Consider the following 55,417-nt stretch of genomic DNA (forward strand, 5'->3'; position numbering starts at 1 on the left):
CTTCAGATCATTGTGATTCAAAATCGCCAGTTGCATGCTTTCGGGCAGATACCAGGTGCGGCTGAGCAGGTAGCCAACGACATGATGGTTGCTTTGATGGCGGCTGTTTTCCAGCGCAATATATTCTTGGCGGCTCATTCGCTCGCCCCGCGTCATGGTGTCCATATAGGTATTAAAACGAGCCGCCATAATCGCTTTGCCGCTATTGCGAAACAAACCAAAGGTATAGGCTTCTTCGGCTGAAATACCGTGGACATTGCTGGCGATCTGGGCCGAAATCATCGCGATTTGTACCGAGGTCTCCCAGAAATAACTCATTCTGGCCTCGTGCTCGGCGGCGATGTCGCCCGATAGCGTCTGGCGCAGTAGCTGGCCTTCGAGCAAATTGCAGATATTGCGTAGCCCGAGTAATTGCATGGCCTGATCAATCGAGGTGATTTTCTGCGTGAGCTGGAAAAAGGGTGAATTGACCGTCTTGAGCATGGCCATCGACAGCGCCAGATCACTATTGATCAGGCTGGCGATATAGGGAAAATCAGGCTCTTCGGCCAGCTGGGCCTCCCTGATCGCGACCAGAATTTCCGGGCGGGGTGGGATAACCAGGTTTTTGACCAGTTGTTCGCATTCCGAGTCAGGCAGATGTTGCAGCATGGTGGGGGCCGTCCTGTGCGTGATCTTCTTACTGTAGCAGCCACGAGCAAAAGCGGGCAGCTGGCATGGGGCATGCTTTGTTCTAAATCAGTTTCAATATCGGTTTCTTGCGTCCGCAGCGAGCTTTGTGCGGTGAGCCGGATTAGGCTGCGGCCTGATTTTGCAAATGCTCGCCAATCGTGCGGGTAATCGCGCGCAGGCCATTGCCCCGGCTGGCGGATAAAAATCGCTGCATGCCACGCTCATTCAGCCAGGCCTCAAAATCAAATGCTCCGCTATCGCTGCGCTGGTTATAGGCCGTGAGCACCAGCGCGAGCAAACCTTTGACAATGCGCGAGTCGCTGTCAGCCGCCAACTGCCAGCGGGCACCATTCTCCGTTTGCCCGAGAGGCGAAAAGGCCAGCCAGACCTGGCTTTCGCAGCCGGCTACCTTGCTATCGGGCGTCTTTTGCTCGGCGCTCCAGTCGGGTAGCTGTTTGGCCAGTTGCACCAGTAAGCGGTTTTTGGCTTCCCAGCTGGCTGCGGCGTCAAGCTGGCGCGCCAGTTCGGCAAGGTCGATGGCGTTGGCGTGGTGTGGATTGCCAAAAGGGTGGTCAAAACGCGGGTCGGCACACTCGCTGGCAGCAGGTTGAAGGCTTATTGCGCTGCTTGCATTGATCGTGTTCATGCCAGTATCTCCAGTGTTTCGCTCAAGGCCGCCAGAAAGCGGTTCACATCGTCGGCCGTATTGTAGAGAGCCAGCGAGGCGCGCAAGGTTCCGCTAATACCCAGGCTATGTATCAGCGGCTGGGCGCAGTGGTGTCCCACTCGCACGGCTATACCACTATTGTCCAGAAATTGCGCCACATCGTAAGGATGAATCGGGCCAAAGCTCATCGACGTCAAGCTCACCTTTTGCCGTGCCTGGCCGTGAATGACTACGCCGGGCATTTGTCGCAAGCCGTCTTCCAGCTGGCGATGTAGCGCTGCTTCATGTGCGTGCATCGCCTCGCGATCCAGCGCGCTTAGCCAGTCCAGCGCGGCAGCCAGGCCAACAGCCTGGGCAATCGGCGGGGTGCCCGCCTCCAGTCTTTGCGGTGCGCTGGCGTAGGTGGTGCCGGAAAACGACACCACGTCGATCATTTCACCGCCGCCTTGCCACGGCGGCAACGTGCGCAAAATATCGCTGCGGATATACGCCGCGCCAATGCCCGTTGGGCCATAGGCCTTGTGGCCGGAAAAAACATAAAAATCGCAATCGAGCGCACGCACATCCACTGGCCAATGCGCAATCGCCTGCGCACCGTCGACCAGCACCTTGCAATGGTGCTGGTGCGCCAGCTGGCAGATTGTCCGAATATCCTGAATGCTGCCAATCGCATTGGACGCATGGCTGATCGCCAGCAGCCGCGCGCGCGGTGAGGCCAGCAACTGGGCAAGATGCGTCAGATCAATCTCGCCTTCAGCAGTCAGATTCAGCGGTTTGATCACTAGCCCACGGCGCTGCGCTAGCATTTGCCACGGCACAATATTGGCGTGATGTTCCAGCGTGGACACAATAATCTCGTCGCCAGCGCTCAGCTGTTCAGGACTTTCCCCAAAGGTATTTGCGATCAGGTTGATAGCTTCGGTGGTGCCACGGGTGAAAATAATTTCGTCGCTGCTGGTGGCATTGATAAAGCGCGCCACGGTGGCGCGAGCGCCCTCAAAGGCATCGGTGGCCGCCACGGCCAGCCGGTGCGCGCCACGGTGAACATTGGCGTTGCACTGCTCGTAATATTGCCGCTCGGCATCAAGCACCACAGCCGGTTTTTGCGTGGTGGCCGCATTGTCCAGATACACCAGATCGGGGTGATGGGCAAAAATGGCAAACTGGGCGCGGTAGTAGCAGGGGTCAAACCGGGGGACGGCAAGATCAAACATGGGCAGGCAATGCTAGAGAGATTGGTGGGCAATTGTATAATGGCTCAGTGCGAAACCAAAACTTCCTGTGCGCTTGGCCCCGCTTGGGGATTTTTGCCTAGCCAAGTTTTCCAATATTCCAATACATTTAATTGCGGCAGACAAAAACCACATGCCTTACAAACAACCTGTTTCAATCCTGCTGATCATCCATACACCGGAGCTTAAAGTGCTGCTGCTCGAGCGCAATGATTTTACCGATGCCTGGCAATCGGTTACCGGCAGTCGCGAGGGCGAAGAGTCGCTGATTGAAACTGCCCGTCGTGAATTGCAGGAAGAAACCGGGCTTTGCGTCGAGCTGGCGCAGATTCGTGACTGGCATGAATGTCACGATTTCGAGATTTTTGAAATCTGGCGGCATCGCTACGCGCCGGGCGTGATGAGCAATACCGAGCATGTATTTAGCGTTCAGCTGCCCGAGGCCTGCCAGATCGAGATTGCGGCCAAGGAGCATCGCCGCTATCAGTGGGTTGATTGGCAGCAGGCGGCCGAAATGGTGTTTTCGCCGTCCAATGCCGAAGCAATCCGCCAGCTGCCCGAGCGGATAGGCCACTAAAATGCGCCCGCATGCCGCACTGCCTGCCCATCATCGCCAATTGGTTGTGGCTTCCTACAATATCCACAAAGGATTGTCGCCGCTGAACCGGCGGCTGGTGCTGCACGATGTGCGCCACGCTTTGAGCCAGCTGGCGCCGGATATGGTGTTTTTGCAGGAAGTGCAGGGCGTGCATCTGGCGCATTCGCACCGTTTTGAAACCTGGCAGCAGGCGCAGCATGAATATCTGGCTGGCGATTTGCTGCACAGCGCTTACGGCAAAAATGCACATTATCATCTGGGGCATCATGGCAATGCGCTGCTGTCGCGTTATCCGATTTTGCACTGGGACAATTTTGACCTGACTCTGCACCGCTTCGAGCAGCGTGGCGCGCTGCACTGCCAGCTTGATGTGGCCGATTGGGATCAGCCGCTGCACGCGCTGTGCGTGCATCTGAATCTGCGCGCAGGCGATAGGCGCAAGCAGATTGGCATCCTGGTTGACTATATCCAGCGCCATATTCCGGCTGACGCGCCGCTGGTGCTAGCGGGTGATTTCAACGATTGGCGCGGCGAGCTCAGCGCCATGCTGGCGCAGCATCTGGACATGCACGAAGCATTTGAAACGCTATACGGCGCGCCAGCGCGCAGCTTTCCGGTGCGCATGCCCTTGCTGACGCTGGATCGGGTGTATGTACGCGGTTTTCAGGTGAGCGTGGCCGAAGTGCTCTCGGGCGCGCCGTGGCGCAATCTGTCCGATCACGCGCCCTTGTACGCCGTTTTGCAGGGTTAGTCGCGATGGGCAAAGCAATCAGGCTGCAACCCAAGCCGCAGCATCAGGTCGAGCTGCTACGTAATGGCGCCGAGTTTTTTCCGGCGCTGCTCGCCGCCTGCGATGCGGCGCAGATCGAGATTCATCTGGAAACCTATTTGTTCGAGCCCGACGAAGTGGGCCTGGCCGTTGCGCAAGCCTTGATGCGCGCCGCACAACGTGGCGTGCGCGTGTCGGTGTTGATTGATGGCTTTGGTGCGCGTGATTTTCCGGTGCAATTGAAAGAAGATCTGCTGCAATCGGGCGTGCGCCTGCTGTTCTTTCGTCCGGAAATCCGCCGCTTTTCGCTTAATCGCTCGCGCCTGCGGCGGATGCACCGCAAATTGTCGTGCTTTGACGGCCAGCTGGCGCTGGTTGGTGGCATTAATATTCTGAGCGACGACGATGGCCCCGGTCTGGCTCCGCGTTATGACTACGCCGTACGCATCGTCGGCCCGGTGGTTGCCGATGTACGCGAAGCGATGTGCCGCGAGTGGCGGCATACGGCCTGGTCGCAATTGAAAAAAGCCTGGGCCAAACGCGAGCATCTACATACCCGTGCCAAGTATAGCGATGGTGTGCTTGCCCAACTTGTTGTGCGGGACAATACCCGTAATCGGCGTGCTATTGAACAATGCTATCTGGATTTGATTGATCAGGCGCAATCCGAAATCGTGATCGCCAATGCCTATTTTCTGCCGGGTTTGCGCTTGCGTCAGGCGCTGCTCAGGGCGGCCTTGCGCGGCGTGGCTGTGGTGTTGCTGTTGCAGGATGAACGCGATCACGCCTTATTGCAGTATGCCAGCTGGGCGTTTTACCGGCCTTTGCTCAGGGCCGGTGTCGAGATTTATCAGTACCGCGCCGGTTTTATGCACGCCAAAGTGGCGATTTTTGACGGTGAATGGGCTACCGTGGGTTCGAGTAATATTGACCCCTTCAGCCTCTTGCTAGCCCGCGAGGCCAATGTTTTTATCCGTGACCGCGCCTTTGCCGGGCAATTGCGCCAGGATGTGCAGCTGCATCTGGTGCAGGATGCGCGCGCGATTTTGCCGCAGCATGTGCAGCAGGCCAAGCTAGGTTTGCGTTTGCTGGTATGGCTGTGCTTTGGTCTGGTGCGGCTGATCATGGGGCTGTCCGGTTATGGCGGCAAAAAATACCTTGAGTAAATCGCCACAGCTTGGACGCTGGCGTGGTTCTGCCTCTTTTTACTGACACTTCGCCCGCTCAGGCGCAACCCTAATAGCAGCCGCTGTACTTTCTGCGCTATCGTAATTCAAACGATCGTTTGGAGTCGCAGAATGCCCAAAATGCAATACCCGCACCTGTTTTCCCCGCTGGACCTTGGATTTACCACGCTGAAAAACCGCTGCATCATGGGCTCGATGCACACCGGGCTGGAAGAGCAAGCGCAAGGCATGCACAAGCTGGCGGCGTTTTATGCCGAACGCGCTGCGGGCGGCGTGGGGCTGATCGTTACCGGTGGCGTCGCCCCCAATCTGGCGGGCTGTGGTTTTGAAGGGAGCGCCATCCTCAATCAGGCCAGCCAGCTTGATGGCCACCGTGGTGTGACCGAAGCAGTGCATCAGGCGGGCGGTAAAATTGCCTTGCAGATTCTGCACACCGGGCGCTACGCCTACCACGCCAATTCGGTCGCGCCGTCGGCGATCAACGCGCCGATTACGCCATTTACGCCGCATGAATTAAGCGTGAGCGAAATCGAAGCCACCATCGCCGATTTTGCCAACACCGCCAGGCTGGCGCAGCAAGCGGGCTACGATGGCGTGGAAATCATGGGTAGCGAAGGCTACCTGATTAACCAGTTTCTGGTTGTGCGCACCAATCAGCGCAGCGATGACTGGGGCGGCAGCCTGCAAAACCGACAGCGGCTGGCGATTGAGATTGTCCGTGCTGTACGCGCCGCCGTGGGTGAGCACTTTATCGTTATTTTCCGTATTTCTCTGCTTGATCTGGTGCAGGATGGCGGTACGTTTGCCGAAGCCGTGCAACTGGCAAAAGCGCTGGAAGCCGCTGGCGTTACGCTGCTCAATACCGGCATCGGCTGGCACGAGGCGCGTATTCCAACGATTGCCACCATGGTGCCGCGCGCCGCCTTTAGCTGGGTGACGCGCGCCCTGAAGGCGCATGTTGGCATCCCGCTGATCGCGGTCAACCGCATCAATACGCCCGACGTGGCCGAGCGGATTCTGGCGGCGGGCGACGCTGATCTGGTGTCGATGGCGCGCCCCTTGCTGGCTGATTCGCAGTTCATGCTGAAAGCGGAACAAGGCAAAAGCGAGCAAATCAATACCTGCATCGCCTGTAATCAGGCCTGCCTGGATCATGTCTTTGAAGGCAAAACTGCCTCGTGTCTGGTCAACCCGCGCGCCTGCCGCGAAACCGAACTCAATATCGAGCCAGCGGCAGTGACTAAACGGATTGCCATCGTCGGCGCTGGTCCGGCGGGTCTGTCCTGTGCCTTGAGCGCGGCACAAGCGGGGCATCAGGTCACGCTGTTTGAGGCTAGATCCGAGCTAGGCGGGCAATTTGCGCTGGCGCAATTAATCCCGTCCAAGGCCGAATTTCGCGAAACCCTGCGCTATTTTTCGGTGATGCTGGCGCTGCATCAGGTTGAGATCCGGCTCAATACCCGCGTGAGTGCGGCTGATCTGGCTGGGTGCTACGACGCCGTCGTGCTGGCCACTGGCGTCACTGCGCGTGCACTGGATTTACCGGGGGCCGACCACCCCAGCGTGGTGAATTATTCCGATCTGATTGCGGGCAAGGTGGCGGCAGGGCTGAAAGTGGCGATTGTCGGTGCAGGGGGTATTGGTGTGGATGTCGCTGATTTATTGCTCCATCAGCCATATACCCACTCAGGGCATGAGTTGAGCCAGTATTTAAGCGATTGGGGGATTGATAAGCAACTCAATCAGGCGGGTGGCCTGCTGCCTGTATCGCCCACTCAGCCTGCACGTGAGCTATGGCTATTGCAGCGCAAAAAAGGCAAGCCGGGCGCAGGCCCAGGACGCACCACGGGCTGGATACACCGGCAAAGCCTGCAGCGCAATCAGGTGCATTTATGGGGTGGCGTGCAGTATTTGCGCATCGACGATGCGGGCTTGCACCTGATTCATGATGGCGTGGAAAAATGCCTGCCTTGTGACCAGATTGTCGTCTGCGCCGGGCAGGAATCGGTGAGCACCTTGTACGGCGAGCTGCAGGCGCTGGGGCAGGTGGTGCATCTGATCGGCGGTGCCGAGCTGGCCGCTGAACTTGACGCCAAGCGGGCGATCGAGCAAGGCATGCGGCTGGCTTGCGCGCTTTAATTGCCGTTTAATTTCTCTTTTAGTAATTGTAAATTAATGAAATTTTAAGAAATTCTGCTGGAGTATTGATCGCATTATTCTAAGGTGAGGCATCAGGCACCGGAGGATACGCGATGAAAATCTGGGGATGGTTTTTCATTTTGCTTAGCAGCCCGACATGGGCCATGTGTGATGTGCAAGTCAAAGCGCTGCGCGCCGAAATGAGCGCGCAGCAGCTTGATCTGGAAGTACGGCGGCAGGTGAATTCGGCTTTGCAGCCCTTGCTGGCGCCCAGGCCCGATTTAAATCCTTTGAGCGAAGCTGAATGCAGGCAAAAAGTGCAGCAGGTTCGCGAAAAAATGCGCAGCGCCTCCGGCAAAACGCGCCAATAGCGCAATACGCTCAATTGCCTCTATAGGTATGTACATGCAGGCTAAGCTGGATATGGCCTCTAGCTATATACCCATCTTTGATGCGGGCAGGCGCTGTGGCGATTTGCTTGGGCAGATTTAGGCAGGGAGCCAGATAGTGCGCTCGCCAGCAGTCATCATCAGCGCTGCGTTTCTCCGCCCAGCGCGTCGAGCAGCGCCGGAATAAAGCCGCGCAGCTCGCCCGCCAGCAGGGCAAATTGCGATTCAAACAGCGCGTCCTGCGTTTCGGCGTCCATGTCTTTCAATTCATCTTTCAGTACGTCCAGCATCGCCAGCGATTTGATTTCCAGCGCTTCGGTCAGCGTAAAAGTCAGGCGCTCGCCAAAGGCCAGGCTCAATCGTGTGGCGATTTTGCCCGCGTCCAGATGCTGACGCACCTCGTCGCAGTCCATCACCTGACGCTTGAAGCGTGCAATCGATCCTTCGTCACCCGGCGTTTTGAGTTCGGCGTCCTGACCCAGCGAGAACGCATCCGGTGTTTCGGTGGTGAGCCAGTCGGTCATCGCGGCCGCCGGGCTGATTTCGGTGTCGATCAGCCGCGTCGGCAGGCTGCCCAGCGTTTCCCGCAAGGTAGAGAGCAAATATTCGGCCTTGGCCGCGCTGGCGGCGTCAACAATCACTAGGCCGTTTTCCAGGTCAAGCAGCGCGCGCTGGATACGCGAGCGGGTAAAGGCGCGTGGTGTTAGCTCTTCAATAATCCTGTCTTTGAGCTCGCGCTGCTCTTTGCGGCCGACTTTACGGCTTTCTGCCGCTTCAATTTGCTGCACGCGATAATCGAGCTCATCCTTGATGACCGCAGCAGGCAGCACTTTTTCTTCACTTTTCAGCGCTACCAACACGGCATTCTGGCGTTCGATCGCCATCAGTTCGGGCTCGTGGCGCGCAGGTGGCACCCAGCCACTCGATTCCATATCCATGCTGCCGCACGGTACGAAAGGGCGTTTGGCCAGCTCGCCCTGAATGCTGGCGCTGCTTAGGGCGTGGTCGGCGGATAAACGATAAATTTGTAAGTTACGAAACCACAGCATGGCGTCCCTTTTTAGTATTCAAGGCTCAAAGAATGGTCGCCGATTGTAGCGCTGTCGGCGCGCAGGCAAAACTGATTTTATGTGGTGATTTTATGCAGGCGGCCGAAAATGGTGAAAATAGACCAAGCGCGGATGATTGAGAATGATTCCGGTTTTTGCGTATAATGCGAATACTTATTGTTTAGGACGTCGATGATGAAAAAGTTTGCCCTCTCTGCACTTGCTTTGTCGCTGCTGGCAGGTTTTGCCCAGGCCGAAACCGTGACGGTGTACTCGTCGCGCAATGAACAGCTGATCAAGCCGCTGTTTGATGCCTACACCAAGGAAACCGGTATTGAAGTCAAAGTTCTGACCGATAAGGAAGGCCCGCTGATGGCGCGCCTGCAGGCAGAAGGCGCTAATACGCCAGCCGATATGTTCATTACCGTTGACGCGGGCAATCTGTGGCAAGCGTCGAATATGGGTTTACTGAAGGCCGTGAACTCAAAAACACTCGCAGATAATATCCCGGCGCATTTGCGCGATGCACGCAACCAGTGGTTTGGCCTGTCAGTGCGTGCGCGCACAATGATTTACAACCCAAGCCTGATCAAGGCCGAGCAGCTCTCGAGCTATGAAGATCTGGCCGATCCGAAATTCAAAGGCAAGCTATGCCTGCGCACCAGCAAGAAAGTCTACAACCAGTCGCTGGTGGCGATGATGATTGCGCAGCAGGGCGAGCCAAAAGCCGAGAAAATCGTTCGCGGCTGGGTGGATAATCTGGCAACCGACGTTTTCCCTGATGATACCAAGCTGATTGAAGCGGTCGCGGCGGGTCAATGTGCCGTTGGTGTGGTCAATACCTACTACTTTGGCCGCATTCTGGACAAATTGCCTGCCGACAAACGCGCAGCGTACCCGGTCAAACTATTCTGGGCTAACCAGAAAACCAATGGCACGCACGTGAATATCTCGGGTGCGGGTGTGACGCGTTACGCAAAAAATGAAGCCGGTGCTGTCAAATTGATGGAATGGCTGTCGTCAGAAAAAGCGCAGAACCTGTACGCAGACAAAGATATGGAATTCCCGGCTAATCCGAAAGTGAAAGCCGACGTGCTGGTGAGCAGCTGGGGCCCGTTCAAACAAAACCTGATCAATATGAGCAAAGCTGGCGAGTTGCAGGGCGCAGCTGTTAAACTGATGGATCGCGCTGGTTATAAATAATCCAGCCTGATTTTCTGGCAGGGCAGCCTGCCGGATCAGTTTTTTCAATGGGCAGGCCATCAGGCGCTGCCCATTGTCTTTCCGGATTTCTTTTCTGATTGGGTCGATTGCCAGTCAGTTGTTTTGATTAGGATCTCTATGCGCCTCTCATCGCTGCGTGGAATGGGGTATGCCGCGCCGATTGCCTTGCTGACCATTATTCCTTTGCTGGTGGTGCTCGCTTCTTTTTTGCATCCACAGCCCGAAGTATGGGCGCACTTGAGCGAATATGTATTGCCGGACGTGATTAAAAATACGCTGATCCTGATTGTGGGCGTCGGGCTGGGCGTGCTGCTGCTGGGCGTGCCGCTGGCGTGGCTGACTGCCGTGTGCGAGTTTCCGGGGCGGCGTTTTTTCAGCTGGGCGCTGATGCTGCCGCTGGCGATGCCCGCGTATGTCTTGGCTTTTGTGCAGGTGGGCTTGCTTGATTTCACCGGCCCGGTGCAAACGCTGATTCGTGAGCTCACCGGCGATTCCAGCTGGTTTCCGCGCATTCGCTCGACTGGCGGCGTGATTATGGTGCTGTCGCTGGCGTTTTACCCCTATGTGTATCTGCTGGCGCGTAATGCTTTTCTAACGCAGGGCAAACGTGCGCTGGAAGCCGCGCAAATGCTCGGCTTGTCACGGGCTCAGGGTTTCTGGCTTGTAGCGTTGCCGATGGCCAGACCGTGGTTGATTGGCGGCCTGACGCTAGCGCTGATGGAAACACTGGCCGATTTTGGCACGGTGTCGATTTTCAATTTTGATACCTTTACCACCGCGATTTATAAATCGTGGTTTGCGCTATTCAATCTACCTGCCGCGTCACAGCTGGCGTCGATTCTGGTGCTGTTTGTGCTGGTGCTGGTCGCGCTGGAGTACTGGGCGCGCGGCGCGCGGCTCTATCATGGCCGGATTGTCGCTGCCGAACGCATCCACCTGCAGGGCACTTACCGATGGCTGGCCATTGCACTGTGCAGCACGGTATTGCTGATCGCTTTTATCATTCCGCTGATCCAGCTGCTGCTGTGGGTTGCAACCATCTGGCAGGACGATTTTGATGCACGCTATATCGGCTTTACGCTGCGCTCGATGCTGATCTCGCTGTTTGCCGCGCTGATTGTGGCGGTTTTTGCGCTGCTGCTGGTCTTTATCCAGCGCCGCTTTGCCAGCACAGGCACGCGCTGGGTGGTGCGGCTGGCCACGCTGGGTTATGCCGTACCCGGCTCGGTGCTGGCGGTAGGCGTTTTTCTGCCGATTGCCTGGCTGGATAATCTGCTGATTCCGATTGCCAATAGCCTGGGTTTTGCTACGTTCCAGATTCTAAAAGGCTCGGTCGCAGTGATGCTGCTGGCGCTTGCGGCCCGCTTTATGGCCGTGGCTTTTCAGCCCATGGAAAGCGCCATGCAGCGCATCAGCCGCAATCAGGAAGACGCCGCGCGCTCGCTGGGCCTGAGCCAGCGGCAATTACTCTGGCGTTTGCACCTGCCGCTGCTGCGCGGCGGCGTGTTGACCGCAGTGCTGATGTGCTTTGTCGATGTGATGAAAGAAATGCCGATTACGCTGATGACCCGCCCATTCGGCTGGGACACGCTGGCTGTGCGCGTGTTTGAAATGACGTCCGAAGGCATGTGGGCCAACGCGGCCTTGCCCAGCTTGATGATTGTGATCACCGGCCTGATTCCGGTGGTGTTGCTGGTGCTGAAGTCGGAAGACTAAGTTTTTGTAAGTAACCGTACAAAAGTTTTCCAGCAAGGCACTGAGTCGAAGACAGTACAAATAGTACGGCAAGACGAAAGTAACGCTGCTGTAGAACTTTTGGTTTAGCACTTATTCAGGATTGGAAGTATGAGCTTGTTAAAGGTAGCCAACATCAGCATCGGCTTTGCCGAGCGCAATATTGTTGAAGGCCTGTCGTTTGAATTGCAGGCCGGTGAAATCGGCTGCCTGCTGGGCGCTTCGGGCTGCGGTAAAACGACGGTGTTGCGCGCGATTGCCGGTTTTGAAGCCTTGCGTTCTGGTGAAATTCAGCTCGCCGATGTGCAGGTCTCCAGCGCCGATCAAATGGTGCCGCCGCAGCTGCGCGGTGTGGGCATGGTGTTTCAGGATTACGCGCTGTTTCCGCATCTAACGGTCGCCGCCAATGTTGCGTTTGGCCTGAAAAAACTGCCCAAGGCCGAGCAGGTCGAGCGCGTGGCCAAAATGCTGGCGCTGGTTGGCCTGGCTGATCTGGGTGCGCGTTATATCCATGAGCTTTCCGGCGGCCAGCAGCAACGCGTTGCGCTGGCGCGGGCCTTAGCGCCACAGCCCCGGCTCTTGCTGCTCGACGAGCCGTTTTCCAATCTGGACGTTGAATTGCGTGAGCGACTCGGGCAGGAAGTGCGCGCCATTCTGAAAGAAACCGGCACCACGGCGATTCTGGTGACGCACGATCAGCGCGAAGCCTTTGCGGTGGCCGACCAGATCGGCGTGATGTCCGAAGGCCATATCCGCCAGTGGGGCACGCCCTACGATTTGTACCACGAGCCGGTGGACCGCTTTGTCGCCAACTTCATCGGCGAAGGCGTGCTGCTACCCGCCCAGCTCACCGGCCCGCAATGCATTGACTTCGAGCTAGGCCAGATCTGCCGCACCGCACCGGTAGCGTGCTGCGTCGGCTGCGACATGGAAGTGCTGATCCGCCCCGACGATATCCAGCACAATGACGCCAGCGAAATGAAAGCCAAAGTGCTCGCCAAAGCCTTTCGCGGCGCGGAATTCATGTACACGCTAGGCCTGCCCTCCGGCCGCACATTGCTGTCGCTAGTACCCAGCCACCACAATCACGCGATTGGCGAATACATTGGTATCGAGCTAGAGATGGATCACCTGATTGTATTCAAGAAGTAAGTGGGGGTGTTGCCCTGTGGATCAACGCTTAATATATCCACAGGGCAATACCTAGATGGAGTAATCCAGCTCTTGCGGACTGAGCGTTTGCATCGCGGCGTTGGTGGGGGATCAAGGGCCAAAAACCCTGATTTTCCTCTGTGATTGCTTAGCCTTGACCATGCGCTTGCAGGGTGTGATTATTCAGCGCAATATTCTCATCATCAGCAGCGTTAATATGCGTAGCCATTTTCCTCGATTTCAGCAAGGTGCCGCTTCCGGTATTGTCCATAAACTTGGTGGTCTGCCTTGGGGTTTGCCTGTTGCACAATGGCCAATTTGCCAAGAGTGTGGACGTCCCATGAGCCATTTGGGGCAATTTCCAGCTCGTGTACCTGATACGGATTCTCCCATCCTGCCTCTACCGGAAGACGAGGTATTGTTTCTATTTAAATGTGAATGGGACAGCGTATGCAGTTTCTGGGATTTTGCCGATGGGGCGAACAGGGTGATCAGCCTGCCTCGCCAAGCATTGAGCGATGCCTTCACGCAGCCGCCGCCTGTTGAGGCGCAAGACGACGGGGAAGTCTTGAAAATCCTGCCCGAATTGGGCGTGGCAAATTGGCTGGCACAGGATGATGGCGTTTCCGCTGAGCTGGAAGCTGCGTTTTACGATTATGCCCGGCACAGCGAGCTGCCTGATCAGATTGCCAATCCTCATGAGTGGGCCAGTGAGTGGCTTACCAAGTTTGGCGGTGTTCCATTCTGGACTGCCAATGGTGCGCAAGGACAACCTTCCTTACCGCCTGGGCGTTTGCTGCTACAAATCGACAACTGGGTCACGATGAGCGATGGCAGTGAAGCCCAATCAATTGCCAATTTTTGCTCTGACGGTATTGCCTATGTGTTTATCGACTGTACCGCTGCGCCGCACGTATTCTCGATGATGATCAATCGCTAAACATCTGGTGGGGCATTTCGAGAGATATCTCAAGAGCATCGCAGAGGGTTAGCGCAGCGTAGTTGCCCATGTTGGCTGCATACGCGATTTTTGCCACTACAGCTGCGGGGATGCTCCTCATGATGGAATTCTTTATTGTGGCCAGCTCTGTTTTGCTTGCCTTATTCATCATTGCATATGCAACTTGGCTATTCATTAGTCGCTCAAAAAAGGGTGAGTCCAAATATCAAAGTTTTAGAGAATGGATAAAAAATATTCTTGAGGCGTTCTGGGGTCTATGAAACGCGATAAATCAGGCCTCAATAGGCTATCGCTGCTGCCCAGCCACCACAACCATGCGATTGGCGAATACATCGCTATCGAGCTGGAGATGGATCAGCTGATTGTATTCAAGAAGCAGTGAGGGGTATTGCCTTGTAGCTAAATACCAAATTGTCCTACATGGCAATACCTAGATGGAGTAATCCAGCTCTTGCGGGCTGAGCGTTTGCATGGCGGCGTGGGTGGAGATAAAGGGCGGGTGGATCAGCTGGTCGAGAAAGTCGCCGTGCCGCAGTGTGTCGAGAACCGGGCCTTTGACTTCGGCCAGATGCAGTGTGGTGCCTTGGTCGGCCAGCCCCCGCTGCCAGTCTTTTAGCGCGTTGACTGCGCTGTAGTCGATGCTGTTCACCGCCGACAGAATGAGTAATAGCTGCCGACTTGCCGGGTGCTGACTCAGCTGGGTGTTGATCTGGGCGATGACGTTGGCGATATTGGCAAAGTACAGATTTTCATCGATCCGCACGGCCAGTACTTCGGGCGTGGTTTCTACCTGATGGCGCAATACATTACGGTAATGTTCGCTCTGCGCGACCCGCCCAACAATGGCGATATGCGGTTGCTGGCTGCGCCACAGATACAGTGCAATGGCGATGCCGACGCCCAGCGCGATGCCGATCATGGGGCCGGTTAGCAGCACGCCGACAAAAGTCATCAGCCACGCTACGCCATCGCGGTAATCAAAATGCCAGGCTTGGCGCAGTTGCGATAGTGAGATCATTCGGGCTGTCGCCAGAATAATCGTTGCGGCGAGTAGCGCCTGCGGCAAAAAGGCGAGCAGGGGGAGTAATGCCCACAAAGCCAATATGATCCAGACTGCTGACAGCATACCTGCCAGGGGGGTCTGCGCGCCCGCGTTAGTGTTGACGACGGTGCGTGAGAAGCCGCCGCTGACCGGCATGCCGCCAACGAGGGCCGAGGCCAGATTGCAATTGCCCAGTGCGAGTAGCTCACGGTTGGCGCTGATGCCGGGATGGCGAGCGGCGGGGCTGGTTTGCTGGCGCTCGGCGGCCATGCTCTGCGCCACGGTGATGCTCTGTAAAAATCCCGCCAGCCCGATCAAGAGGGCTGGTAGCAAGAGCGATTGCACGCTGGCCAGATCGAGGCGGTGTAGACCCGTGATGGCCGGGCTGCTCAAATGCGCGGCGGGCAATTGCCCCAGCGTTTTGATCTGGTGCGTGCTGTCCAGTGTGGCGAGCAGGGCTGCAAGCGCAAGCATTACCAGTAGCGGCAGAATTTTCCCTGCCATTTGCGCGGCTTTGTCGGCCACGCCCAGTTTGCCGAGTAGCTGGCTGGTGGGATTGGCGGCCAGCCACATCAGCGCTAGACCGATCAGGCCAAAGAGTACCTGGGGTAGAGCGAGTGCCTGCAAGGCGGCAGGCAGGTTGGTGACCAGCGCTGGCAGTGTATCGCCGCGCCATACAGTGCCGAGCAGCGCGCCGGTTTGCCCCAATGCAATCAGCAAGGCGGTGCCGGCGCTAAAGCCCTGAATCACCGGCAGTGACAAAATCCGCGTGATACCGCCCAGTTTGAATAGGCCAAACAGCGTCAGCATCAGACCGGATAGCAGCGTGAGCGTGGCAGCGAGCAAGAGATATTGCGTGCTGCCCGGCGCAGCCAGCGGGGCGAGCGCCGCCGCCGTCATGGCTGAAGTGATCGCCATCGGCCCCACTGATTGCGTCATGCTGCTGCCAAAAAAACCATACACCAGCAAGGGGCCGATGCTGGCATACAGCCCAGCCATCGGTGGCAAGCCCGCCAGTTGCGCATAGGCCAGCCCCTGCGGAATCAACAGCAGCGCAACGATGATGCTGGCGCTCAGATCCCCGGCCAGCCAGTCGCGGCGATAGTGCTGCATCCAGTGCGGTAGCAGGCTTAAGCTTTTGGGCATGGATTTAGGCTTTTTTGGGTAGGCGTTCAAAAGTCAGCATGCCCGCCAGCATGGCGGCGGCGAACAATACCCCGTCGGGTGATCCCGTGCCGACCAAGACCAGTGCGGGCCCGGGGCAGATACCCCCAATACCCCAGCCAATACCAAAGAGGGCGCTACCAATAATCAGTCGTTGATCAATCACCGTGCTGGTCGGCAGCTTCATGTCCTCGTGCGTCAGCAGTGTTTTGGGCGTGCGCTTGGCCAGGGTGAAAAAGACGATGCCAACGCCAATCCCGCCGCCCATCACAAAGGCCAGACTCGGGTCCCACAGCCCGGCCAGATCAAGAAAACCTTGCACCTTGGCCGGATTGGCCATGCCTGCGAGTAGTAAACCCAGCCCGAACAACAGGCCGGTTGCAAAACCCAGAATATTCATTTTCATCATGATGTCCTTCGCGCTTAAAGCACGTGCTTGATGAGATAGACCGTAATAAACCCGGCCGCCATAAACGAGATCACGGCAGCGAGTGAACGCAGCGACAGGCGAGACAAGCCACAAATGCCATGCCCGCTGGTACAGCCATTGGCGTAACGCGTGCCGATTCCGACCAGCAGACCCGCCACAATCAGCCCGACAGGCGAGGTGACCATGCCCAGCGCAGGCAGTGGCGCAAACAAGCTCCAGACTGCAGGTGCGAGCAGCAGCCCCAGGACGAACAGGATGCGCCAGTTTTTATCGCCTTTGGGGTCATTGAACAGGGCTCCAGTGGAAAACAGGCCGCCAATAATCCCGGCAATGCCAGCAATCCGGCCTGCGAGCAAAACCAGCAGGCCAGCAGAAAGGCCGATCACCGCGCCACCGAGCAATCCGGCCAGCGGCGTAAAGTTGGCTACATCAATTTGAATGAATGGCATGGCTCGTCTCCTTGCTGTTTGACGTGGTGTCGATGGGCTCAGCCGGGCAATAGAGCCTATAAAGCAGCGACAGCACCTGCCGCACTTCATCGCTGGCGAGCGAGTAATAAATCCGTTTGCCATCGCGCCGGGTATTGACCAGCCCGGCGTTGCGCAGCACGCCCAGTTGCTGCGATAGCGTGGGCTGACGGATGTCGAGTAGCGTTTCAAAGTCGGAGACACATTTCTCACCATCGACCATCTGGCACAGCAGCAGCAGGCGGTCTTCATTGGCCAGATTTTTGAGTAACTGCGTTGCCTCGCCAGCGGCTGCACGCATGGCCTGCATAACAGGGGTGGTGGATTGATCGATCATTACAAGCACTCGGCTATCAACTAATGTTGACATATTATATAAATAAATATATTGTAAAGTAAAGCAATTAATACAGACCATTACGGAGCCTGCCATGATGCCCATCCACGATTCAGTCAAGCCGCAGGTCGAGGCATTTTTTGACCTGGCGACATTTACCATCAGCTATCTGGTGTATGACGAGGCCGGTGGCCACGCGGCCATTATCGATCCCGTACTTGATTACGACCCGAAAGCGGCGCGCACCAGCACCGACAGTGCCGAAAAAATCGTCGCGCGGGTGCGCGAGCTGGGGGTGCAGATCGACTGGATTCTGGAAACGCACGCGCATGCCGATCATTTATCGGCAGCGGCCTGGCTTAAAGACACTGTAGGCGGGCAGATCGGTATCGGGCATGGCATTGACCGAGTGCAGAAAATTTTCAAGCCGATTTTTGGTATGGAAGAAGCGTTTCAAACCGATGGCCGCCAGTTTGATCATTTGTTTGCTGATAATGAAGAGTGGGGTATTGGCCGCTTGAGCTCAAAGGTATTGGCTGTGCCAGGGCATACCCCTGCTGATGTCGCCTATCTGATTGGTGATGCATTATTTTTGGGTGACACCTTGTTCATGCCTGATGTGGGCACAGCGCGCTGTGATTTTCCCGGTGGCAGTGCGGCTAATTTATATGACTCAGTGCAGCGGCTGTATCAGCTGCCCGATGAAACCCGCGCCTTTGCCTGCCATGACTATCCGCCACCTGAGCGGCCTGCCGCCGTGTGGGAGGCGACACTGGGCGAGCACAAACAGCACAATATTCACCTCAATAGCCGCGTAACAAAGGCAGAATTCATTAAAATGCGCGAAGCGCGTGACGCCACGCTGACCATGCCTGTTTTGATCATGCCGTCCATCCAGATCAATGTGCGGGCGGGGCATCTGCCTCCGGCTGAGGCGGATGGGCGCCAGTATCTGAAACTGCCTTTGAATACTTTGTAAGTGATAAGCAAAAGCTTGCATGCAAGACGGCGAAGCCGAAGATAGTACACATGTACAGCGAGGCGAGCCAACGATGCGAGCAAGTTTTTGTTGATTTTGATAAGGATAAAAAAATGACTATGCAGGACACGAATGTGCAAATTGGATGCCCTCATTGCCACGCGGTAAACCGTCTGGAAGCGGCGCGTCTGAACGAAGCGCCCAACTGCGGCGCCTGTAAAGCGCCTTTGCTGGCGGGCGCGCCGATTGCGGCCACCAAGGAATCACTACCGCTGATTTTGAAACACAGCAAATTGCCGGTGGTGATTGATTTTTGGGCCCCGTGGTGCGGGCCGTGCCAGCAGTTTGGCCCGACTTTTGCGGCAGCGGCCAAGGATATGGCAGGCAAAATGCTGTTTATTAAAGTCGATACCGAGGCGCAGCCGGAGCTGGGTAATCAATTCCGCGTACGCAGTATTCCAACGCTGCTGGTGGTGGAGGGTAATGCCGAGCTGGAGAGGGTGTCTGGTGCCTTGTCGCCAGGGCAATTCAAAGCCTGGTTAATGCAGTTTTTATAAGCAGTGTCTGTCAAGCGGCTAGCTGCCGCAGGAGGTGTGTGATGAACAATGTAGGTGGTTTGGATCGCATGGCCAGAATTGCCATCGGGCTGGCATTGATTGTGCTGGCTGCTGTTGGCGTGATCGGCGTCTGGGGTTTTATTGGCCTTGTACCACTGGCAACTGGGCTCCTGCGCTCTTGTCCTTTGTATAAGGTTTTCGGCTTTAGCACTTGTCCGATTAGCAAGGAATAAACGGCTGCGGGTGTTGAGCAAAAGCCGAATACACAATAAAAAAACCTGACATCGTCAGGTTTTTTTATTGTCGGCAGCTTCAAGATCAGCCTGCGCGGTAATTATTTTGCCGCGTTTCCTCAATCCAGCGGCGAATGCGCTGCACGTCGCCGATTCGCGTTTGTTTACCCGCCGAATCCATCAAAATCATCACCACTGGCATGCTGTTGATCGTGGCTTGCATCACGATGCAGCGGCCTGCTTCATTGATAAAGCCGGTTTTCGATACGCCAATACTCCAGTCCGGGTCTTTGACCAGCGGATTGGTGTTGCGATAGGTCATCAGATTATTGGTCAGATTGGAAATAAAAGTGTATTCGCTGGACGTCGAGAATTGGTGGATTTCCGGGTAGCGCTGTGCGGCTTTGACCATTAGCGACAAATCGCGTGGCGTAGCGACGTTTTGCGGGTTCAACCCGGTTGAATCGTAAAAACGTGCATGCGTCATGCCCAGTTGCTGGGCTTTTTCATTCATTTTGCGGATGAAATGCGCTCGGCCACCCGGGAAAGCATGGCCTAATGCCGAGGCTGCCCGGTTTTCCGACGACATCAAGGCCAGTAGCAACATCTCACCTCGCGTCAGCGTGGTGCCGACGGCTAGGCGTGATCCGGTGTTTTTCAATGTATCAACGTCATCGTGGGTGACGCTGATCAGCTCGTTCAGTGGCAGTCTGGCATCCAGCACCACCATGGCGGTCATCAGCTTGGTGATCGAGGCAATCGGCACCACATTGTCCGCATTGCGCTCGTACATGACCTCGCCCGTTTGCTGGTTGAGTACCACCACGCCAGCCGATTGCACGCCCGGGCTGTAAAAATTGATTGGGCTGGCATTAACGCGCGAGATCTGCACATCGCTACGCGCACCGGCTATGGCGCGCTGCTTGATGTTAATCGTGCGTGTTGATTGTCTGGCGATTCGGGTAGTTTGCTTTTTGGCTTTGCTGTACTTTTGCGGCGATTTTTTTTGCGCAATGGCCGATTTTTTTGTGCTGGATTTTTTGGCTGAAGTGCCTGTTTTTTCTGCAGTATTTTTAGCTGCAAGAGCTGGGGTTGCCGCTAAAAATGCGCAGGTAATCAGGGCGCATAGTGGGCGAAATAACTTAGGCATAAAAGACCCCTTAATAAGACACTATCTGTTGCTATGTTAGTTAATGCTGATTTTACGCAAAGAGTGTGAAAAAGTCATTGTTAATCAACAAGTAGTGGTTTTTAGCTAATAAATGACATTAGAATGTGATTGGCTTGCAGTGCGTGTTAGGATATTTTTTTATTGCACTGCAACAATTGTGTTGTCACAATGCTAGGGAAAACCCTAGTCTTACGGAGCCTAACGTGCTGAACCATCCCGCCATGCAAGCTTTTTTCGAGCAATTAACCCAGACTAACCGTCAATGGACAGAGCAATGGGCCAAAGCATTTCCTGTGGCTGAACCTAGCCAGCATCTGACCGTAATGCATGAAATGCTGCACAAATTGCAACAATCGCAGCCTAGCTTGCTCGGTGCGCAAACCGCTTTTTATCAGCAGCAAATGGATTTGTGGCTGGGGCTGATTGGGGCCAAGCCGGGTGTCAAAGTGGTTGAAGCTGAAAAAAGCGATCGCCGTTTTAATGCGCCGGAATGGGATACGCCGATTTTTGACTATATCCGCCAGAATTACCTGCTGACGTCCAAATGGCTGCTCGATCAAATCAATTCACCACAGTATGACGATGCGACGCGCGAAAAAATGTCGTTCTTTACCCGCCAGTATATCGACGCAATGAGCCCGAGCAATTTTGCTTTCACCAATCCCGAGGTGATGAAACTCGCGCTGGAAACCAAGGGTGAAAGTCTGCAGGAAGGGATGAAGCAATTGCTCGCCGACATGCAAAAAGGCTCGATCACCATGACTGATGAAAGTCAGTTTGAAGTGGGCAAAAATCTGGCCGTGACGCCGGGCGAGGTGATTTTCGAGAATGATTTATTCCAGCTGATCCAGTACACCCCAAGTACCCCCGAGGTGTATAGCCGCCCACTGCTAGTAGTTCCGCCGTGTGTGAACAAATACTACATTATGGATTTGCAGCCAGCCAATTCGATGATGAGCTATATCGTGAGCCAGGGCTTTACCACTTTCCTGGTTTCATGGAAATCAATCGAGCCACATCAAGGCAATTTGCAGTGGGACGATTACATCGAAAGCGGCGTGATCAAGGCTGCCGAAGTGGTGCGTGAAATCAGCAAAGCTGAAAAAATCAATGTTCTGTCGTTCTGCATTGGTGGCGAGCTGGTGTCTACCGCGATGCCGGTCATGAAGGCGCGTGGTCTGGATTGGTTTGAGTCGGTCACGCTGATGACCGTGATGCTCGATCACACCGACCCGGGCGAAATCAAGCACTTTATCGACTGGAATATTGTTCGTCAGCGCGAAGCACAGAAAGAAGGCGTGATCGGCGGCAAGGAGCTGGCGCGTACCTTCTCGGCACTACGCTCAAATGATCTGATCTGGAATTATGTCGTTAATAATTACCTGAAAGGCAAAAACCCGGCACCTTTTGATTTGCTGTACTGGAACAGCGATTCAGCTAATCTGGCTTTGCCGATGCATACCTTCTTCCTGAAGAATATGTATCTGGAAAACAATCTGCTTAAACCCAATTCATTCAGCCTATGCGGCACGCCGATTGATCTGACGACGATTAATGTGCCGACTTACATTTTTGCCGCGCGTGAAGACCATATCGTGCCTTGGCAGTCGGCTTTTGCCACGACCAAAATTTTCAAAGGCCCAATCCGTTTTGTACTCGGCGCATCAGGCCATATTGCTGGCGCGATCAATCCGGTTTCGACCAATAAGCGCAATTACTGGGTTAATGACAATGTCGCACTCAATTCTGAGGACTGGTTTAACAGTGCCGAATCTCGTCCTGGCAGCTGGTGGCAGGATTGGTCGGCCTGGTTGGCCCCGCATTCAGGCAGCCAAGTCGCCGCGCCGAAAAAAGCAGGCAATACCAAATACAAAATGATCGAGCCAGCGCCTGGTCGTTATGTTAAAGCCAAAGTCGTTTGATTTTTAAATGGTAAGTAAAAAGCTTTCCAGCTTTGCTATCTCGCCTTGCCGTACGATTTGTACTGCCCACGGCTCGGTGCCTTGCTGGAAAACTTTTTGAGCATTTTATCCAGCAAGGCACTGCGCCTTGCTTTTTTTAGAACCAAATGCTTACAGCTAGATGTTGTTTGCTTTTGTTGCGTGAGGATTATTTATGACTGAAGTGGTTATTGTTGCAGCTGGCCGTACAGCCTTGGGCAATTTCTCTGGTGGCCTGGCCAAAGTGGCTGCGCCGGAATTGGGCGCAACCGTGATTCGTGCCTTGCTCGAAAAAACCGGTGTGAAAGCTGAACAAGTGTCAGAAGTCATTTTGGGCAATGTATTGACTGCCGGTCTGGGCCAGAATCCAGCGCGTCAGGCCGTACGCCGTGCCGGTTTGCCAGATGCAGTGCCAGGCTTGACGATCAATCAGGTGTGCGGTTCTGGTCTGAAAGCGGTGGCCCTGGGCGCGCAAGCGATTCTGGCTGGTGATGCTGAGATCGTGATTGCCGGTGGTCAGGAAAACATGTCGGCCAGCCCGCATATCCTGAACGGCAGCCGCGATGGTTTCCGTATGGGTAACGCCAGCCTCGTTGATAGCATGGTGTACGACGGCCTGACTGACGCGTACAACAACTATCACATGGGTGTGACGGCAGAAAACATTGCCAAAAAATACAGTATTACGCGTGAAGAGCAAGATGCTTTGGCATTGTCTTCACAGCAAAAAGCCGCTGCAGCGCAAGCCGCTGGCCGCTTTGTTGATGAAATCATTCCGGTGGTGATTCCGCAAAAGAAAGGCGACCCTGTCGTTTTCAACCAAGACGAATTCATCAAGCCCAACACCACGGCCGAGTCACTGGGCAAACTGCGCGCCGCTTTTGACAAAGAAGGCACAGTAACAGCGGGTAATGCATCGGGTATTAACGACGGTGCAGCCGCTGTGTTGCTAATGAGCCGTGACAAAGCCAATGAATTGGGTCTGACGGTACTGGCTTCGATCAAGGCCTCGGCGAGTACCGGTCTTGATCCAAGCATTATGGGTATGGGCCCGGTATCGGCGACGCAAAAGGCTTTGGCTAAAGCGGGCTGGAGCATTGATGATCTGGATTTGATCGAAGCCAACGAAGCGTTTGCCGCTCAAGCCCTGGGCGTGGCGCGCGAGCTAAAATGGGATCTGAACAAAGTGAATGTGAACGGCGGCGCGATTGCCTTGGGCCACCCGATTGGCGCGTCAGGCTGCCGTGTATTGGTCACGCTGATTCATGAAATGGTCCGCCGCGATGCGAAAAAAGGTTTGGCAACTTTGTGCATCGGTGGGGGTATGGGCGTGGCACTGTGTGTTGAACGCTAATAGCGGGCAATACATGGGCATGTATCTAGTGTAGATGCCGCCAAATAAAAAAACCGCAGCTACTTCATATAAGAAAAGCTGCGGTTTTTTATTTACGCAAACATCGTGATTATTTTTTCAATGAGTCACGGATCTCGCGAAGCAAGGCGATTTCTTCCGGCGTTTCAACCACGACAGGCGCTGGCGCTTCTTCGCGCTTCATTTTATTCATCGCTTTGACCACTAGGAATATAGCGAAAGCAACAATTGTGAAGCTGATCATGCTGTTGATGAACAGGCCAAAATTGAGCGTGACCGCACCGGCATCCTGCGCAGCTTTGAGTGTCTCATAAGGGCCAGCGACTTTTGTGCCTTCGACCAAAGTGACAAACATATTGGTGAAGTCGACCTTGCCAATCAAAAAACCCAGCGGCGGCATAATGATGTCTTTCACCAGCGAATCAACAATCTTGCCAAACGCCGCGCCGATTACGACACCGACAGCCAGATCGATCACATTGCCACGCATGGCAAATTCGCGAAATTCTTTAAACATATTGAGCTCCCTATTTTCAATAAAAAATAAATAGTATTTAGTCTTTGGCGACCGTTAAGTAAACGGTAATTTCTTCACGGTCGTGATAGAGGTGCTTGGCGGTGATTTTGCATGGCATGCCGGCTTTTTCCAGCTTGGACTCGATCAGGCCAAAGCATTTGCATACTTCCAGATAGCGCTTTTTCATCGGTAGCTTCAGATTGAAAATCGAGCGGCGCGCATTACCTGCGGCAACCCATTTCGCAATCAGTTCGGCCACGCGGATCGGCTGCTCGACCATATCGCAAACCAGCCATTCAACCGGGTTTTTAGGGCGGAATTTGAAACCATCATCGCGAATATGTTTCACCTGATGGTGGCCGTCCATACTGCCCTTCATCGGGCCATTATCAATGGCAAACACTTTCAGTCCACGACTCACCAGCTGATACGTCCAGCCGCCCGGTGCAGCACCCAGATCAACCGCGCTCATGCCTTCGCGCAATTTGCTTTCCGGGTTTTCAACCAGCACCAGAATCGCCTCAAGCAATTTGAGCGTTGAACGGCTAGGGGCATCAACTGGCATGCGCAGGCGCGGAATGCCATTGACCCAGTCCGTGTCACGGGCTGGGCGCGAGGCGATAAAGACTTCATTTTGCTGCGGGAAAAACAGGTGCAGGCGATTACGGACCCGCTGTGGCTGCAGCCAGTTGTTTTCAGCGGCGGCTTTGGCGACATAATCGCCAAATTTACGGCAAAAGCTGGACAGCGATTTGCCATCGTTGGTATCGGGGTATTCAAGCCAGACATCGCTAAAAGCCGAATCTATCGTTTTGAGCGAATTCACAATTGGCGTCAGGCGGTCTTTGCCGACCAGCGTAATCCGGTCGTGCACCAGCAAGGTCTGGCGCGGGAAAATCAGCTGTTTGTTGACAAGGCTAGTTAATGCTTTGGGATTTTTCTCGCTAGGGGTGAAGACAATCCAGCCATCGCCGCGCTCAAACGTGCCTTCACACAGGGCGTTATCGGCAATTTCTTCGGCGCAGTCTGGCTCAAAACCGGGGCGGCAATAAGCAAGAAGCGCTTTTGGGATGGCGGTGTTGATGTCAGACATGGTTGAGCTCGGCATTAAAAGGCGCAAGGATACCCAAGAAACGCATTCGATGCCATGCACCTTATCGGCTTGAGGACCTGGTACGCTGATCGGTGATGGCTTTAGTGCTGGATTTTACAAGGAATGCGCATCTCAAAGCGGGTGCCCAGGCCTTCCTGTGAGTACACCCGGATTGTGCCCCCCAGCGTTTGGGTGACCAGATTGAATACAATATTCAGACCCAGCCCGCTGCCGCCGTTGGCGCGCTTGGTGGTAAAGAAGGGGTCGAAAATTTTATCGACGATCGCCGCCGGAACGCCTACGCCGTTATCGCTGAAATTCAGAATTACCCAGTCTTGCTCGCGGTGAGCCGCGATAGTGATCAGATTGCTATCGCGCGTTTTACCATCGTCCAGATGGCCAAAGGCGTGCAAAAGGGCGTTGTTAAGCAGATTAGTCAGAATCTGCGAAAAAGCGCCGGGAAAACTGTCCATTTTGATTTCTTCATGGCAGTCAATTTCGATATTGACCGCCACATGCTTGATCAGCGGTCGCAAGCTGGTCATGATTTCATTCAGATAGGCGTGCAGCTCAAAATCACGTTTCACTTCGGAGGTCTGATCGACCGCCACGCGCTTGAAGCTCTGGATCAAATCGGCTGCACGGGAGGCATTGCTTAAAATCAGTGTGGAAGATTGTTCGGCAGTCTGGCTGTAATTGACCACATCGGATTTCTTGATCTGGCCAGTTTCAACCATCTGGTGAAATTTAACCGATTCATCGTGCAAAACGGACGCACTGGTGAGGATCACGCCAACCGGGGTGTTGATTTCATGCGCAATACCGGCCACCAAGCTACCCAGCGAGGCCATTTTTTCCGATTGCACCAGATTGGTTTGCGCTTCTTTTAGCTGGTTGAGTGCTGTTTCTGCGTCGTCTTTAGCTTGTCGCATTTCGGCTTCGGTACGCGACAAATTGGACACATCGTCCTGCAAGCGGTGGGCGATACGGTTGTAGCCCAGTGAAACTTCGTCAATTTCCTGATAGGGGTTGCGCGGCAGGTCAATGTCCTGATAGCTGCTTTCACGCTCGGCAATCTGGTTTAAGCGATCACGCAGCAAAGAGAGCGGGCGGATCACAATCCTTTGCAATGAACCCGACAGCGCCAGTACCACCAGCAAATCCAGAATAATGATTTCGATGATCTTCTCGATCACCTGCTCTTTCAGCTGCTGATTGATGAGTTTGCGGCTGGTTGAGTAGCGGACTTCACCCAGTGTTTTGGTGCTTTCCGCCCCGCTGTAGTTCAGGCTGAACTGGGTCGGGCTTTTTTCCAGCTGGGGCAGGCTGATTTTGACAATCTGGCCTTCATCATTGCGTTTGCGGCCATCAAGAAAGGTATCGCCATTGTAGATTTCAATCGCGCTAATGCCGACATAGCTCATTTCGGCATCCAGAATACGTGCCAGCTGGATATCGTCAAAATTCCACAGTACGCCGGGAACAACGGTTTCCATTCTGAGCTGCATGCGTTGCTGGTAGTCCGCCAGTTCGGCTTCCAGTCGCTGTTGGGTTCGGTAGAAAGAAATGGCACCCGAAACAGTCAAAGCTGCGGTAAGGATCAGGACAAATAGCAGATTCAGGTGGGTTTGGATGCGGCGCATGGCTGAACTTGGGCGAGTTAGGCTTTCAATCTAGCAGTTAATCGTGTTTTTGCAGGTATTTTCGGTCATCAAAACTGGACACCCACTGCGGTTGCCATACCACCAGCAAGGTGAGATTGAGCCCGGTGGCAAAGGCTTCGGGCCAGCCCATCAGGAAATAATACGGCAGGATTTCTTCCTGCAAAAAGCCCCATTCATAGCTGCCCGAGCTGGCCAGAACCAGGCAATGCAGCAGACCGAACACCCACATGCCGAGCGCGGCAGCGCCAAAACTATTCAGAAAAATATAAACGAAATAATTATGAACCAGTTTTTTCTGCGCCCAGGCCAGCAGCAGGCTGCATATCCAGATGGGGACGGCGGCTTTAAGTAGCCATACCAGGCCGATCTGCGTCCAGTCCAGATGGCCAAACAGCGCTGAAATCAGCACCACCGCCGCCATGCCCAGTAGCGCGCGATGCTGGCCGGCGATCAAGCATAGCGCCGTGCTGCCCAGTACATGAAACGCAATGCCGGACTGGATTTGCGCCCGCAATTGCCAGCTCAGCAGGATGATCACACAGGCGGCCAGCCAGCTCGTCACATGGGTCGGCGCAATGCGCGACCAGTTTTCTGCGCGTAGCGCATGCCACAGGGCAAAGCCCATTACAGCCCAGCCCAGTAGCAACCATGTCGAATTGTAAAGGGCAGGGTTCATGTTTAGAAACGCCAGGCTTTATCGACTAGCTCGGCCAGTTGCGTGAGTCTGCCGTGGAAAAAATGCCCAACGCCGGGAACGACGAGCACTGGCAATTGCTGCGGCCGCGCCCAGTCGAGCACTGCCTGCAGGCTGATTACTTCATCTTCTTCGCCATGGATCACCAGCGTGCCTTTGGGAACGGTTGGGAAATCGTAGCGGCTGACGGCTGGGCCAACCAGAATCATGCCTTCGACTTCATGCTCGCCCAGCCGCTCGCGCAGGCGGCTTTGCACCAGCGTGCCAAAAGAAAACCCGGCCAGCGTCAGCCGGTTGATGGCCGGAAACTGGCTGCGTGCGTAGGCGAGTACGGCGGCCATATCGTCGGGCTCAAGCTCGCCCCGGCTGTGTTCGCCTTCCGATTTGCCGACACCGCGCAGATTCGGGCAGAAGCACACATAACCAAGCCGCGACAAAGTTTTCGCCAGCGTATGCACGATCTTGTTATTGAACGTGCCACCCTCTGTCGGGTTCGGGTGCGCAATCAGCGCAATGCCAACAGTTTCCGACCACGCCGAATCCAGCCGCAGGCATTCGAGCTTGCCAGCCGGGCCGTCGATTTCGATTAAATCAAAAGTAGCTGCTTTGCGGGGTATATTCGTAGAAGTCATTTTCAAATTGTTATGTAGTTAAATACATCACCAGAGTATGCTGGTTTCGCCTCACGCCTCACGCCTCACGCCTCACGCCTCACGCCTCACGCCTCACGCCTCAGATTTTCAGGCGCTCAACGACGCGACCATGCACGAGATGCTCGTTGATAATTTCGTCGATGTCATCTTTGTCGATGTAGGTGTACCAGGTTTCTTCCGGGTAAATCACGATCACCGGGCCTTCTTCGCAGCGTTCCAGACAGCCCGCTTTATTGATCCGCACTTTGCCCGTACCGTTCAATCCCAGCGCTTTGACGCGCTCTTTGGCGTACGCCCACAGCGTATCGGCACCGCAGCTATTGCAGCTCTGGCGCTCGCCGGGCTCGCGCTGATTTAAGCAGAAAAATACATGATGTTGATAAAAGCTCATCGTCGCCTCGGCAAGGTAAAGGTGTTAGCAGACCCTCTCGCGCAGCGAGGTTCCCTCTCAAGGAGAGGGCGGAGGGTGTGGGTATAAAACATCAGGGCTGCAAATTAACGATTGCAGTTGGCTAGGGCTCGGCTTTGCCGAGAACTGAGCTCGTTAATGAGTTGTGTGCTGTAGCCCGTCCTCAATCGCCGCGCCCAGATTATGCGCAGTGATAAACAGCGGCAAACCGTCGGTATCGAGCACCGGCTGCACATTGGCAATCATTTTGACCGAATCAACGCGGCATTCGTGCATCAGTTCGGTGACGTATTGCTCGATATACGCGACCTGATCATTTGCCGCTAGCGGCCAGACGTAGCCTTCCCAGCGTTCCGGGTCTTCGATCGTGCTAAAGGTAATGCGGATTTCGGCGTTTTCATGCGCTGCCACCGTCACCACCGGCGTGCGGCCTTTGGTACGGATGCTGCGCAGCGCATTGCTGGTCATTACTTGCAAACGTGTTTCGAGTTGTGTCACGCGGCCTGCATCTTGCGCGGCCAGCCAGCTCATTGGCGGGCGTGGGATCGGAAATAGCGTCACGCCATTGGTTTTGAGCGTGTCGCTGATCAGTTGCGCCAGCGGCATGCCCCAGGCGCCGACTGCGCCGCCGAGTTTGATGGCTGGTGCGGCGGCTTTGTTTTGAATCGCAACGCCAACCAGATAGCGCAAGGCCACCACTTCGTCCTTGATCGCAATCGGTGCACCGGCTGAATCAATCGGAAAACGCGCTGATTCGCTAATCGTTTCGCGCCATTCGGCGATTTGTGCCGGGTTGATCGCGGCGAGCAAATCGGGCGCGAGCAGTGCGCCAGAGAGAAATACGTCGGCGTCCGCAGCGACGACGCCATGTTCACGCAGAATCGCCAGCGCCGCAGCGCCGTCGATTTCGCTTGGCAACGTCGTTTCGCCTTTAAAACCAGCCACAATCACCAGCGGAATCGCGAACGGAATCGCGTATTGGGCGGAGGTCGATTGCTCGACTTCATCGCGGATGGTTTGCCACAACTCGAACCACGCTTCTTGCGAGGGTACTTGTGTAATCGCGCCGTTCAAACCGTAATGGTCACGCGCGCCAAGCAGTTCCTTGATCAGCTGACGCAAACCCTGACGTTTGATGGCGACCTGTGCAGCGTCGCGCTCGGTCATTAGCGACATCAGTTGGCGAATCACCGGGTTTTGCGGGTTAACACGGGGATAAAGGCGGGGATCTGGCAGCGTCATGGCAATGCTTTTCGGGGCAATAATCAAGGCCGTGATTATACCCGCGAGCGGGCGCGATTGTCGCTGCTGCTGATGTTTGGTGCGCTTCGTGCTTTAATGAGCGCCCGCTCACCGAATAAGTCACTGTGCAAAAGTTTTGGCCTGAGGCCACCCCGTCCAGCAAGGCACCGAAGCCGCAGGCAGTACAGGTAGTACGACAAGGCGAGGTAACGATGCTGGAAAACTGTTGGTTTACTACTTATGCAAATCAGGAAACGCTATGCCCGATTACAGCCTGATCGATCATCAACTGCTGAACGATCTACTGCTTGAAGCGGCCGACAACCCGCGTTTGCGCAAAAATCGCAATTTTCATGCAAACGATCAATCGGCGTGCCATCGTCTGGCCAATGCCTTGCAGCCGGGTACCTATGTGCAGCCGCATCGGCATCTGGATGACCAAAAAGCCGAAAGCATGGTGATGCTCAGTGGCGAGCTGGGGGTTTTATTGTTTGACGATATGGGCCAGGTTGTTGCCACGCACCGATTGCAGGCTGCTGGTGAAGTGATCGGTATTAATATCGAAGCGCGTACTTATCATGCGGTTGTCGCCTTAAGCCCCTGCGTGTTTTTTGAAAGCAAGGCCGGGCCATATATTCCGGTGGCGCCCGAAGAATTGGCCAGCTGGGCTCCGGCAGCGGGCAATGCGAAAGCTGCGGATTATCTGGCGTGGATGGTGTCACTTTTTCAGTGAAGGGTATATGGCTGCAGACTTTGTTGGATATAGCTTTCAAGGCTATACCCTAGATCGTCATCATCTCATGAAAGCCGTTATAACCCTTGAACTCGACTTTTTGCTTGCTTACCGCATCAACATGCGCGCCATCGGGGCCGTTTTCCAGCCAGTGCGCCAGCTCGGCCAAATCGGCTGAATCGCCTTCGGCCCAGATTTCAACGCGGCCATCGAGGCGGTTGCGCACGAAGCCCGCCAGATGGAGTTCTTCCGCAAGCTGACAGGTCGCCCAGCGAAAGCCCACGCCTTGCACCACGCCCGAGATAAAAAAATGATTTGCCAGGGCCGCCATGCTAGGCCTCCTTGTCGATGGTGGAAGTGGCTGTAGTGTAGACAATAAAAAACGGCAGGGATAAGCCTGCCGTTTTTTGCTGAGCAATTCAGTCCGCTTCAATCCGCGCTTATTTCACGCGCATCCCCGGTTTTGCGCCGTCGTGCGGCTCCAAGATATACAGGCCGCCGTCGCCACCCGCCGCCAGCACCATACCCTCGGACATGCCGAATTTCATTTTGCGCGGTGCTAAATTGGCCACCATTACCGTGTGTTTGCCGATCAGGTCTTCCGGCTTGTACGCCGACTTGATCCCCGCGAACACATTGCGCGTTTCATTGCCGATGTCGAGCGTCAACTGCAACAATTTTTCCGCGCCTTCGACGTGCTGGGCGTTAGCAATACGCGCGATGCGCAGATCGACTTTCATAAAGTCGTCAATGCTGCAGGTTTCAGCGATGGGCGCGATCTCGAACGCGGGTGCAGCCGCTTTGACCGTCGTCGCTGCGACGGCTTCAACCGGCGCGAGCGTTTGCTTGTTTTCTTCAACCATTGCTTCGATATTTTTCGGATCAATCCGCACCATCAAATGACTGTAGGCGTTGATGGTGTGATTGAGCAGCAGGCTTTGCGCATCAGTCCATTGCAACGGCGCAATGTTCAGGAAGCTTTCCACATCCGCTGCCAGCTTTGGTAGCACCGGTTTGAGATAGATGGTCAGCAGGCGGAAGGCATTGATCAGAATCGAGCAGACGCGCTGCAGCTCAAGCTCGCGGCCTTCCTGTTTGGCCATTTCCCACGGCTTGTTCTGATCGACAAATTGGTTCACTTCGTCGGTCAAGGCCATGATTTCTCGAATCGCACGGCTGTATTCACGCGCTTCATAGTGCGCAGCGATGCCTTCCGCTGCCGCTTGCATTTTGCTCAGTAATTCAACGCCCGAGACGTTTCCAGAGAGGTCCGCCGCCAATTTACCTTCAAAGCGTTTGCTCACAAAACCGGCTGCACGGCTGGCGATATTGATGTATTTGCCGATCAGATCGGAATTAACGCGTGCGGTGAAGTCTTCGAGGTTTAAGTCGATGTCTTCAAAGGTATTCGACAATTTAGCCGCAAAGTAATAACGCAACCATTCCGGATTGAGGTGGTTCAGGTAGGACTCGGCAGTAATAAACGTACCGCGCGACTTGCTCATTTTTGCGCCGTCTACGGTCAAAAAGCCGTGCGTGTTGATCGCCGTTGGCGTGCGATAGCCCGCGTATTCAAGCATCGCTGGCCAGAACAGCGCGTGGAAATACAGGATGTCCTTGCCGATAAAGTGGTACAGCTCGGTGCTCGAACCTTTTTTCCAGTATTCGTCAAAATCCAGACCGAGCTTATCGCACAGGTTTTTATGGCTGGCCATATAGCCTACGGGCGCGTCGAGCCAGACGTAGAAATACTTGCCCGGCGCATCGGGGATTTCAAAACCAAAGTAGGGCGCGTCGCGCGAAATATCCCAATCGGACAAGCCTGACTCGAACCATTCCTGCATTTTATTAGCGGCTTCCGCCTGCAGTTTGCCTGGCGTATTGGTCCAGCCTTTCAAGAAGTCTTCGCATTCGCCGAGCTTGAAGAAGTAATGCTCGGATTCACGCATTTCCGGCGTTGCGCCCGAAACGGCCGAGTACGGGTTTTTCAGCTCGGTCGGGCTGTACGTTGCGCCACAGACTTCACAGTTGTCGCCGTACTGATCTTTTGCCGCACATTTCGGGCATTCGCCTTTGACGAAACGATCAGGCAGAAACATAGCTTTAACCGGATCGTAGAGCTGGTTGATCGTGCGGCTGGCGATTTTGCCGTTGCTGCGCAATTGGCGGTAGATATTGCACGCCAATTCGCGATTTTCTTCGCTATTAGTGCTGTAGTAATTGTCAAAGCCGACATGAAAACCGGCGAAGTCGCGTGAATGCTCGCCGTGAACGCGTTCAATCAAGGCTTCTGGCGTAATGCCTTCTTTTTCGGCGCGCAGCATAATCGGCGTGCCATGTGTGTCGTCGGCGCAGACGTAATGGCAAGTATGCCCGCGCAATTTCTGGAAGCGCACCCAGATATCGGTTTGGATATATTCAACCAGATGGCCGATATGAATCGCGCCGTTGGCATAGGGCAGGGCAGAAGTAACAAGGATTTTGCGAGGAGTAAATTGAGCCATGAGTACGCCAGAAGGTAAGCAAACAATGGCGCGATTATACCTCAGACTCGGTATTTGTCCGTTTTGCGCTGTGTGCCCATGTTGTGCCCACTGTGGTGCGTAGCCAAATTGCAGTCTCTAGCTGGAGGCAGGATGAAAATGTCGCTATCATGGTTTCAGCGTTGCGCTGGCCCGAGTGGGCGCGGTGGCAATAGAACCGGATTGGCGGAGTGGGCAGAATGGGTGAAGATTTGACGGTGGCGCTTAAGCGCGAGCTGCTTGAAATTGACGTCATGTTTGATGAATTGCAGCGTGCTGTGGGCATGGATATGCGCGATGAATTGCTCGCCCTGTTTTTTCCCACGATGCATGAGTGTTTGGCGGGGCTGCGCCTAGCGATTCCGGCTGACGACTGGGCAGCTATGCTCGCTTTTGCGCACAAACTCAAAGGCGCGTCCGGCCAGCTGGGTGCGGCGCAAATTTCGGCTTTTAGCCGAACGATCGAGCAAGCAGCCAGAGCGCAGGTGCAAAACGAGGCCGCACAAGCTTTTGCCGAGCTCGACGCGCTGTGTCTGGCGCTGGAGCAGCATCTGGCGCAGATGCCTGGCTGAGCAAGTCGCCGAGCTGGAGTCCCCTGATGACCTTGCCCGAATTTACCTGGCTTTATCTGATTGGTACGGCCTCATTTACGATCTCGGGCTACCTGATCGGCGCCAAAAAGCGTTTTGACGTGCTCGGCGTCGTTATTCTGGCGCTGCTCACCGCGATAGGCGGCGGCATGATCCGCGATGTGCTGGTGATGCAGATTCCGCGTGTGTTTATCGATAATGGCCCATTTCTGACCATTTTTACCACGCTGGCGCTGGCCTGGCTGATCAAGCTGCACCAGCGCAATCAGGGCATGTTGCGCAAATTATTCATTGTGGCTGACTCGATTGGGCTGGTGGCTTTCAGCATTGCCGGTGCGCAAATGGCGATGCTGATGGATCTAAACCTGTTTGGCGTGTGCGTACTAGCCTTTGTCACGGCGGTGGGCGGCGGTCTGGTGCGCGATATGATGGTGAACGACGTGCCGTTTATTTTGCATGAAGACTTTTATGGCACGGTGGCGATTGTGGTGGCGATGCTGTTTTATTTTGCCCGCCAGCTGGGGCTCAATTCTGCTTTGTGGGTGTGGGTATTGTTTGGGATTGGATTGACCCTGCGGCTGGTTGCGCACTGGCGCGACCTGAGCTTGCCCAAGGTCGAGAATGATCAAGTTGCGACAGATAGGGAATGACCATGCTGCCCGATAACCCTGCCGAGCTGATTCCGTGGCTGCAGCAGCGCCTGACGGGGCGCGATTATCCTGCGGCGGCTGACTTTGCTGCTAGTGCCAGGCGGCAGGCGTCGGTGCTGATTGGCTTGGTGATGCACGCCGATCAGGTCAATGTATTGTTTACCCAAAGAGCTGATCATCTCAGCACGCACGCTGGGCAGGTCAGCTTTCCTGGTGGCGCGATTGAGGCTGACGACGCTGATGTTATCGCCGCTGCTTTGCGTGAAACGCAGGAAGAAGTAGGTATTCCGCCAGACTGGATCAAGCCTTTGCAGCGTCTGGGCGAATACCACACCATCAGCGGTTACTGCGTTACCCCAGTGCTGGCCACTATCCGGCCGGGCTATCCGCTTGATCCTGATGCCAACGAAGTGGCCGATGTGTTCGAGTTGCCGCTCTCGGTGGTGCTTGATCCCTCGCGTTACGAGCGCCGCTGGGTCGAGCGGCACGGCGTGCGTGGTAAGACACATTTTCTGGATTATGCGGGCCGTACCATCTGGGGCGCTACTGCGGGTATGTTGCTGCAGCTGTCTTTGGTGCTGGGCTTGGAAGGTATACCCGTTGATAAAACCTGATTTCTAATCGGGTTGGCGCAATGGCACCTGCTGCCCGATTGACCATATTCCAACTCAATGCCATTGGCGCTATGCGAGGTGTTTTGCCGCTCGCTAATGACCGTTAGTCATTTGATTGTCAATGTTTCTGCGATTTATTCATGGCCTTGCTTGACTGAAACTCTGAATTGTCACTTAGGCGTGATACAATCCGCGACTTTCGCAAATAGCCCACAGTCCAAACATGACCCGTGCACTTCGTAACGTCGCCATTATCGCCCACGTCGATCATGGTAAAACCACTCTAGTTGACCAACTTCTCCAACAAGCCGGTACTTTCCGCGCCAATCAGCAAGTCGCTGAGCGCGTTATGGACAGCAACGATCTTGAAAAAGAACGCGGCATTACCATTCTGGCCAAAAACACGGCCATCGAATACAACGGCACGCACATCAACATCGTTGACACTCCGGGTCACGCGGACTTCGGTGGTGAAGTTGAGCGCGTGTTGGGTATGGTTGACGGCGTATTGCTGCTGGTTGACGCGGTTGAAGGCCCGATGCCGCAAACGCGTTTCGTGACGAAAAAAGCACTGGCTTTGGGTCTGAAACCGATTGTGGTGATTAATAAGATCGACCGTCCGGGCGCGCGTCCTGACTGGGTTCACGATCAAGTATTCGATTTGTTCGACAAACTGGGCGCCACTGACGACCAGCTCGATTTCCAGATGATTTACGCTTCTGGCCTGAACGGTTTTGCCAAGCTGAATCTGGAAGAAGAATCGGACAATATGCGTCCATTGCTCGACTTGCTGGTGTCGGCTGTGCCAAGCCCACCGGGCGATGCTGATGCGCCGCTGCAATTGCAAATCTCTGCGCTGGACTACTCGACCTTTACCGGCCGTCTAGGCGTCGGTAAAGTGATTAACGGCCGTATCAAGCCAGGTCAGCAAGTGGTGGTAATGAATCACGACGAGCAAGTCTCTAGCGGTCGTATCAATCAGGTGCTGGGCTTTAAAGGTCTGGAGCGCATTCCGGTTGAGCAGGCTGAAGCAGGCGACATCATTATTATTTCCGGTCTGGACGAAATCGGTATCGGCGTAACGATCTGTGATAAAGACGCGCCAGTTGGCTTGCCAGTACTGGGTGTGGACGAGCCAACGCTGACGATGGACTTTATGGTGAATACCTCACCACTCGCAGGTACTGAAGGCAAGTTTGTGACTAGCCGCCAGATCCGTGACCGTCTGAATAAAGAATTGCTGGTGAACGTGGCTTTGCGTGTTGAAGACACCGACGACACCGACGTGTTCCGCGTTTCAGGTCGTGGCGAATTGCACCTGACGATTCTGCTGGAAAACATGCGTCGTGAAGGTTTTGAGATGGCCGTGGCTAAACCACGCGTTGTTTACAAAGACATCAACGGCGTGAAATGCGAGCCGTATGAAAACCTGACCATCGACTTGGAAGACGAACACCAAGGTGGCGTGATGGAAGAAATCGGTCGTCGCCGTGGCGAATTGACCAATATGGTGTCAGATGGCCAAGGCCGTACTCGTCTGGAATACCATGTTCCAGCGCGTGGCCTGATCGGTTTCCAAGGCGACTTTATGACGCTGACTCGCGGTACTGGCTTGATGAGCCACGTATTTGACGATTACGCGCCAGCAAAAGCCGACATGCCAGGCCGTCACAACGGCGTACTGATTTCTCAGGATAACGGCGAAGCTGTTGCTTACGCACTGTGGAAACTGGACGATCGTGGTCGTATGTTTGTGAGCCCAGGCGACAAACTGTACGAAGGTATGGTGATCGGTATTCATAGCCGTGATAACGACCTGGTTGTTAACCCGATTAAAGGTAAGCAGCTGACTAACGTTCGTGCCTCAGGTACGGATGAAGCGGTTCGTTTGACGCCACCAGTAAAATTGACGCTGGAATCGGCGGTTGAATTTATTGCTGATGATGAGCTGGTAGAAATCACGCCAAAATCAGTGCGTATCCGCAAGCGTTTCCTGACTGAGAACGAGCGTAAACGTAATTACAAAGCTTCATCGAACTAAGATGTACCATTCGCCAGCGCATTGCTGGCGAAGTATCAGCGATGAAAAAAAGCCAATCACTGCGGTGATTGGCTTTTTTATTGCCTGCTATTTTTGCCATTCTTTTTTAGGGGGTATAAACAAAGGGGGTATGCTGCACAATGAGTGTGAAGCAATACCCCCTTGGCATGTATTAGTGCAGGGTTTATTTCGAGTTTATTTCAGCTGCAGCAACAAATCATTCAGGATTTTCTTTTGCACATCCGGATTGATTGCGCCTTCCTTGCTCGATAGCGCCAGCAGCGTTTTGCCGCCTTGCTCGGTCAGCTTGACTTCAAAAGTCTGGCCCAGCGATTTGCTAGCCGCATCGCTGGCATCCGATTTTTTCCAGAAGGCCAGTGCGCTGAAATAGCTGGTTTCGCTTTCTTTATCAATATCGCTGGCGGCACGTTGTACGGTGTAAACCCCGGTGCTGCGGTTGCGATCCTGAATATTGTAACCAATCCGGTCAAATGCCAGACCAACGCGACGCCATGCGCGATCGTAGCCATCCAGAATCTCGATTTGCTGGCTGGCCAGCAGATTGGCGCGCGCAGGCAGGTTTTCGACAGGCTTAATGGCTTGTTGGCTAGCTTCTTTGCTGACGCCAAAGGATTGCAGCATCAAACCCATGATTTCTGCTTCCAGTTCAGGTTTTGGTGCGCTTGGTGTCCAGACTGTGCCATTCCATTGCTGGGTAGTTGCTTGACCTTCTTTGTAAACTTCAGTCATGCCACGGTGAGTGATATAGATATTGACCGCATTGGGTTTGCTGCTGCGTTCAATCCTAGCCCGGTATTTGTCCAGTGTGTCGGTTGATACAAATTGATCTGCAATCTTGCGGAATAATTTGGTGATTGCATCGGTGGGTAAATCTGCCCGATTTTGCAGCCAGTCGGTTTCCATGATGCCGATGGTCGGATTTTCGGTGGTCAGAATAAAACCATTTGATAGCCAGAAATCTTTCACATTATCCCAAGCCTGATCTGGTGTAACATCCGCTTCAATAAAGCGGATACCATCCTGCGTTACAATCCGAGCATTGGTGTACTGAGGTAGAACGGTATTGCCCGCTTGCTTGCGCAATGATTGCATTTCTTCTGCTGCTTTGGCCGTATTGGGCGAATTGTAAGCAGATGTGCCACTGATTGCGGTTAGGTCCGGCGGCACTTCAAGTGTATTGGTATTGATGTTGTCGCTACCGCTGCGGTAATCCACCTTGCTGGTCAAGCCCAGTGAGCCATCGGTTGAGCATGCGGAACACAGAGTAATTACTGCAGCTGCAAGGGTTAACTGCTTCAATTTGGTTGCGTGCATTCGGTTGATTCCAAAAAAGCTGAACTGATTAATGAATACCGGCGTCTTTCATGGCCGCTTGCAAAATACTTTGTGCCTGATCGCTCAGGCGGGTTAGGGGGAGGCGGATTCCGGCCGGGATTTTTCCCATGGTTTCCAGTGCCCATTTCACCGGGATTGGGTTGGCTTCGATAAACAGGTGGCGGTGCAGGCCTTGCAATTGATCGTTAATCTGTTTGGCGGCATCGATTTGGCCTGCTGCTGCAGCGGCGCACATCTGACTCATGGCCTTGGGTGCAATATTGGCGGTGACCGAAATGGTGCCGTGACCGCCAATCAGGATGAAGGGCAGGGTTGAGGCGTCGTCACCGCTGTAAATAGCAAAGTCGGCCGGAGCCTTTTTAATGAGCTCGGCTGCGCGCTCCAGATTACCGGTGGCGTCTTTGATGCCAACAATATTGGGCAGTTGCGCCAGTTGCAAGGCGGTGTCATTGCTCAGATCACACGCTGTACGGCCAGGCACATTGTAGAGCAGCGTAGGCAGAGCGGTGTTTTCAGCGATTGTTTTGAAATGCTGGTAAAGGCCATTCTGCGTAGGTTTGTTGTAATAGGGTACAACGCTCAGACCGTAATTGGCGCCGACTGCCAGCGCCTGATTGGACAGGTGAATCGCTTCACGCGTTGAATTGGCCCCCGTACCTGCAATCACGGGTACACGCCCTGCTGCTTGCTCGACGACGGTGCGAACGATCGCAATATGTTCTTCCACATCTACCGTGGGCGATTCGCCCGTTGTGCCAACAGCGACAATGCCATTGGTGCCTTGCTCAATATGCCAATCAACCAGTTTGCGTAAAGTGGGAAAATCAATTTCGCCGTTCACATCCATAGGGGTGACGAGCGCGACAAGGCTACCTGTGAGCATGAGTAGGAGAACCAATCACAAAAAGAAACCATTCTAACCGAAGCCATAGCGGCTTGAAACAGCATAAAAGAACACTTTTTGTCTTTTCATGCTAGGTAGTGGCCGATTTGTGCTGCGGCCTTGGCTTGAATGTAAAGAAATGTTGCAAATTATTAAGAAGCTGGACGCTGCATTGTAATTATTGAGCGATCTCAAGATCATGTCAGAGCTGGGTATGCCATCCTTGCCATAAGTCCATATTCATGAGGTTTGTTGGGTTCAGGTTTGCCTCTTGCAAACCATAGCGCTAACAGAGCTGATGAATCTGCTTGTTGTGTTCAAGGTGATCTGTTTTCTGTCCCGCACATGTCGGTAGTTAAACATTGCCTAATATTGTGTTGACAGTTAATAATCGCCATACCAGTTAGAGTTCCTAGGCTATGGCTTGGGGATTCAGGGGTTGGAGTTGTAATAAAATGTCAGTCTGGGGTCTGTTGACGTTTGGTTTGCGACGGCAAACCAAACGTCAACAGACCTTAGCTGATTTATAAAAATCTTAGCGTCATTTAAAGGTGAACAAGATGAATATTCTGGGTTATCTACAAAAAATCGGCCGCTCGCTGATGGTGCCAGTCGCCGTCTTGCCTGCTGCGGCAATTATGCTGGGCGTTGGCTACTGGCTCGATCCTGCGGGCTGGGGGTCTAATAGCCAATTGGCTGCGTTCCTGGTTAAGGCAGGTGCGGCAATTATCGACAAGATGCCTATCCTGTTTGCCGTGGGTGTTGCCTATGGTATGTCCAAAGATAAAGACGGTGCGGCAGCTTTGGCAGGTTTGGTTGGTTACCTGGTTGTCACGACATTGCTCTCTCCTGGTGCTGTTGCGCAAATCGAAGGCATCAAGCCTGAAGACGTGCCAAAAGCATTTGGCAAAATTGAAAATGCCTTTGTAGGTATCTTGGCCGGTGTGATTGCGGGCGAGGTCTACAACAAGTTCAGCCAGGTTGAATTGCACAAAGCCTTGGCGTTCTTCAGTGGCCGTCGTTGTGTGCCTATTGTGACCTCGGTCGTGATGATCGTTGTTTCCTTCATTCTGATGGCGGTTTGGCCAGTGATTTACAATGCACTGGTTAACTTTGGTATGGCCATTAAAGATCTGGGCTCGGTGGGTGCTGGTATCTATGCCTTCTTCAATCGTTTGCTGATTCCGGTTGGCCTGCATCACGCGCTGAACTCGGTATTCTGGTTCGACGTTGCTGGCATTAACGACATCCCTAACTTCTTGGGTGGTGCTAAATCACTGGCGGAAGGCAAGGCTGTTGCCGGTGTAACCGGTATGTACCAAGCAGGCTTCTTCCCTGTTATGATGTTCGGCTTGCCTGGTGCTGCGCTGGCTATCTATCACACTGCAAAACCAGCTAACAAAGCAGCGGTTGCCTCTATCATGGGCGCGGCTGCAGTGACTTCTTTTGTCACTGGTGTAACTGAACCGCTTGAGTTCTCCTTTATGTTTGTTGCACCACTGTTGTATGTGTTGCATGCATTCCTGACTGGTGTGTCGGTATTCCTGGCAGCCCAAATGCAGTGGATTTCAGGCTTTGCCTTCTCGGGCGGCTTTATCGACATGTTCTTGTCATCGCAAAATCCGCTGGCAGTTAAGTGGTACATGCTGATCGTTCAAGGTCTGGTGTTCTTTGCGATTTACTACTTTGTATTCCGTGCAGCAATTACAGCTTTGAACCTGAAAACACCGGGTCGTGAAGATGAAGTGGCGGGTGACGCTGCTGCAGCCGCGCCTGCGGTATCTGCTGCGGCTGGTGATGTGGCGCAATTGGGCGCTGCTTACGTGAACGTAGTGGGTGGTGCTGCAAACATTACCAATATCGATGCGTGTATTACCCGTCTGCGCTTGTCAGTGAATGATGCTGATCTGGTTGACGAAGCAGCTGCAAAACGCCTTGGTGCGAGCGGTGTCATCAAGCTCAATAAACAAAGCGTACAAATCATCGTTGGACCTAAAGCCGAGCTGATCGCTGATCAGTTGCGCGCCAACGTTGGGGTTGCTGCAAAAAAGTAGTTGAGGCTGCGCCGCAAGTGAGTGCGGCGCCTAAGGCCTCTGTTTCAGTCGCCTCTGCTGCGGATGAATTGGTACTGCTCTCGCCAATCACCGGTGAAATTGTCGCGCTGGAAAATGTGCCAGACGCTGCATTTGCCAGCAAAGCAGTGGGTGATGGCGTCGCCATCTTGCCAACCGGCAAAACGGTGCTTGCGCCATGCGATGGGCAATTGGTGAAGATTTTCAACACCAACCATGCTTTTGCCTTGGTGAATGATGCAGGCGTCGAGCTGATTGTGCATATCGGTATTGAAACGGTGAAACTGGGTGGTCAGGGCTTTACGCGTCTGGCCGAGCAGGGCAGCTTTGTCAAAGCTGGTCAGCCTGTGCTGGAATTGGATCTTGAATTTTTGGGTGCCAATGCCAAATCGGTGATTAGCCCGGTGGTGCTGAGCAATGCTGATGACTTTGCGCCTTTGCTGAATCTGGCTTCAGGTTCGGTGATTGCCGGTCAGACGCCGCTGTATACCATCAAAAAGAAATAAAGCGCCTTTCGTGCTAGTAAAAACGCCACCTTCGGGTGGCGTTTTTATTTGACGATAAACGCCACTCGCGTCGCGAGGTTCCCCTCAAGGAGGGGACGGAAGGGGTGGGAATAAAACAGACAGGCTACAGTTTCGAGCCTCGATTTCTCAGGCACGGCTTTGCCGTGACTTGGCAGTGCTGATATCCCACTTTGTCAGTAGCCTGAAACGCCACCTTCGGGTGGCGTTTTTTTATGGTGTTGTGGATGTGTTTAATACTGAGCCAGCAAGCGCGCCAGCTGCTCAGCCGGAGCCTGATTGCTTGCTGAAAAGGCACCAAAGAAGTTGCTGGTTTGCGGGTGGTGGGGGATAAATGCTTCGTCAGGATAGTCGGCCAGAAAACGGCGAGAAATGCTGGCCATGGTCTGGATCTGTAGTTGTTGCTGAGCCATTAGTGAGGCCAGCTGGGCAATCAGATCGGCCTGTGTGAGGGTGTGATCCAGTGCCTTGGCTTGCGTGTTTGCCTCTGATAGCAGTCTCCAGTCCAGAAATGGCGGCGCGCCTTGCGGAGTGAGCAGTGTATGCCAAAGCTGGTTGATGTATCCGCATGAGCCCAGCGGCCCAATATGGAGCCAGCCATTGTGGATGGGTGCCAGATGGTCGATCAGGCTGGCCGCCTCGGTCAGTTGTGCATTGTTGCCGCTGGCCAGCGTGATAAAGCCGTGGCTCGGGGCGATCGGGGAAGGGACGAGCAGCAAATCAAGCAGATTGGGATGGCTGGCTTGCAGGCGATGCACGTATTGATCATCAGGCGCCTGCACTAGCAAAACCTGCGCACCGCTGGCGATGCCCTGTAGCTGGCTGCTCAGAGGATGCAGGCTGTAGCTGTGCACAGGCGGATGAAAGCCAAGCCGCGCTGAGATTAGGGGTATAAGCTGGGAAGGGGCTACTAGATGAGTGTGCATCAATATACCCCTTTGGGTAAATTACTCGTCGTGGCAGGTATTGAGTAGTTTTTTCAAGCTGTCGATGTTCTCCAGCTCGATCAGGCGGTTTTGTACCTTGATAAAGCCCTGATCCTGGAATTTGGACAAGGTGCGGCTCACCGTTTCCAGCTTCAAGCCCAGATAGCTACCGATTTCTTCGCGAGTCATGCGCAAATGAAAGCTGCTGGACGAATAGCCTCGAATGGCAAAGCGTTGCGACAGATTAAGCAAAAATGCCGCCAGACGCTCTTCGGCTTTCATATTGCCCAGTAATAGCATCACGCCATGATCGCGAACGATTTCGCGGCTCATCACTTTATGGAAGTGGCGTTGCAGCAGCGGGATTTCGCGTGACAGTTCTTCAATATCATTAAATGGTAGCTCGCAGACTTCACTGTCTTCCAGCGCAATCGCGTCGCAAGTATGCACATCCGTGCTGATCGCATCCATGCCCATCAATTCGCCCGACATATGGAAGCCGGTCACTTGCTCGCGGCCATCTTCCGAAATCACGCTGGCTTTGAAAAAGCCCAAGCGGATAGCGTAGAGCGAACGGAATGGCTCACCTGCACGATACAGCGCCTCGCCGCGTTTGACCGGGCGGGCCTGTGTGATGATGCCATCCAGCTCCTGCATTTCCTCCGGCGACAGACCCAAAGGCAGACAGAGTTCACGCAAGCTGCAGTTGGTGCATGAATTGCGCAGATGGCGTGGTGACATGTCGCGAACTTGGATCGGGGAAATCATGGGACTCTCACAAGATGATAGTTAAAACAGGCAGGGTAAGTATTGTACCTCTCCGAAGAGGTAGATACCCCACTGTCAGTGCAAGGAACTTGATATGGATCAAGCTCAATCATTGTACTAGCTTTTAAGCTGCGCCAGCTAGCTTGAGTTTGCACCCGCTCCGGCGTGATTTTGTGGCAATCATTTCAGCGGCGCTCTGCTTGGTCAAGCCAGCATGAAGACAAAGTCGCTTGGCACAGTCTGTCACGTAAGGCCGCGGCAAAGCATCTCGGGATAGCCCGAAGCAATAAAAAAACAGCGCAACAATCAAGGCAGAATACACAATGGGCAAGGAATTAATACAGGGTCTCGGTGGGGTTGAATTCGATCGCGAGCTGATTGTTCGTTACGATGGCAAGGGCCCGCGTTATACCTCTTACCCCACGGCAGACCGCTTTACTGAAGTGGTCAGTAGCGAGCAGTACGCACAGATTTTGCAGCAGCGCCTGCCCGGCGCTTTGCTTAGCCCACTGTCTCTTTATTTTCACATCCCTTTCTGCAATACCATATGTTACTACTGTGGCTGTAACAAAATCATTACAAAAGACACGAGCAAGGCCGATGTCTATATCGACTACCTCAACCGCGAAATCGAGATGAATGCCGCCCAGCTGCCGCAGCGCTCCAGGGTTAGCCAGCTGCATTTTGGCGGCGGTACGCCAACTTTTTTGTCCGAAGTGCAACTTGCCCGGCTGATCGGGGTGGTCAGAACGCATTTTGATTTGCTGCCGGGCGGCGAGTATTCAATCGAAATCGACCCGCGCAAAGTGGGCGAATCGATGATCCGCACGCTGGCTGGCTTGGGTTTTAACCGCATGAGCGTCGGGATTCAGGATTTCAATCCTGCGGTGCAAGAGGCCGTGAACCGGATTCAGAGCGAGGAGGAAACCCGCTCGGTGATCGAGGCGGCGCGCATGCACGGCTTTAAATCGGTCAGTGTCGATCTGATTTATGGCTTGCCCAAGCAAACCGCTGCCACTGTGGCCGAGACGATAGAACGGGTGCTCAGCTTGCGCCCGGATCGTATTGCGCTCTACAACTATGCGCATCTGCCCGAGCGTTTTATGCCGCAACGCCGGATCAACGAGGCTGATTTGCCTGCGGCTGAAGTTAAACTCGATATTCTGCAAAATTCGATCAGCCAACTGCTGGACGCTGGCTATGTGCTGATCGGCATGGATCATTTTGCGCTGCCCAACGATGATCTGGCCGTCGCACAGCGCCGAGGGCGGCTGCAGCGCAATTTTCAGGGTTATTCAACGCACGCGGACTGTGATTTGCTTGCCTTTGGCGTGTCGTCCATTGGCAAGGTCGGTGCCAATTACCATCAGAACGTCAAAACGCTGGATGAGTATTACGCCAAGCTCGATGCGGGCGAGTTTCCGGTGGTGCGCGGCTTGCAGATGAATCGGGATGATGTGATTCGCCGCGCCGTGATTCAGGCGCTGATGTGCCAATTCGAGCTGTATTATCAGGCGATTGAAGTCAGCTATATGATCGACTTTTTTGATTATTTTGCCCAGGAGCTGACGCTGCTGCAGCCGTTGGTTGCTGATGGTTTGCTGACTATCGAGACCGATGGCCTGTTTGTCACCGCCAAGGGCCGGATGCTGATTCGTTCTATTGCGATGATTTTTGACCAGTATCTGCGGACAAAAACCACGCAGGCAAGGTATTCTCGGCTGATCTGATTTTCCTCTGGCGCGTCGCTGCGGTGGCGCGAATCTCTTCATGCTTGAAATCAATTTGCTGGCGCTGTTTCTGGCCGGTTTGCTCGGTGGCGGCCATTGCGCTGGTATGTGTGGCGGCATTGTCACCGCATTCAGTCTGCAGCTGCCCGCCGGAGCGCGTTGGCCGTATCTGCTGGGTTTTAATCTGGGCCGTTTGGCCGGTTATGCGCTGATTGGGGCTTTACTGGGCGCTCTGGCTAGCTTTGCCACGCTGGCAGCCTTGCAAAGCGTTAAAGTCGGGCTATTTTTTGCCGCCAATGTGCTGCTATTTATTCTGGGTTTGTATATTGCAGGCTGGAGCAAGGCGCTGACGCGGATTGAAGCACTGGGTCAGCCACTCTGGCGACGGATTCAGCCGCTGATGCGCAAGTTATTACCCATCAGGAGTATCTGGCAGACACCCTTGATTGGTTTGCTCTGGGGCTGGATACCCTGTGGTTTGGTTTACACGGCCAGCCTGTCAGCACTGGCCAGCGCCAATCCGATTAACGGGGCGGGCATCATGCTGGCCTTTGGTCTGGGCACTTTACCTAACCTCTTGCTGATGGGTTTGATGGCGCACAAGCTGCAAACTTTGCTGAAAAAAATCTGGTTTCGTCGATCTTGCGGCTTGCTGGTGATGGCCTTGGCAGCACATCAACTGGCGCTGCTTGTTGGGTATATGTCGGTGCATTAGATTGGAATTGGCTTGTGTGGCAATACCCAGGCCTGTATTGATTTAGAGCTTTTTCTGCATTAACAAAGCATTGCCATATTGCGCCAGCGCAGCGTCCTGTACCGCAGTGGCTGTAAAGCCCAGCTTGCGCCAGAATATGTCGGCTTGACCTACGGCCACCAGCATCGCAACTGGAAAACCCGCCGCTGTGCCCCAATCCAGCGCGTGCTGGGCCAGCGTGATGCCCAGCTGCAGGCCGCGTCCGGCCGGATCAATCGCCAGATCGTGCAAATAAAAACGATCCGCTTGCGCAGGCCAGGCCGCGTCACCGCGATTGAGCGCGGGCGGTGTATCGCCCGCCCACGGATGGGTAAACAGATAGCCCAGCGGCTGGCCATGCATTTCAATCAGCCAGTTGCAATGGGGTGCAAACTGCAATTTGGCGGCAAAGGTTACGGCATCTTCGAGCAAGTCGGCGGGATAGCAGGCCGACTGGATGTGCAGAATGTGCGGCAGATCGGTGGGGGCGATGTTGCGGATCAGCGGAGATGACACTTGACCAGGCTCTGTGTTTTGGATTGAATTCGCCCGATATTTTACTGCAAAGGTGAGCACATGAGCCTGGAAAACCCCTGCATGAGCTGTGGCGCGTGCTGCGCCGCATTTCGTGTCTCGTTTGATCGCTCCGAATTATCCAGCGAAGGTGGGCTGGTGCCTGATGGTCTGGCTGATATGGAAACGGCCTACACCGCACGCCTGCGTGGCACCGATTATGCCCAGCCGCGTTGTCTGGCGCTGGTGGGCACCATTGGCCAGCAGGTTTCGTGTGGTATTTATCGCGAACGCCCGTCGCCATGTCGCGAATTTGGCGCGCTGGCTGAAATCGGCGTCTTCAGTGAGGCCTGTAACCGCGCCCGAGCGCGTCATGGTTTGCCGCCGCTACAGATCGCTGGCGAGTGATTTTTTCAGCGCTCTTATAGGCCGCGTCGTTCGATCAGCGCCTGAGCCAACGTGCCCGGATCGACGTGTTCCAGCTCGCCGCCCACTGGCAGGCCGCGGGCAATGCGGCTGACTTTCAAGCCCCGTGCGCGCAGCATTTCGGCCAGATAATGCGCGGTGGCTTCGCCCTCGGTGGTGAAATTGGTCGCCAGTACGACTTCTTCGACAATCCCGTCGCTAGCACGTTGGAGGAGTTGATTGAGCGCGATGTCTTTCGGGCCAATGCCATCCAGCGGCGAGAGGCGCCCCATTAACACAAAATACAGTCCTTCAAAACTGCGCGTGTGTTCGATCGACATCAAATCGGTCGGCATTTCGACGACGCAGAGCAGGGCATGATTGCGCTGCTCATCCGAGCAAATATCGCAGACATCGGCTTCGGTAAAGGTATTGCAATGGCGGCAATGTTTCAGCGTACCCAGTGCCTCAACCAGCGATTGCGCCAAGCGGCCTGCGCCATCCTGATCGCGTTGCACCAGATGAAACGCCATTCGCGTCGCTGATTTGGGGCCAACGCCGGGCAAAACGCGCAGAGCTTCGATCAGATTATGTAGCGAACGTGGCGTGCTCATGGGGTATTGCCTTGGAGGATAATTCAGAATTGGTCTGCATGCTGATACTAGGTGGTGTATCTAATGCAGCTTTCCGAGTGGTGAGCCCACGCAGAGTGTAGGAGGACGGAGCACAGAAACCGGAGTGGACTGAAGTCCATGAGGATTTCGAGCACCGCCCGACTGCAGTATGCGTAGGGCTTTGCACGTACATTAGCAGTTCGCGCAGACCTCGGAATTAGAAGGGTAGCTTCATGCCAGGCGGCAACGGCAGGCCCGCTGTCAACGCACCCATTTTCTCTTGGCTCGTGCTTTCTGCTTTACGCAGCGCGTCGTTAAATGCCGCCGCGATCAGGTCTTCCAGCATGTCTTTGTCGTCCGACAACAGGCTATCGTCGATCGCGACGCGTTTGACCACATTGGCGCAGGTCATGGTGATTTTCACCATGCCAGCACCCGATTGGCCTTCGACTTCTACATTGGCCAGCTCGTCCTGGGCTTTTTTCATGTTTTCTTGCATTTGCTGAGCTTGCTTCATCAAGCCGCCCAAACCGCCTTTATTGAACATAGTGCTTCCTCTTTAAAGTAAATAAGTGGCCGCTTACAAGGGCTTGATCGACGCGGCGTCGATGCTGCCGCCCATATCGCGTACCAAGGTTTGAATGAATGGATCGTTCTGAATCGCCGCCACCGCCACTTCTTGTCGGGCGGCATTTTCGCGTACCAGCATAATCGCCGGCGTCTCGCCAGCAATTGTGCCGATATTGACGTTAACCGTGATGTCGCGCCCAAAGTATTCGGATAAGGCGCTGCGTAATTTGTCTTGATAATCACGTGTGGCGACTGCGCGATGCTCTTCGGCGACTTGCAAATCGAAGTGTATATCGCTGTAGCCCAGTAATTCTGCGTTCTGCGCCAGCATACCTGCAGCACCGAGTTTGAGCTGCACCACGAGGCCACGCCAGTCGCCATTAAATGGTTCCGCTGATTTGGGCTCGCTGTTCGTTGCGGGAGTTGGCGCAAATTCCGTCTGCGGTGCTGTCGGGGCGGGTTCAGAAACGTACTGTGCAGCCGGTTCAGCCAAGCTCTGATGCATCGCCTCGGCGGCTTCCGTGTGCCAAGGCGGTGGCTCTAAATCATCATTTGGGCGTGGAGCGGCTTGCGACGGATTTATTGGCGCTATAGTCGCGGCTACTCGAGTTGCTGGTGTTTCGATTGGTTTCACTGGCTCAATTACAGCAGGACTTTCCACGCGGATCTGCTCAGACTTTCCCGGCGGGTTGACCTCTGCGAGGGGAGTTGGAGTAGCGGGTGCTGCGTTGATTTGTTCAGCTTGCGCTGGTGCCGTCGTGCTCACTGTTTGTGCTGGCTTGGCCGGAGACACTGCTCCGGTAACTTGCACCGGAATCGCCGTAGTGACAGTTCGAATGATTTGCTCCGGCTTCGCAGGAGCAAAGGCCAGCATCCGCAGCAGCGTCATCGTAAAGCCAGCGTATTCATCGGGGGCTAAAGGCAAATCGCGGCGACCATGCAGCGCGATTTGGTAATACAGCTGAGTGTCTTCGGGGCTGAGCGCCTGCGCTGCGGCGACAATTTGGCCGCGCTGTGGCAGGTCATCAGCTAGCGCGTTTGGCACGGCTTGCGTCAGTGCAACTTGGTGCAAGACATTGGCCAGCTCATGCAGAGCCGCCTCATACGACAGGCCGCGCAAAGCAATTGCGTCGGTCGTTTGTAGCAGACGCGGGCCATCGTGCGCGGCGAGCGCGTCGAGTAAATCGAATAAATAGCTTTGATCGACCGCGCCGAGCATCGCGCGCACGCCTGCTTCTTCCACCTGACCTGCACCGTGCGCAATGGCTTGATCAAGGAGCGACAATGCATCGCGCATCGAACCATTGGCGGCGTGGCCAAGCAGATTGAGTGCCAGTGGCTCAAATTTGACTTGCTCGGCTTCCAGCACTTTATGCAAATGGCCAGTAACTTGCTGTGGCGTCATCTGGCGCAAGGAGAACTGCAGGCAACGGCTGAGTACCGTGATCGGTACTTTTTGCGGATCGGTCGTGGCGAGGATAAATTTAACGTGGCTAGGCGGCTCTTCCAAGGTTTTCAGCATCGCATTGAATGCTGATTTGGACAGCATGTGTACCTCGTCGATGATGTACACTTTGAACCGGCCAGCGGTGGGTGAATATTGCGCGTTGTCCAAGACTTCGCGGATATTGTCGATACCGGTATTGGATGCCGCGTCGATTTCAAGCAGGTCGACAAAGCGGCCCGCATCGATTTGCGTGCACGCCGAGCAAATGCCGCACGGCTCGGCTGTAATGCCGGTTTCGCAATTGAGCGCCTTGGCCATAATGCGCGCGATGGTGGTTTTACCCACGCCGCGAGTGCCAGTGAGCAGGTAGGCATGGTGAAGGCGTTCGCTGGCAAACGCATTTGCCAATGCTTTAATCACATGCTCTTGCCCAACGAGTTGGGCGAATGTTTTAGGGCGCCATTTGCGCGCGAGAACTTGATAGGCCATGGCGCGATTCTATCAGATTCGCAATTGCTCTGAGTTGAATTGCGCCCACATGGGTAGACAAATTTAGGTGATCAAAATGGATGAAAAACAGCAGCCCTGCGCGGCAATCCTCACTGAGGTGCAACACATTGATGATGCTGCACAGGTAGACCCGGAGCCGCAAGCACCGATTGAGCCACCGCTGGAGGCCTGCTGCACCAGCGGTTGCGTGCCGTGCATATTTGATGATTATGCCGAGCAGATGAACGAACACCGGGTGGCGCATATGGCGTGGAAAGCGCGCCAGGCCGCCAAGCAATAATTTCTGAGTCGGGGAAAGTGCACTTATGAAACTGTTACGCATTCAGTGGCCTGTGTTGGGTGGGCTGTTATTTTCCTGCGCGTTGGCGCAAGCGCAATTGCCCGCCAAAGTGGCGCAAAGCTTGCAGGCGGCAGGCATTCCGGCTGACGCGATCAGCGTTGCGATGATTCCATTGCACGAAACGCCGGCCGGGCAGCCCGCTGCCACAAAAAAAACCACTTCGCGCCAGTCTCAGGTTTACGATCATCTGGCCGATGTGCCGCGCAATCCGGCATCCACCATGAAATTAGTCACCACTTGGGCTGGTCTGCATCTGCTTGGCCCGGCCTGGCAATGGCAAACTGATCTGCTCAGCACGGCCAAGCCGAATAACGGTGTGCTCGCGACGGATTTGTACCTGCAGGGCAAGGGCGATCCCAAACTGACGCAGGAGCGAATGTGGCTCCTGGTCCGAGATCTCAAGGCCGCTGGTGTGGAAGATATTCAGGGCGATCTGGTGCTGGACGAGTCCTACTTCAAACGCAGTAATACCATTGCCGAGTATGACGATGATGGCGATACCGAGCGTGCCTTTATGGTCGAGCCGCACGCGCTGATGAGTAATTTTCGCACTCAGAAAATCACGATCGATTCCACGGGCGCACGCGTTAGCATTACCGCCGAGCCACCGCTGAATCCGGTGCGGGTGAGTAACCAGCTGGCGATTGCCAGCGAAGGGCAGTGCTCGGCCTGGGCGCGCCGTGTGCAGCAGCGGCCAGGGCAAAATGGCTCGGAATATCTGGTGCAGTACGTTGGCGAAATGCCGGCTGGCTGCAAAGTTGAGCGCTATGTACCAGTGCTCAATCCACGCACCTACACCGCAGCATTGTTCTGGTCGATCTGGTATCAGAATGGTGGCAAAGGCTCGGGACGCTCGGTGGATGGCATTACACCGGCTAACGCCATCAAGCTCGCCACGTCAAAATCGCCCGATATGGTGAGCAATATTCGCGACATCAATAAATACAGCAATAATCTGATGGCCCGCCAGCTCTATCTGACCCTGGGGGCGGAGCTGGGGCAATCTCAGCCGACCACGGATGACGCTGCCGCCACCGTGATTCGTAATGGCCTGCGCGAGGCCGGGTTTAGCTGGCCTGAGCTGGTGCTGGAAAACGGCTCCGGCTTGTCGCGCAAAGAGCAAATCAGCGCCCGTCATCTGGCGCAATTGCTCGCTAGTGCTTGGCGCAGCCCGTATGCCGCTGAATACATCAGCTCGCTGCCGCTCGTTGGCATTGATGGCACGATGAAAAAACGTCTGAGCACGCCTGCGCTGGCCGGGATGGCGCACATCAAAACCGGCTCGCTGCGTGATGTGCGCGCCTCGGCCGGCTATGTGAAAGATCGTCGTGGCAATCAATGGGCGCTGGTTGCCATCGTCAATCATCCGGAGGCGGCCAAAGCACTGCCAGCGCTGGATGCCTTAATGCAAGGCCTGATCGAAAATTGATGATTTATGGGGTATCGCTCTGTAGCGCTTTATTATATTGGTCTGCATGGCTATACCCTTGTTACTTATGGCGAGGAAGCGCCGCTGGCATGTTCCCGCTCGCCTCAGTGGCAATAGCGCGGTAAAATGTCGCGTTTTACCGCCAACCCACTGGATTACATACGGTATGGATAAGATTCTGATTCTTGATTTCGGCTCGCAAGTGACGCAGCTGATCGCCCGCCGCGTGCGTGAAGCGCATGTTTACTGTGAACTGCACTCGTTCGACGTGTCGCTCGACTTCATCAAAGAATTTAACCCCAAGGGCATTATCTTGTCCGGCGGCCCAAACTCGGTGTACGAGTCCGATTACCAAGCTGACCCAGCCTTGTTTGAGCTGGGCATCCCGGTGATGGGCATTTGCTACGGCATGCAATGGATGGCGCAAAGCTTGGGCGGCAAAGTTGAAGCTGGCAAAGTGCGCGAATTCGGCTTTGCCGAAATTGAAGTCAATAACAACAATCCACTCTTTAAAGGCCTGTCAGACCGTGTTCATGGCGACAAAGTATGCCTGGAAGTATGGATGAGCCACGGCGACAAAGTCACTGCAATGCCAGCTGGCTTTGAAGTGATTGCCAGCAATGCATCTTGCCCGATTGCAGCAATGGCCGATGTGCAGCGTAATTTCTACGCAGTGCAATACCATCCTGAGGTGACGCACACGATTAAAGGCCGCGAAATGATCAATCATTTCGTGCTCGATATTTGTGGCGCAACCCCAAGCTGGACCATGCCCAACTACATCGACCAAGCCGTGGCCACAATCCGCGAGCAAGTCGGTAGCGATGAAGTGATTTTGGGTTTGTCGGGTGGTGTGGATTCATCGGTGGCTGCGGCGCTGATTCACCGTGCGATTGGCGATCAACTCACTTGCGTATTTGTCGACAACGGCTTGCTGCGTCTGAATGAAGGCAAGCAAGTGATGGAAACCTTCGCCGAGCATTTGGGCGTGCGCGTGATTCACGTTGATGCGACTGAGCAGTTCATGGGCCACTTGGCTGGCGTCACTGATCCAGAAGCCAAACGCAAAATCATTGGCCGTGAATTCGTCGAAGTATTCCAAGCCGAATCAGCCAAATTGCCAAGCGCCAAATGGCTGGCGCAGGGCACGATTTATCCGGACGTGATCGAGTCGGCAGGTGCCAAAACCGGCAAAGCGCACGCGATCAAGAGCCACCACAATGTGGGCGGCTTGCCAGAAACGATGAAATTAAGCCTGCTCGAACCACTGCGCGAATTGTTCAAAGACGAAGTGCGCGAATTGGGCATCGCGCTCGGTTTAGCGCCAGAACTCGTTTATCGCCACCCATTCCCAGGCCCGGGTCTGGGCGTGCGTATCCTTGGCGAAGTGAAAAAAGAATACGCCGACTTGCTGCGCTTGGCCGATGCAATTTTCATCGAAGAGCTGCGCGCCGCGGGTTGGTACGCCAAAACCAGCCAAGCTTTTGTCGTCTTCCTGCCGGTTAAATCAGTCGGCGTCATGGGCGATGGCCGCACCTACGACTATGTAGTGGCACTGCGCGCCGTCGTCACCAGCGACTTTATGACCGCCAAATGGGCCGAACTGCCATACGACTTGCTCGGTAAAGTCTCCAACCGCATCATCAACGAAGTACGCGGCATCAACCGCGTGGTTTACGATGTGTCAGGCAAACCACCTGCGACGATTGAGTGGGAGTGATTTTACGTCTGGCAGCGATATGCAGCTGTTGGTGAAATAATACAAAAAAGCCCTGTTTTTACAGGGCTTTTTTTATTTTGTCTGGCAGTGGCTGGCAGCGGTAAGCTGTGTGAAGCAAAACTTTTCCATGGTATTCGTCATGGTATTGCACTAACCTCGTACCATGAGTACAGTAGTGATACCATCATTTTATTTTGTAGTGATGATGGTATTGGTTTGTGCTAAGTCATTGAAAATAATGTAAAAGAAGCACATTTTTTCGATGTTTTGAATGATGGTATCAAGACGAGGTTTTTTATGCTGACAGACACGAAGTTGCGCAGTTTGAAACCGGCTGAAAAAGCCTACAAAGTCAGTGATCGTGATGGCCTGTACGTGACTGTCTTGAAGACTGGCACCATTTCTTTTCGCTACAACTACCGAATTAACAATCGGCAAGAAACCTTAGTCTTGGGTTGCTATGGCGCAGATGGATTAACGCTTTCAGCCGCGCGCGACAAGCTGATAGAAGCCAAAAAGAATCTGAATATCGGCAAATCACCAGCCCGGCAAAAGGCGCGTGAGAAAAAAAAGGCAAGCGACGCCGAGAGTTTTGGTCAATGGGCCGAGTTATGGCTTAAAAACTACCAGATGGCTGATTCGACTCGGGATATGCGTAAGTCTATCTTTGAGCGTGATTTGAAGGCCGTTTTTGGCAAGTTGAAGTTGGATGAAATTTCGCATGAGGACCTGCGCGGCTTGTGTGATGGTATCGTTGCTCGCGGTGCACCCGCATCAGCGGTGCATGTTCGTGAAATCGTCAGTATGGTTTATCGCTATGCGATTGAACGTGGACACCGCTACGAAAATCCTGCAGACCTCGTTCGGCCCGTCTCTATCGCTCGTTTCGAGGCGCGTGATCGGTCGCTTAGTGAAGAAGAAATTGGGCTTTTGTATCAGTATTTGGATCGAGTCTCGACCGCACCAACGATTCGGCTGGCCGTGAAATTAATATTGCTTACTATGGTGCGCAAATCAGAACTTACGGATGCTGTTTGGGATGAAATAGATTTTTCAAATGCAACATGGACAATTCCTGCTGTCCGTATGAAACGCAGAAAACCTCACGTTGTTTATCTATCAAATCAAGCATTGGAAATTTTTATTGCTCTCAAAACCTGTGCGGGCGGCTCTCGTTATGTACTTCCATCTCGGTACGATCCCGATTTGCAAATGTCCAAGGCAACGCTTAATCAGGTGACTACTTTGGCTTATCGTGCTGCACAAAAAGATGGAAAGCCGTTGGAAAAATTCACAGTTCATGATTTAAGAAGAACCGCTTCAACGATGCTACATGAGGCGGGGTTCAATACCGATTGGATTGAAAAATGCCTGGCTCATGAACAGCGTGGTGTGAGGGCGGTTTATAACAAAGCAGAATATGGCACTCAAAGACGCGAAATGTTGCAAAAATGGGCGGATATGATTGATGCTTGGACTAGGTAAAGATTTTATCGCGGCTCTGTGAATGGATTTTATTGTTAACTGTTGTTTTTGCATGGGCTGCAATTATAAAGCCATACAGCCCCCATTCGCTTTCGATGCTAAAGCATGTTAGGGATAGTTTTTTTAAGGTTTTAATGAATTCATTTTTATTGTTGTAACTAAATAGCATATTGGTCGGGGAGATGTTCCCATTGATAATTTCTTGTGGTTTCAAGTAATCAATAAATTGATCGTAGAATTTATCTGGGCTTGTTCTTATTATGCTGGTTAATAGATTTTGATGTGGATTGATGTCCATCAGGTGAATGCCATGGATGTCTTTGAATTCAATTATCGAGATGAATTTTTCATTCTGTGGCGTTGTTGTTTCTATTTTGAGTCTTGCATATTTTTCTGCTGTTTCGAAAAAGAAAGAAGAAAGTCTATTTTCATTTTTTGAATCAAGCATCTTTATTGCTCATATTGGTGTGTTTTTTCGAGTTGACCCAGTCATTAATTTCATTCA

General features: G+C 54.2%; 58 protein-coding genes (2 of these 58 cut by a window edge). 29 read left to right on the plus strand and 29 right to left on the minus strand.

What is annotated here, in order from left to right; translation table 11 throughout:
- The 3 genes from ABHF33_RS14840 to ABHF33_RS14850 form a co-directional block, all read right to left on the minus strand.
- A protein-coding gene (locus ABHF33_RS14840; protein ID WP_348944670.1) for an HDOD domain-containing protein crosses the window boundary here: on the minus strand, nt 1–651 show its 5' portion. The gene continues 204 nt to the left of window position 1, outside the view; the window shows 651 of its 855 coding nt (coding positions 1–651); its start codon is at nt 649–651; its stop codon lies beyond the left edge, outside the window.
- 142 nt (nt 652–793) lie between these two features.
- Nucleotides 794–1,318, minus strand: a complete 525-nt coding sequence (locus ABHF33_RS14845; protein WP_348944671.1) for a SufE family protein — start codon at nt 1,316–1,318, stop codon at nt 794–796.
- A complete protein-coding gene (locus ABHF33_RS14850) occupies nt 1,315–2,553 on the minus strand; it encodes an aminotransferase class V-fold PLP-dependent enzyme (RefSeq protein WP_348944672.1) in 1,239 nt (412 codons plus the stop codon). The genes ABHF33_RS14845 and ABHF33_RS14850 overlap by 4 nt, the downstream gene beginning before the upstream one ends.
- 151 nt (nt 2,554–2,704) lie before the next feature.
- On the opposite strand from ABHF33_RS14850, the gene nudB reads away from it, so the two are divergent.
- The 5 genes from nudB to ABHF33_RS14875 all read left to right on the plus strand — a co-directional run bounded on the left by nudB (nt 2,705) and on the right by ABHF33_RS14875 (nt 7,635).
- Nucleotides 2,705–3,148 (plus strand): dihydroneopterin triphosphate diphosphatase, encoded by a 444-nt coding sequence (gene nudB, locus ABHF33_RS14855; RefSeq protein WP_348944673.1) that lies wholly within the window; start codon nt 2,705–2,707, stop codon nt 3,146–3,148.
- 1 nt (nt 3,149) lies between these two features.
- Nucleotides 3,150–3,920 carry an endonuclease/exonuclease/phosphatase family protein gene (locus ABHF33_RS14860; RefSeq protein WP_348944674.1) on the plus strand — a complete coding sequence of 257 codons (771 nt, stop codon included), beginning with the start codon at nt 3,150–3,152 and terminating at the stop codon, nt 3,918–3,920.
- A 5-nt stretch (nt 3,921–3,925) separates the two neighbouring features.
- On the plus strand, nt 3,926–5,104 hold the full coding sequence (gene clsB, locus ABHF33_RS14865; RefSeq protein ID WP_348944675.1) for a cardiolipin synthase ClsB: 1,179 nt from the start codon (nt 3,926–3,928) through the stop codon (nt 5,102–5,104).
- A 132-nt stretch (nt 5,105–5,236) separates the two neighbouring features.
- Nucleotides 5,237–7,264, plus strand: a complete 2,028-nt coding sequence (locus ABHF33_RS14870) for an NADPH-dependent 2,4-dienoyl-CoA reductase (RefSeq protein ID WP_348944676.1) — start codon at nt 5,237–5,239, stop codon at nt 7,262–7,264.
- A gap of 113 nt (nt 7,265–7,377) precedes the next feature.
- A complete protein-coding gene (locus ABHF33_RS14875; RefSeq protein ID WP_348944677.1) occupies nt 7,378–7,635 on the plus strand; it encodes a hypothetical protein in 258 nt (85 codons plus the stop codon).
- 158 nt (nt 7,636–7,793) lie between these two features.
- Here ABHF33_RS14875 and ABHF33_RS14880 read toward each other — a convergent pair whose 3' ends face one another.
- On the minus strand, nt 7,794–8,702 hold the full coding sequence (locus ABHF33_RS14880; RefSeq protein WP_348944678.1) for a recombination-associated protein RdgC: 909 nt from the start codon (nt 8,700–8,702) through the stop codon (nt 7,794–7,796).
- Nucleotides 8,703–8,894: 192 nt separating this feature from the next.
- On the opposite strand from ABHF33_RS14880, the gene ABHF33_RS14885 reads away from it, so the two are divergent.
- From ABHF33_RS14885 to ABHF33_RS14900, 4 genes are all read left to right on the plus strand, one after another.
- A complete protein-coding gene (locus ABHF33_RS14885; protein ID WP_348944679.1) occupies nt 8,895–9,905 on the plus strand; it encodes an extracellular solute-binding protein in 1,011 nt (336 codons plus the stop codon).
- A 138-nt stretch (nt 9,906–10,043) separates the two neighbouring features.
- Nucleotides 10,044–11,642 carry an ABC transporter permease gene (locus tag ABHF33_RS14890; protein ID WP_348944680.1) on the plus strand — a complete coding sequence of 533 codons (1,599 nt, stop codon included), beginning with the start codon at nt 10,044–10,046 and terminating at the stop codon, nt 11,640–11,642.
- A gap of 129 nt (nt 11,643–11,771) precedes the next feature.
- Nucleotides 11,772–12,812, plus strand: a complete 1,041-nt coding sequence (locus tag ABHF33_RS14895; RefSeq protein ID WP_348944681.1) for an ABC transporter ATP-binding protein — start codon at nt 11,772–11,774, stop codon at nt 12,810–12,812.
- Between the two features lie 340 nt (nt 12,813–13,152).
- Nucleotides 13,153–13,752: a hypothetical protein gene (locus tag ABHF33_RS14900; RefSeq protein ID WP_348944682.1), complete on the plus strand. Its 600-nt coding sequence runs from the start codon at nt 13,153–13,155 to the stop codon at nt 13,750–13,752.
- Here the strand turns inward: ABHF33_RS14900 and ABHF33_RS14905 are convergent.
- Nucleotides 13,742–13,948 carry a hypothetical protein gene (locus ABHF33_RS14905; protein ID WP_348944683.1) on the minus strand — a complete coding sequence of 69 codons (207 nt, stop codon included), beginning with the start codon at nt 13,946–13,948 and terminating at the stop codon, nt 13,742–13,744. The genes ABHF33_RS14900 and ABHF33_RS14905 overlap by 11 nt on opposite strands.
- Before the next feature lie 81 nt (nt 13,949–14,029).
- Between ABHF33_RS14905 and ABHF33_RS14910 the strand changes: the two genes are divergently transcribed.
- A complete protein-coding gene (locus ABHF33_RS14910) occupies nt 14,030–14,155 on the plus strand; it encodes a hypothetical protein (protein WP_348944684.1) in 126 nt (41 codons plus the stop codon).
- A gap of 48 nt (nt 14,156–14,203) precedes the next feature.
- Here the strand turns inward: ABHF33_RS14910 and ABHF33_RS14915 are convergent, their stop codons facing one another.
- Genes ABHF33_RS14915 through ABHF33_RS14930 form a run of 4 tightly spaced genes read right to left on the minus strand, consistent with a single transcriptional unit; the run spans nt 14,204 to nt 17,213 of the window.
- Nucleotides 14,204–15,961 (minus strand): SulP family inorganic anion transporter, encoded by a 1,758-nt coding sequence (locus ABHF33_RS14915; protein ID WP_348944685.1) that lies wholly within the window; start codon nt 15,959–15,961, stop codon nt 14,204–14,206.
- Between the two features lie 4 nt (nt 15,962–15,965).
- Nucleotides 15,966–16,388: a DUF6691 family protein gene (locus ABHF33_RS14920; RefSeq protein ID WP_348944686.1), complete on the minus strand. Its 423-nt coding sequence runs from the start codon at nt 16,386–16,388 to the stop codon at nt 15,966–15,968.
- Between the two features lie 14 nt (nt 16,389–16,402).
- A complete protein-coding gene (locus ABHF33_RS14925; protein ID WP_348944687.1) occupies nt 16,403–16,858 on the minus strand; it encodes a YeeE/YedE family protein in 456 nt (151 codons plus the stop codon).
- Entirely contained in the window at nt 16,839–17,213 is a 375-nt protein-coding gene (locus ABHF33_RS14930) for an ArsR/SmtB family transcription factor (RefSeq protein WP_348944688.1), read from the minus strand. Before ABHF33_RS14930 ends, ABHF33_RS14925 begins: the two co-directional genes overlap by 20 nt.
- A gap of 94 nt (nt 17,214–17,307) precedes the next feature.
- Between ABHF33_RS14930 and ABHF33_RS14935 the strand changes: the two genes are divergently transcribed.
- From ABHF33_RS14935 to ABHF33_RS14945, 3 genes are all read left to right on the plus strand, one after another.
- Nucleotides 17,308–18,192 carry an MBL fold metallo-hydrolase gene (locus ABHF33_RS14935; RefSeq protein ID WP_348944689.1) on the plus strand — a complete coding sequence of 295 codons (885 nt, stop codon included), beginning with the start codon at nt 17,308–17,310 and terminating at the stop codon, nt 18,190–18,192.
- A 113-nt stretch (nt 18,193–18,305) separates the two neighbouring features.
- Nucleotides 18,306–18,749, plus strand: a complete 444-nt coding sequence (gene trxC / locus ABHF33_RS14940) for a thioredoxin TrxC (protein ID WP_348944690.1) — start codon at nt 18,306–18,308, stop codon at nt 18,747–18,749.
- Between the two features lie 41 nt (nt 18,750–18,790).
- Nucleotides 18,791–18,982 (plus strand): YgaP family membrane protein, encoded by a 192-nt coding sequence (locus ABHF33_RS14945; protein ID WP_432803940.1) that lies wholly within the window; start codon nt 18,791–18,793, stop codon nt 18,980–18,982.
- 85 nt (nt 18,983–19,067) lie between these two features.
- On the opposite strand, the gene pbpG is transcribed toward ABHF33_RS14945, so the two are convergent.
- The gene (gene pbpG / locus ABHF33_RS14950; protein WP_348944692.1) at nt 19,068–20,132 is read right to left on the minus strand and encodes a D-alanyl-D-alanine endopeptidase; all 1,065 of its coding nucleotides are present in this window, start codon (nt 20,130–20,132) and stop codon (nt 19,068–19,070) included.
- Nucleotides 20,133–20,356: 224 nt separating this feature from the next.
- Between pbpG and ABHF33_RS14955 the strand changes: the two genes are divergently transcribed.
- The gene (locus ABHF33_RS14955; protein WP_348944693.1) at nt 20,357–22,075 is read left to right on the plus strand and encodes a PHA/PHB synthase family protein; all 1,719 of its coding nucleotides are present in this window, start codon (nt 20,357–20,359) and stop codon (nt 22,073–22,075) included.
- Nucleotides 22,076–22,268: 193 nt separating this feature from the next.
- Entirely contained in the window at nt 22,269–23,447 is a 1,179-nt protein-coding gene (locus ABHF33_RS14960; RefSeq protein ID WP_348944694.1) for an acetyl-CoA C-acetyltransferase, read from the plus strand.
- Between the two features lie 109 nt (nt 23,448–23,556).
- Here the strand turns inward: ABHF33_RS14960 and mscL are convergent, their stop codons facing one another.
- The 7 genes from mscL to ABHF33_RS14995 all read right to left on the minus strand — a co-directional run bounded on the left by mscL (nt 23,557) and on the right by ABHF33_RS14995 (nt 29,737).
- Entirely contained in the window at nt 23,557–23,982 is a 426-nt protein-coding gene (gene mscL, locus ABHF33_RS14965) for a large conductance mechanosensitive channel protein MscL (RefSeq protein ID WP_348944695.1), read from the minus strand.
- 37 nt (nt 23,983–24,019) lie between these two features.
- Nucleotides 24,020–25,075 (minus strand): 23S rRNA (cytidine(2498)-2'-O)-methyltransferase RlmM, encoded by a 1,056-nt coding sequence (gene rlmM / locus ABHF33_RS14970; protein WP_348944696.1) that lies wholly within the window; start codon nt 25,073–25,075, stop codon nt 24,020–24,022.
- A gap of 101 nt (nt 25,076–25,176) precedes the next feature.
- Complete coding sequence (locus tag ABHF33_RS14975; RefSeq protein WP_348944697.1) at nt 25,177–26,718, minus strand: sensor histidine kinase; 1,542 nt, start codon at nt 26,716–26,718, stop codon at nt 25,177–25,179.
- Nucleotides 26,719–26,755: 37 nt separating this feature from the next.
- Complete coding sequence (locus ABHF33_RS14980; RefSeq protein WP_348944698.1) at nt 26,756–27,415, minus strand: energy-coupling factor ABC transporter permease; 660 nt, start codon at nt 27,413–27,415, stop codon at nt 26,756–26,758.
- Nucleotides 27,416–27,417: 2 nt separating this feature from the next.
- Nucleotides 27,418–28,065, minus strand: coding sequence for an alpha/beta hydrolase (locus ABHF33_RS14985; protein ID WP_348944699.1), 648 nt, complete (start codon nt 28,063–28,065; stop codon nt 27,418–27,420).
- A 100-nt stretch (nt 28,066–28,165) separates the two neighbouring features.
- Complete coding sequence (locus ABHF33_RS14990; protein ID WP_348944700.1) at nt 28,166–28,477, minus strand: (2Fe-2S) ferredoxin domain-containing protein; 312 nt, start codon at nt 28,475–28,477, stop codon at nt 28,166–28,168.
- Nucleotides 28,478–28,630: 153 nt separating this feature from the next.
- A complete protein-coding gene (locus ABHF33_RS14995) occupies nt 28,631–29,737 on the minus strand; it encodes a hypothetical protein (RefSeq protein ID WP_348944701.1) in 1,107 nt (368 codons plus the stop codon).
- A gap of 259 nt (nt 29,738–29,996) precedes the next feature.
- Here ABHF33_RS14995 and ABHF33_RS15000 point away from each other — a divergent pair, with 259 nt between their 5' ends.
- Nucleotides 29,997–30,470 carry a WbuC family cupin fold metalloprotein gene (locus tag ABHF33_RS15000; protein ID WP_348944702.1) on the plus strand — a complete coding sequence of 158 codons (474 nt, stop codon included), beginning with the start codon at nt 29,997–29,999 and terminating at the stop codon, nt 30,468–30,470.
- A gap of 49 nt (nt 30,471–30,519) precedes the next feature.
- Here the strand turns inward: ABHF33_RS15000 and ABHF33_RS15005 are convergent, their stop codons facing one another.
- Together ABHF33_RS15005 and metG are read right to left on the minus strand one after the other, a co-directional pair.
- The gene (locus tag ABHF33_RS15005) at nt 30,520–30,801 is read right to left on the minus strand and encodes an acylphosphatase (RefSeq protein ID WP_348944703.1); all 282 of its coding nucleotides are present in this window, start codon (nt 30,799–30,801) and stop codon (nt 30,520–30,522) included.
- A 109-nt stretch (nt 30,802–30,910) separates the two neighbouring features.
- Nucleotides 30,911–32,974, minus strand: coding sequence for a methionine--tRNA ligase (metG, locus tag ABHF33_RS15010; protein WP_348944704.1), 2,064 nt, complete (start codon nt 32,972–32,974; stop codon nt 30,911–30,913).
- Nucleotides 32,975–33,192: 218 nt separating this feature from the next.
- Between metG and ABHF33_RS15015 the strand changes: the two genes are divergently transcribed.
- The 4 genes from ABHF33_RS15015 (at nt 33,193) to typA (ending at nt 36,887) form a co-directional block, all read left to right on the plus strand.
- Nucleotides 33,193–33,564: an Hpt domain-containing protein gene (locus tag ABHF33_RS15015; protein ID WP_348944705.1), complete on the plus strand. Its 372-nt coding sequence runs from the start codon at nt 33,193–33,195 to the stop codon at nt 33,562–33,564.
- Between the two features lie 26 nt (nt 33,565–33,590).
- The gene (locus tag ABHF33_RS15020) at nt 33,591–34,232 is read left to right on the plus strand and encodes a trimeric intracellular cation channel family protein (RefSeq protein ID WP_348944706.1); all 642 of its coding nucleotides are present in this window, start codon (nt 33,591–33,593) and stop codon (nt 34,230–34,232) included.
- Nucleotides 34,233–34,234: 2 nt separating this feature from the next.
- Entirely contained in the window at nt 34,235–34,846 is a 612-nt protein-coding gene (locus tag ABHF33_RS15025; protein ID WP_348944707.1) for a CoA pyrophosphatase, read from the plus strand.
- A gap of 223 nt (nt 34,847–35,069) precedes the next feature.
- Entirely contained in the window at nt 35,070–36,887 is a 1,818-nt protein-coding gene (gene typA / locus ABHF33_RS15030) for a translational GTPase TypA (RefSeq protein WP_157669594.1), read from the plus strand.
- A gap of 195 nt (nt 36,888–37,082) precedes the next feature.
- Here typA and bamC read toward each other — a convergent pair whose 3' ends face one another.
- Together bamC and dapA are read right to left on the minus strand one after the other, a co-directional pair.
- Nucleotides 37,083–38,222 (minus strand): outer membrane protein assembly factor BamC, encoded by a 1,140-nt coding sequence (gene bamC, locus ABHF33_RS15035; RefSeq protein WP_348944708.1) that lies wholly within the window; start codon nt 38,220–38,222, stop codon nt 37,083–37,085.
- Between the two features lie 28 nt (nt 38,223–38,250).
- Nucleotides 38,251–39,126 carry a 4-hydroxy-tetrahydrodipicolinate synthase gene (dapA, locus tag ABHF33_RS15040; RefSeq protein ID WP_348944709.1) on the minus strand — a complete coding sequence of 292 codons (876 nt, stop codon included), beginning with the start codon at nt 39,124–39,126 and terminating at the stop codon, nt 38,251–38,253.
- Between the two features lie 560 nt (nt 39,127–39,686).
- Here dapA and nagE point away from each other — a divergent pair.
- Together nagE and ABHF33_RS15050 are read left to right on the plus strand one after the other, a co-directional pair.
- Complete coding sequence (gene nagE, locus ABHF33_RS15045) at nt 39,687–41,180, plus strand: N-acetylglucosamine-specific PTS transporter subunit IIBC (RefSeq protein WP_348944710.1); 1,494 nt, start codon at nt 39,687–39,689, stop codon at nt 41,178–41,180.
- A 17-nt stretch (nt 41,181–41,197) separates the two neighbouring features.
- Nucleotides 41,198–41,704, plus strand: coding sequence for a PTS sugar transporter subunit IIA (locus ABHF33_RS15050; RefSeq protein WP_348944711.1), 507 nt, complete (start codon nt 41,198–41,200; stop codon nt 41,702–41,704).
- A gap of 251 nt (nt 41,705–41,955) precedes the next feature.
- Here the strand turns inward: ABHF33_RS15050 and ABHF33_RS15055 are convergent, their stop codons facing one another.
- Complete coding sequence (locus tag ABHF33_RS15055; RefSeq protein WP_348944712.1) at nt 41,956–42,648, minus strand: hypothetical protein; 693 nt, start codon at nt 42,646–42,648, stop codon at nt 41,956–41,958.
- A 21-nt stretch (nt 42,649–42,669) separates the two neighbouring features.
- Entirely contained in the window at nt 42,670–43,416 is a 747-nt protein-coding gene (fnr, locus tag ABHF33_RS15060; RefSeq protein WP_348944713.1) for a fumarate/nitrate reduction transcriptional regulator Fnr, read from the minus strand.
- A gap of 323 nt (nt 43,417–43,739) precedes the next feature.
- On the opposite strand from fnr, the gene hemN reads away from it, so the two are divergent.
- Together hemN and ABHF33_RS15070 are read left to right on the plus strand one after the other, a co-directional pair.
- Nucleotides 43,740–45,146, plus strand: a complete 1,407-nt coding sequence (gene hemN, locus ABHF33_RS15065) for an oxygen-independent coproporphyrinogen III oxidase (protein WP_348944714.1) — start codon at nt 43,740–43,742, stop codon at nt 45,144–45,146.
- A 40-nt stretch (nt 45,147–45,186) separates the two neighbouring features.
- The gene (locus ABHF33_RS15070) at nt 45,187–45,861 is read left to right on the plus strand and encodes a sulfite exporter TauE/SafE family protein (protein WP_348944715.1); all 675 of its coding nucleotides are present in this window, start codon (nt 45,187–45,189) and stop codon (nt 45,859–45,861) included.
- 42 nt (nt 45,862–45,903) lie between these two features.
- Here the strand turns inward: ABHF33_RS15070 and ABHF33_RS15075 are convergent, their stop codons facing one another.
- Nucleotides 45,904–46,395 carry a GNAT family N-acetyltransferase gene (locus ABHF33_RS15075; protein WP_348944716.1) on the minus strand — a complete coding sequence of 164 codons (492 nt, stop codon included), beginning with the start codon at nt 46,393–46,395 and terminating at the stop codon, nt 45,904–45,906.
- A 60-nt stretch (nt 46,396–46,455) separates the two neighbouring features.
- On the opposite strand from ABHF33_RS15075, the gene ABHF33_RS15080 reads away from it, so the two are divergent.
- A complete protein-coding gene (locus ABHF33_RS15080) occupies nt 46,456–46,800 on the plus strand; it encodes a YkgJ family cysteine cluster protein (RefSeq protein ID WP_348944717.1) in 345 nt (114 codons plus the stop codon).
- 14 nt (nt 46,801–46,814) lie between these two features.
- Here ABHF33_RS15080 and recR read toward each other — a convergent pair whose 3' ends face one another.
- The 3 genes from recR to dnaX form a co-directional block, all read right to left on the minus strand.
- Nucleotides 46,815–47,411, minus strand: a complete 597-nt coding sequence (gene recR, locus ABHF33_RS15085) for a recombination mediator RecR (protein WP_180306675.1) — start codon at nt 47,409–47,411, stop codon at nt 46,815–46,817.
- Nucleotides 47,412–47,628: 217 nt separating this feature from the next.
- A complete protein-coding gene (locus ABHF33_RS15090; protein WP_157669605.1) occupies nt 47,629–47,958 on the minus strand; it encodes a YbaB/EbfC family nucleoid-associated protein in 330 nt (109 codons plus the stop codon).
- Between the two features lie 33 nt (nt 47,959–47,991).
- The gene (gene dnaX / locus ABHF33_RS15095) at nt 47,992–49,917 is read right to left on the minus strand and encodes a DNA polymerase III subunit gamma/tau (RefSeq protein ID WP_348944718.1); all 1,926 of its coding nucleotides are present in this window, start codon (nt 49,915–49,917) and stop codon (nt 47,992–47,994) included.
- Nucleotides 49,918–49,993: 76 nt separating this feature from the next.
- On the opposite strand from dnaX, the gene ABHF33_RS15100 reads away from it, so the two are divergent.
- The 4 genes from ABHF33_RS15100 to ABHF33_RS15115 all read left to right on the plus strand — a co-directional run bounded on the left by ABHF33_RS15100 (nt 49,994) and on the right by ABHF33_RS15115 (nt 54,912).
- Nucleotides 49,994–50,218 carry an oxidoreductase-like domain-containing protein gene (locus tag ABHF33_RS15100; protein WP_348944719.1) on the plus strand — a complete coding sequence of 75 codons (225 nt, stop codon included), beginning with the start codon at nt 49,994–49,996 and terminating at the stop codon, nt 50,216–50,218.
- A gap of 25 nt (nt 50,219–50,243) precedes the next feature.
- Complete coding sequence (gene dacB, locus ABHF33_RS15105; RefSeq protein ID WP_348944720.1) at nt 50,244–51,707, plus strand: D-alanyl-D-alanine carboxypeptidase/D-alanyl-D-alanine endopeptidase; 1,464 nt, start codon at nt 50,244–50,246, stop codon at nt 51,705–51,707.
- Nucleotides 51,708–51,873: 166 nt separating this feature from the next.
- Nucleotides 51,874–53,427, plus strand: a complete 1,554-nt coding sequence (guaA, locus tag ABHF33_RS15110; RefSeq protein ID WP_348944721.1) for a glutamine-hydrolyzing GMP synthase — start codon at nt 51,874–51,876, stop codon at nt 53,425–53,427.
- A gap of 297 nt (nt 53,428–53,724) precedes the next feature.
- The gene (locus ABHF33_RS15115) at nt 53,725–54,912 is read left to right on the plus strand and encodes a tyrosine-type recombinase/integrase (protein WP_348944722.1); all 1,188 of its coding nucleotides are present in this window, start codon (nt 53,725–53,727) and stop codon (nt 54,910–54,912) included.
- Here ABHF33_RS15115 and ABHF33_RS15120 read toward each other — a convergent pair.
- Complete coding sequence (locus ABHF33_RS15120; protein WP_348944723.1) at nt 54,905–55,360, minus strand: hypothetical protein; 456 nt, start codon at nt 55,358–55,360, stop codon at nt 54,905–54,907. The two genes, ABHF33_RS15115 and ABHF33_RS15120, sit on opposite strands and share 8 nt — an antisense overlap.
- Nucleotides 55,353–55,417 carry the final stretch of a helix-turn-helix transcriptional regulator gene (locus tag ABHF33_RS15125; RefSeq protein ID WP_348944724.1) on the minus strand. The gene runs 190 nt beyond the window's last position, so the window shows 65 of its 255 coding nt (coding positions 191–255); its start codon lies off the right edge, out of view; the stop codon is at nt 55,353–55,355. The genes ABHF33_RS15120 and ABHF33_RS15125 overlap by 8 nt, the downstream gene beginning before the upstream one ends.

Source organism: Chitinibacter sp. FCG-7, from assembly GCF_040047665.1.
GTDB classification, from domain to species: Bacteria; Pseudomonadota; Gammaproteobacteria; order Burkholderiales; family Chitinibacteraceae; genus Chitinibacter; species Chitinibacter mangrovi.

Bases quoted from the DNA above. Each gene is read 5' to 3' on its own strand.
- recR (WP_180306675.1), bottom strand. From the start codon at position 47,411: ATGAGCACGCCACGTTCGCTACATAATCTGATCGAAGCTCTGCGCGTT.
- guaA (WP_348944721.1), top strand. From the start codon at position 51,874: ATGGATAAGATTCTGATTCTTGATTTCGGCTCGCAAGTGACGCAGCTG.
- ABHF33_RS14880 (WP_348944678.1), bottom strand. From the start codon at position 8,702: ATGCTGTGGTTTCGTAACTTACAAATTTATCGTTTATCCGCCGACCAC.
- ABHF33_RS14850 (WP_348944672.1), bottom strand. From the start codon at position 2,553: ATGTTTGATCTTGCCGTCCCCCGGTTTGACCCCTGCTACTACCGCGCC.
- nudB (WP_348944673.1), top strand. From the start codon at position 2,705: ATGCCTTACAAACAACCTGTTTCAATCCTGCTGATCATCCATACACCG.
- ABHF33_RS14905 (WP_348944683.1), bottom strand. From the start codon at position 13,948: ATGAATAGCCAAGTTGCATATGCAATGATGAATAAGGCAAGCAAAACA.
- trxC (WP_348944690.1), top strand. From the start codon at position 18,306: ATGACTATGCAGGACACGAATGTGCAAATTGGATGCCCTCATTGCCAC.
- ABHF33_RS14995 (WP_348944701.1), bottom strand. From the start codon at position 29,737: ATGACGCTGCCAGATCCCCGCCTTTATCCCCGTGTTAACCCGCAAAAC.
- ABHF33_RS15015 (WP_348944705.1), top strand. From the start codon at position 33,193: ATGGGTGAAGATTTGACGGTGGCGCTTAAGCGCGAGCTGCTTGAAATT.
- dapA (WP_348944709.1), bottom strand. From the start codon at position 39,126: ATGCTCACAGGTAGCCTTGTCGCGCTCGTCACCCCTATGGATGTGAAC.
- ABHF33_RS14900 (WP_348944682.1), top strand. From the start codon at position 13,153: ATGAGCCATTTGGGGCAATTTCCAGCTCGTGTACCTGATACGGATTCT.
- ABHF33_RS15025 (WP_348944707.1), top strand. From the start codon at position 34,235: ATGCTGCCCGATAACCCTGCCGAGCTGATTCCGTGGCTGCAGCAGCGC.
- dacB (WP_348944720.1), top strand. From the start codon at position 50,244: ATGAAACTGTTACGCATTCAGTGGCCTGTGTTGGGTGGGCTGTTATTT.
- ABHF33_RS15005 (WP_348944703.1), bottom strand. From the start codon at position 30,801: ATGGCGGCCCTGGCAAATCATTTTTTTATCTCGGGCGTGGTGCAAGGC.
- ABHF33_RS14985 (WP_348944699.1), bottom strand. From the start codon at position 28,065: ATGACTTCTACGAATATACCCCGCAAAGCAGCTACTTTTGATTTAATC.
- ABHF33_RS14925 (WP_348944687.1), bottom strand. From the start codon at position 16,858: ATGCCATTCATTCAAATTGATGTAGCCAACTTTACGCCGCTGGCCGGA.
- ABHF33_RS14945 (WP_432803940.1), top strand. From the start codon at position 18,791: ATGAACAATGTAGGTGGTTTGGATCGCATGGCCAGAATTGCCATCGGG.
- ABHF33_RS15115 (WP_348944722.1), top strand. From the start codon at position 53,725: ATGCTGACAGACACGAAGTTGCGCAGTTTGAAACCGGCTGAAAAAGCC.
- ABHF33_RS14990 (WP_348944700.1), bottom strand. From the start codon at position 28,477: ATGAGCTTTTATCAACATCATGTATTTTTCTGCTTAAATCAGCGCGAG.
- hemN (WP_348944714.1), top strand. From the start codon at position 43,740: ATGGGCAAGGAATTAATACAGGGTCTCGGTGGGGTTGAATTCGATCGC.
- ABHF33_RS14960 (WP_348944694.1), top strand. From the start codon at position 22,269: ATGACTGAAGTGGTTATTGTTGCAGCTGGCCGTACAGCCTTGGGCAAT.
- rlmM (WP_348944696.1), bottom strand. From the start codon at position 25,075: ATGTCTGACATCAACACCGCCATCCCAAAAGCGCTTCTTGCTTATTGC.
- ABHF33_RS15120 (WP_348944723.1), bottom strand. From the start codon at position 55,360: ATGCTTGATTCAAAAAATGAAAATAGACTTTCTTCTTTCTTTTTCGAA.
- ABHF33_RS14875 (WP_348944677.1), top strand. From the start codon at position 7,378: ATGAAAATCTGGGGATGGTTTTTCATTTTGCTTAGCAGCCCGACATGG.
- pbpG (WP_348944692.1), bottom strand. From the start codon at position 20,132: ATGCCTAAGTTATTTCGCCCACTATGCGCCCTGATTACCTGCGCATTT.
- metG (WP_348944704.1), bottom strand. From the start codon at position 32,974: ATGGCTCAATTTACTCCTCGCAAAATCCTTGTTACTTCTGCCCTGCCC.
- ABHF33_RS14890 (WP_348944680.1), top strand. From the start codon at position 10,044: ATGCGCCTCTCATCGCTGCGTGGAATGGGGTATGCCGCGCCGATTGCC.
- ABHF33_RS14915 (WP_348944685.1), bottom strand. From the start codon at position 15,961: ATGCCCAAAAGCTTAAGCCTGCTACCGCACTGGATGCAGCACTATCGC.
- ABHF33_RS14920 (WP_348944686.1), bottom strand. From the start codon at position 16,388: ATGATGAAAATGAATATTCTGGGTTTTGCAACCGGCCTGTTGTTCGGG.
- nagE (WP_348944710.1), top strand. From the start codon at position 39,687: ATGAATATTCTGGGTTATCTACAAAAAATCGGCCGCTCGCTGATGGTG.
- ABHF33_RS15090 (WP_157669605.1), bottom strand. From the start codon at position 47,958: ATGTTCAATAAAGGCGGTTTGGGCGGCTTGATGAAGCAAGCTCAGCAA.
- ABHF33_RS15080 (WP_348944717.1), top strand. From the start codon at position 46,456: ATGAGCCTGGAAAACCCCTGCATGAGCTGTGGCGCGTGCTGCGCCGCA.
- ABHF33_RS14980 (WP_348944698.1), bottom strand. From the start codon at position 27,415: ATGAACCCTGCCCTTTACAATTCGACATGGTTGCTACTGGGCTGGGCT.
- ABHF33_RS14870 (WP_348944676.1), top strand. From the start codon at position 5,237: ATGCCCAAAATGCAATACCCGCACCTGTTTTCCCCGCTGGACCTTGGA.
- bamC (WP_348944708.1), bottom strand. From the start codon at position 38,222: ATGCACGCAACCAAATTGAAGCAGTTAACCCTTGCAGCTGCAGTAATT.
- clsB (WP_348944675.1), top strand. From the start codon at position 3,926: ATGGGCAAAGCAATCAGGCTGCAACCCAAGCCGCAGCATCAGGTCGAG.
- ABHF33_RS14885 (WP_348944679.1), top strand. From the start codon at position 8,895: ATGATGAAAAAGTTTGCCCTCTCTGCACTTGCTTTGTCGCTGCTGGCA.
- ABHF33_RS15070 (WP_348944715.1), top strand. From the start codon at position 45,187: ATGCTTGAAATCAATTTGCTGGCGCTGTTTCTGGCCGGTTTGCTCGGT.
- ABHF33_RS14935 (WP_348944689.1), top strand. From the start codon at position 17,308: ATGATGCCCATCCACGATTCAGTCAAGCCGCAGGTCGAGGCATTTTTT.
- ABHF33_RS14975 (WP_348944697.1), bottom strand. From the start codon at position 26,718: ATGCGCCGCATCCAAACCCACCTGAATCTGCTATTTGTCCTGATCCTT.
- ABHF33_RS15100 (WP_348944719.1), top strand. From the start codon at position 49,994: ATGGATGAAAAACAGCAGCCCTGCGCGGCAATCCTCACTGAGGTGCAA.
- ABHF33_RS14930 (WP_348944688.1), bottom strand. From the start codon at position 17,213: ATGATCGATCAATCCACCACCCCTGTTATGCAGGCCATGCGTGCAGCC.
- ABHF33_RS14895 (WP_348944681.1), top strand. From the start codon at position 11,772: ATGAGCTTGTTAAAGGTAGCCAACATCAGCATCGGCTTTGCCGAGCGC.
- fnr (WP_348944713.1), bottom strand. From the start codon at position 43,416: ATGATTTCCCCGATCCAAGTTCGCGACATGTCACCACGCCATCTGCGC.
- dnaX (WP_348944718.1), bottom strand. From the start codon at position 49,917: ATGGCCTATCAAGTTCTCGCGCGCAAATGGCGCCCTAAAACATTCGCC.
- mscL (WP_348944695.1), bottom strand. From the start codon at position 23,982: ATGTTTAAAGAATTTCGCGAATTTGCCATGCGTGGCAATGTGATCGAT.
- ABHF33_RS15020 (WP_348944706.1), top strand. From the start codon at position 33,591: ATGACCTTGCCCGAATTTACCTGGCTTTATCTGATTGGTACGGCCTCA.
- ABHF33_RS14860 (WP_348944674.1), top strand. From the start codon at position 3,150: ATGCGCCCGCATGCCGCACTGCCTGCCCATCATCGCCAATTGGTTGTG.
- ABHF33_RS14845 (WP_348944671.1), bottom strand. From the start codon at position 1,318: ATGAACACGATCAATGCAAGCAGCGCAATAAGCCTTCAACCTGCTGCC.
- ABHF33_RS14910 (WP_348944684.1), top strand. From the start codon at position 14,030: ATGAAACGCGATAAATCAGGCCTCAATAGGCTATCGCTGCTGCCCAGC.
- ABHF33_RS15055 (WP_348944712.1), bottom strand. From the start codon at position 42,648: ATGCACACTCATCTAGTAGCCCCTTCCCAGCTTATACCCCTAATCTCA.
- ABHF33_RS15000 (WP_348944702.1), top strand. From the start codon at position 29,997: ATGCCCGATTACAGCCTGATCGATCATCAACTGCTGAACGATCTACTG.
- typA (WP_157669594.1), top strand. From the start codon at position 35,070: ATGACCCGTGCACTTCGTAACGTCGCCATTATCGCCCACGTCGATCAT.